This is a genomic window from Haloarcula sp. NS06, assembly GCF_051122755.1.
Classification (GTDB): domain Archaea; phylum Halobacteriota; class Halobacteria; order Halobacteriales; family Haloarculaceae; genus Haloarcula.
The window spans coordinates 223707-280134 of the sequence record NZ_CP184844.1; the positions used below are offsets into that span (position 1 = coordinate 223707).

A 56428-nucleotide genomic window follows, 5' to 3' on the forward strand; every position below is an offset into this window, starting at 1 on the left:
GCATATACGCTCGGGCGGGAGTATCAAATGTCGAAACGAGCGGCTATGTGTCGTCGAGCGCCTGCCAGGAGAGCCGCGGGTTCCGGGCTGCAGTCGTCTGGTCGATGCGTTTCGCCGCCGGACGCGACGGCGCGTCGGCCAGTTCGGTGTCCGAATCACTGGCAACGGCGTTGAACGCGGCCGCAAGCTGGTCCAGCGAGCGCTTGGCCTCTCCTTCCGTGGGCTCGGTCATCAGCGCCTCGTCGACGATTTCGGGCCACTTCGTCGTCGGCGGATGGACGCCGTAATCGAGCATCCGCTTGGCCGCATCGGCGGCGTCCTGCTCGCCCGCGCTGGCGACGAACTCGTGGTGGAACGGGCCGAAGGGAATCTCGTATTCGATCTGCTCGGCGAGGTAGTTCGCGTTCAGGACGGCCTTCGCGCTGGCGTCGCGGAGTCCCTCATCACCCAATCTGGCGATGTACGCGAATGTCTTGAGCAGTACCGGCCAGTTGCCATAGAAGCCATGCACCTTCCCGATGGAGTGGTCCGGCTCGTAGTGTTCGTAGTTGCCGCCGCGCTCCCTGACGTGTGGGTTCGGGAGGAACTGGGCCAGTTCTTCACGGACGCCGACCGGGCCGGCACCGGGGCCACCGCCGCCGTGCGGCGTCGCGAACGTTTTGTGGACGTTGTAGTGCATCACGTCGAAGCCCATGTCGCCGGGGCGAGCGCGCCCGAGCAAGGCGTTGAGGTTCGCGCCGTCGTAGTACAGCAGGCCCCCGGCGTCGTGGACGATGTCGGCGACGTGCTCGATGTCGCGCTCGAACAGCCCCAGCGTGTTGGGGTTCGTGAGCATCAGCGCGGCAGTGTCGTCGCCGACAGCCGCCTCCAGCGCCTCGATGTCGACGCGGCCGTCGTCGCCGCTCGGGAGCTCCACGACCTCGTAGCCGGCCATCGCCGCCGTCGCGAAGTTCGTGCCATGTGCAGAGTCTGGAATAATGACCTCCGAGCGCTCGTCGTCGTTGTGTTCGTGGTAGGCCTTCGCGATCTGGATGCCGGTGAACTCGCCGGCCGCGCCGGCGGGCGGCTGGAGGGTCACCGCGTCCATACCGCCGATGCGGCCCAGATAGTCCTGAAGCCGGTGACACAGCGCTAGCGTCCCCTGAATCGTCGAATCGGGTCGGTTCGGGTGGATTGCGGCGTCAGCCCGTGCGGCCACGTCCTCGGTGAAGGAGGGATTGTACTTCATCGTACACGAGCCAAGCGGGAACGGCCCGCTCTCGACGCCGTAGTTCATCTGCGAGAGGCGCGTGTAGTGGCGGGCCAGTTCAGGCTCGGCCGGGTCCGGTAGTGAGAGGCTGTCCCGCGTCAGGTCCTCGGGCAGCGGCGAGTCCTCGACATCGACCGTTTTGCTCGCTTTCTCCGAGAGCAGCGGCTCGTACAGCTCGTCGCTGTCGTCGGTCCAGCGGGCCTGGTCGTATTTCACGCGAGACACCCCCGTGTCGAGCGTGACGCTCGTGGGACGTGGTTTGTCCCACGGTGTTTCGCCGAACGCAGTGAGGCGAGTGTCATTTCGCCACCTCCCGGAACGCTGCCACAAACTCGTCTGCGGCGTCAGCAGTGGTTTCGGTCACACACACCTGCACCAGGTGGTCGTCAACCGCGTGGACCGCGAAACCATCGGCTGCGAGGTCAGCAACGATGGCGCTTGCGGGCTGGTCCGTGCGGGCGAGGAACTCCCGGAAGTGGTGGCGGCCGTGAATCGGGGCCGTCACACCGACAATCTCGTCAAGGCGGTCGGCCAGGTCACGAGCGCGAGTGACACAGTCCTCAGCGAGGTCGACCAGCCCGTCCGGGCCGAGCCACGCGGCGTGCATCGCGGTTCGGAGCGCGACCCACGCCTGGTTCGTACAGATGTTTGAGGTAGCCCGCTCCTTGCGGATGTGCTGCTCTCGCGTCTGGAGTGTTAGCGTGTACGCGCGGCGGTCGGCGGCGTCTTCGCTGGCCCCGACCAGCCGACCGGGTACCTGCCGCAAGTACTCCTCGCGGGTGACGAACATCCCCAGTCCGAAGCCGTACGCCGTTCCGGTCCCCAGCGATGCGGCGTCGCCGACAACCACGTCGGCTCTGACATCGGCCGGGCGCTCCAGCAGGGACAGCGCTATCGGGTCCGAGCCGAGACAGAACAGCGCTTCGTGGTCGTGGGCCAGATCGCCGATTGCGCCGAGCCGTTCCTCGATGACGCCACGAACTGTCGGCGACTCGGCGTACACCATCGCGGTGTCGTCGCTGATCTGGTCGGACAGCGCCGGGACGTCGACGACGCCGTCAGTCATCGGGTATGACTCGACCGTGAGGTCCGGCCCGTCGGCATAGTTCGCCAGCACGGCGCGCTTGCCCTCCCGGAGGTGTTCGGGAACTAGAATCCGATCGCCGGACACCGAGCGGACGCGCTGTGACAGCGTCGCCGCCTCGCCCAGCGCCGCCGCGTCATCGTACATCGAGCAGTTGGCGACGCCCAGTCCCGTGAGCTCCACCAGCATCGACTGGAACTCAAAGAGGGCCTGCAGGAACCCCTGTGCGACCTCGGGCTGGTACTGCGTGTAGGAGGTCAGGAACTCCGACCGGCTTGCGAGGTCGTCGACAACGCTCGGGACGTAATGGTCGTAGTGGCCACGACCGAGGAACTCGGTGAGGTCGGCGTTGCGGCCCAGAAGGCCGGCGACTTCCCGGCGCGCTGCCCGCTCGCTCCGGGCGTCGATACCGAACTCGCCGTCGAAGGCGACGGACTCGGGCACGTCGAACAGCGACTCGAGGTCGTCGGCTCCGACCGCGTCAAGCATCGCCGCGGTTTCTGCGGCCGTCTGCGGTGCGTACGGACTGCCTGTCGCATGTGAGTTACTGTTACTCATTTGAGAAACACCCAGTAGCGCCGGGGTGACATGATATCGACAGCTAGCGACCGTGCCCACATTAGGTTACTCCTTTCACCCCTGTAGGGGACCGCTGCCACTGGGAGTTACTCGATCTGGTCGCGATACGCGTCGGGTGAGAGCAGGTCATTAGTTTCGCTCTCGTCATCGACCTCGACCGTGAGCATCCAGCCGTCACCGAACGGGTCTTCGTTCAGCAGTTCCGGCTCGTCGCGGAGCCGGTCGTTGACTGCCGTGACAGTCCCGGAGACGGGGGCGTACACATCGGATACAGCCTTGATGGACTCCACCACGCCGAAGTCCTCACCAGCGGTCAGCTCCGCCCCTTCCTCGGGCAGTTCGACGAACACCACGTCGCCGAGTTCATCCTGTGCGAACGCCGTGATGCCGACCTTGGCGGTGTCTCCGGCGACGCGTACCCATTCGTGTGACTCCAGATATCGCAGGTCGTCGGGAACGTCGAAGCTCATCTATCGAGGAATGGCGTGCTCCTGGTACGTGCTTTCTTCGGTTCACCGCGGACGACAACGCGGACGGACTCGTCCGGTTCGGCGTACGCCGCCGGGACGTAGGCGAGGGCAATCGGCGATCCCAGTGTCGGACTCATCGTTCCGCTGGTGATGTGGCCGATCGGCTCCCCCGCTGGCGTTGTCACGTCGTACCCGTGGCGCGGGACGCCACGGTCGAGGAGTTCGATGCCGATGAGCTTCTCTTCGGGACCGTCCGCGGCGACGCCTTCCAGCGCGTCCCGACCGACGAAATCCGTATCGAGCGCGACCGTCCAGCCGATGCCGGCCTCGTGGGGCGTTCTGGGCTCGTCAACCGGGTGGAATTCCTGGCCGGAGAGCAGAAAGCCCATTTCTAGACGGAGCGTGTCGCGCGCGCCGAGACCGCAGGGCTGGCACTCAAGCGCGCTCCAGATCGCCTCAGCACCGTTGGGCGGGCAGAGGATTTCGAAGCCGGGTTCGCCCGTGTAGCCCGTCCGAGCGATTAGCGAGTCAACGCCGGCGACAGCCCCGTCAGCCACGTTGAACCGAGACAGATCAGCGAGCGAGACATCTGTCTCGGCCGACAGCAGGTCCGGGGCCTCTGGCCCCTGGACAGCGATCATCGCGTACTCCTCAGTGCGGTTTGTCACTGTCGCGTCGAGTTCTCGTTCATCCCGCTCAGAGAGCCACCGCTCGGTCATCTCCCCGTCGTGCCCGGCGTTCGGGATGAACAGGAACTCATCGGCTGCGCCTTCCGGCAGTCGATAGACGACGGTGTCATCTAGCATAATCCCGTCTTCGTCTGTGATGGCCCCGTACTGGGCCTCGCCCGGGTCCAGCACGGTCACGTCGTTGGTGGTCAGCCGCTGTGTCAGCGTCGCCGCGTCCGGCCCGGCCACGGTTATCTGTCCCATGTGCGAAACGTCGAACTTCCCGGCTTCGCTCCGAACTGCCTCGTGTTCTGTACGGATCGACTCGAATTCGACTGGCATCTCCCACCCGCCGAAATCGGTGAACGAAGCGTCTGCTCGTTTGTGAGCCCCGGAAAGCGGTGGTGCCCGCAGTGTCATACGCGGACCTCTCGTACCGCGTGGTCTTACCGTTTGGCCCTCCACCGCCCGCAGGCCACCAATAAATCATATACCGCGATATCAAATCGGCGATTGCGGTAGATGGGACGACAAGACTGGGACCGAAAATTAGCTGTCGGCCGTCGTTACTCACTTCGCGCCAGCGGGAACACGAGTTCGACTCCCGTTCCGCCGTCAAGATTCTCGTCAATAGTCACGGACCCACCGAGGCGTCGGACAAGCCACGTAACCGCCCACAACCCGAGCCCACGGCTGTGTGCCACTGGCCCCTCAATCTCCGAAGCCAAGACATTGCGTTCCATATCCGGGATAGCGGACCCATCGGTATCGACCCTGACTGTCACGTGGCCCGTCGGCGTCTCTTCGGCCGTAAGCTTGACTGTTGGGTCGGGCAGGTCGCTGTATTCCAGCGCGTTTTCGACAAGGATCTCCAGTATCAGGTCGATAGCCATCCTGTCACCCGACACCACCGCATCAGTGGGCGCTGCCTCAATGGTCGCCTTGGAATGTTGCTCTGTGAGGGCATCCCGGATATCACTGAGCAGTTGCTGGAGATGGACTGTCCCGCTTCGAAGGTCTCGTTCGATGACCCGGTCGAACGTCCGTGCTCGCTCGGCTAACGAGTCGAGTTCTTTCGAGGCGTTTTCGATTCTGTCGATGTGTCCGCTGGCAGCGTCAACGGAGAAGTCAGGCGAGTCGAGTTCTTTTTTGAGGAGTCTCGAATTACCCCGTATCACCGTCAGCTTGTTCCGGATGTTGTGCCGGAGAATTCGACTCATGACCATGAGCCGCTGCTCTCGCTCTTTGTCCTGAGTGATGTCGCGAACGATGCCTCGTAGTTTCGGTGTTCCGTCCCGGACAGTTTTTTCAGCCCGGAGTCGGAACCAGCGCTCGGTTTCGTCAGCGGTCTGACGGCGTGCTTCCAGTTCCATCGGTTCGCCGGTTTCACGACAGGTCTCAATAGCATCGCGAAGTGCCGCTCTATCGTTGGGGTGGTACTGCTCAAGGGCCTCCTCAAGTGTCGGATTGTACTCTGGCATTCCGTAAAGGCGCTTCATCCCGGCAGTGCCCTCTATCAGACCCGTTTCCAGATCGAGTTCCCACCCACCAACGTCGGCCAGGGTTTCGGTCCCGACGAGCCACTCCAGCTGTTCCTCTCGCTGTTTCAATCTCGTTGCGTCATCCAGACCAACGACGACGCGCTCAACGGTCCCGTCATCACCTAGGATGGGCGCGGCATTGCTCGAAAGCCACCGCTCATTCCCGTCAGCGAGTTCTATCCAGTGCTCGAACCCAAACACAGGCTCACCCGATTCGAGCACCCGCGTAACCGGGTGTTCTGAGTCGGGAATCGGCGTCCCGTCTTCGTAGTATATGTCCCACACCGGCTGGTTGTATCGTCTTTGGGTGATTTTATCTCGTTCAAGACCGAGTAGCTCCTCGGCACGATCATTAGCCAGCGAGATTCTGCCAGATCGTTCGACGACGACGATACCGACTGGACTAACCTCAAACACCCGCTCAAGGAGGGCCTGCTTTTCTCGCCGCCGCTTACGCTGTGTGATATCCTCCGCCAGCCATAGCACGCGCCCAACGCTATCACCGCCGACCGGCGTGACACGGGCCTCGAAGTATCGCTTTCCATGCTCGAGCGATAGCTGATACTCAATGTGCTGCTGCTCACCTGTTTCTAAAACGTCCTCGATAGTCGTGTAGAACTGGTCTGCCTGTGCTGTAGAGAAAATATCCCAGAGATCAGTTCCCAGTAGTGCTTCCGGATCTTTGAAAAATAATTCCCCGTTGTGAGCATTATCGATGACATCAACAAAGACACCGTTGGCGTCTAGAACGATAGCCGGATCGGAAATTATCTCACAAAGCCCGTTTAGCACGTCTTGATCGTGTAGAGATTCTTTGCTCATGTGTCAAATCCTATGCTTGTTGCTGGCCGACTCCGCATGGAAATGCGTCCGTAGTGTGTGGGAGGTATCATCCTAAGTTTTGCGCCATGCTATTCTATATAGCGGTGAAAGGTTTACAGGCCGAAGCGGCACGCATAAGCGGCCCGGGCGGGGAAAGGGGCGCATGAAGCTGCTTCGTCGGATATTCGAGGAGAAAGACTCGCAGCAGCGCGTCGGACTGTTCGTCGACGGCCCAAACGTGCTCAGGTCTGAGTTCGATGTCGATTTAGACGAGGTCCGGGATATTGCGGCTGAGTACGGCCCGCTGGCAGTCACTCGCCTCTACGTCGACCAGAACGCCTCGCCGGGACTCATCCAGGCCGCCGAGGCTCGCGGGTTCGAGGTTCGAACCACCAGCGGTGACGTTGATGTCCGACTTGCTGTTGACGCGACAGACGCCGCCGTCGCTGGCCAGATAGACGTGCTGGCCGTCGCCTCGCGGGATACGGATTTCAAGCCGGCGCTGGAAGTAGCCGCACGGGAAGGGATTAGAACGGTCGCCATCGCGCCGGGAGAGTACGGTCGCTCTGACGCGTTACGCAACGCGGCTGAAGACGCAGTAACGCTCTAAGGATCAGCCCATGACGGCAACTGTTTTTTCTGCCAGTACCATTGAGCACGTATGGATATCGACGACACGCCGGTACTGGACAACCACCTCCATCTCGACCCGGTCAACGGTCGGAACGTCGCGGCAGCCGAGGAGTTCGCGTCACAGGGTGGCACACACTTGCTGGTGCTCAACAAGCCGTCCTGGCATCTCGTCGAGACGGCCACCAATGAAGCGATCTTCCGAAAGGGGTTTGACCTGACCGTTGAGGCCGCCGCTGCAGCGACTGAGGTGCTGGACGGTCGCGCCTGGCCCGTCCTCGGTGTCCACCCGGCGCTAATTTCGAAGCTCGTCGACGACGGCTACACGCCGACCGAAGCGCGAGACATCATGCAGGCCGGCCTTGACGTGGCAGTGGAGTACGTCGAGAACGGTGACGCGCTCGCGATAAAGTCCGGCCGCCCACACTACGATGTGGACGACGCCGTCTGGGAGGCCTCGAACGAAGTGATGTGTCACGGGTTCGAACGCGCCGCCGACGTGGGCTGTGCGATACAGCTCCACACCGAGGGCGGCGAAGACTTCGAAGAAGTCGCTCGATGGGCCGAAGACCGCGGCCTTGACCGCACGCAGGTCGTCAAACACTACTCCGGCGGCCGACTCCGTGGCCCAGTCAAATCAGTACTTGCAGACAAAGACGAACTGGAAATCGCGGTCGAGTCCGACGAGCCGTTCCTAATGGAGACTGACTACATCGACGACCCGGACCGCCCCGGCGCGGTGCTTGGACCGAAGACCGTGCCGCGGCGCGTTCGCTGGCTACTCGAAAACGGACACGACGACGCGATCAGAACGGCACACGTCGAGACACCGAAGGCAGTGTACGGCATTGACACCGAAGCGACGCTGGAGCGGTGAGCGGCGACAGGGAAGAGCGACTGGGGACAGCTATCCAAACTTGCCGGTGATGTAGTCCTCGACACGCTGGCTGTCGGGGTTCTCGAAGATCTTGTCCGTATCGTCGAACTCAACGAGTTCCCCGCCGGTGAGGAAGACGGCGGTTTTGTCGGAGATGCGGGCCGCCTGCTGCATATTGTGCGTCACGATGACGACAGTGAACTCCTCAGCCAGCTCTTCAATGAGGTCCTCAATTTTCGAGGTGGCGATCGGGTCAAGTGCCGACGCCGGCTCGTCCATCAAGATCACATCCGGATCAACGGCGATGGCACGGGCGATGCAGAGCCGCTGTTGCTGGCCGCCTGAGAGGTCGAGTGCGCTCTTGTCAAGTTGGTCTTTGACTTCGTCCCACAGCGCGGCACGCTTGAGCGCCGTCTCGACCTTCTCGTCTATGTTCTCCGTCTGGTCCTGAATCCGGAGGCCGTAGGCGACGTTGTCGTAGATGCTCTTTGGGAAGGGGTTCGGATGCTGGAACACCATCCCAATGCGTCGCCGCAGCGCCACCGGATCCACGTCGGCATCGTAGACGTTCTTGCCCTCGAAGTAGAGGTCTCCCTCGACCCGCGCCGCGTCGATGAGATCGTTCATGCGGTTGATACACCGCAGGAACGTGGACTTGCCACAGCCGGAGGGACCGATCATGGCCGTCACCTGTTTTTCCGGGATGGCCAGATCGATACCCTGTAGCGCCTGCGTCTCGCCGTAGAACACGTTCAGGTCGCGGGACTCGATGACTGGCTTCCCCGTCTCGGCCGCGGTCGCGCCGGTTCCCTCCACGTCGATCGACTGTTCGATGAGAGGATCACCGGACGGGTCGGGTGACGACGCGGCCGTTTCAGTGGTCGGTGTGGGTTCGGTACTGTCGTTGCTCGTCATCTCGTTCTCTGTCATGAATTATCCTGTTCGCTGATACCGGTTCCGGATGACAATCGCTGTCGCGTTCATCACCAGCAACACCGCAAGCAGTGTAATCACGCCGGCCGCCAGCACGCCGTGGCGGAACGCCGGGTCCAGTTCCGACGACCACGAAAAGATCTGGCGGGGCATCATACTCGCCACGTCGAAGAAGCTGTTCGGCGCGAGCCGGACCGACGCTGCCGCCCCGATCATCAACAGCGGGGCCGTCTCGCCGATAGCCCGACCCAGCGCCAGTATCGTTCCGGTCAGAATGCCCGGAAGTGCTTCGGGGAGGACGACCTGTCGGATCGTCTGCCAGCGGGTCGCTCCCATTCCGTAGGACGCCTGCCGGAACGAGTCGGGAACGGATCGGATCGCCTCTTGGGCGGAGATGATTACGATCGGGAGTATCAGCAGGCCGACGGCGAGGCCGGCGACGATAATGGACCCCTGGGGCCACTGGAGCACCCGGATGAAAAGCGCCAGTCCGAGCAGGCCGTACACGACCGATGGGACACCGGCGAGGTTCCCGATGTTGATCTCGATGAGCGTGACGAACTTGCCCATCAATCCTTGTGAGGGGGCGTACTCCTCGAGGTAAATCGCCGCCCCGACGCCGACCGGGAAGGTGGTGAGCACGATCACGATAATCATCATCACTGAGCCGACCATCGCAGGGTAGATACCGGCATCAGCGGCGGTCCGGGAGGTCGCGCTCGTCAGGAACCCCCAGTCGAGCCATGGGTCCGGTCCGGCGAACCCAAGTGCGCCGGTGACGACGCCGCCGACGACCACACCCAGTACGCCGACGACCGGGAAGGCGAGGCCGCGGACGCCCTCGCCACGACGGACCACGCCTTCGACATAGACACCCAGCGGGAGTACGGCGAACGTGACTATGAGCAGCCACACGTCAGTCCCAATTCCGAGTAGCGGTCCGGCGACGACGCCCAGTACCGCCACTGCCGTCGTCAGCCCGACGACGGCCAGGCCGTCACGCCGCGACTCGCGTCGCTGTTTGACGAACCAGCCTGCGGCGCCGGCGACCGGGAGTACGAGCGTTAGGAGTAGCATGACCCAGTCCGTGGGCACGAACGGGAGCATCAGGATCGCTTCCCGGAGGCTGATCACGCGGTAGTACAGCCCGAAATCGAGACCAAGCGCCGCGGCGGCGTCGGTGACGAACCAGTTGAATCTGGTGGGTGGCAGACCGAACACGGTGATGACTGGAGAGAGGAACACGACACCAAGACGTTCGAGCGCGGCCTTCGGCCGCAGTCGGCTGTGTGCGACGATTAGGCCGCCGGCCACGACCAGCGAGATGAGCAGTGCGAACCACTCAAGCACGGAGAGTAGTTCGATGAACAGCACCGCGAACCCGCCTGTGAGCAGCAGTCCGACGACCGGCAGTCCGCTGGTGACGTAGGCGACCTCGCCGGCCGGTTCGTCGAGACGATAGTAATAAACAGCCAGTGCGGCCAGCGGCACCAGCACCGTAGCGGCGTAGGTCGCCAGCCACCCTGCGTCGGCCGAGAAGGGCCGAAACGCGTCGTTGGCGACGAACAGCAGGAGAAGCATGACGGACACGAGTCCGAACGCGGTTGCCGCGAGACAGGTCGCCTCGAAGGCACGCCCCCGCAGGTGGTTGACGTCGCTGTTCTCTCCGTGCCAGCCTGTTTCAGGTTCTCGTGTTGCCATCAGTTCAGTCCCCCAGTGTTCATTCGTACTCCTCCCGGTAGCGCGCCGCAATTCGGTTGCTCAGCAGGTTCAACAGGAACGTAATGACGAACAGCGTCAGGCCGATAGCGAAGAGACTGGTAAAGCCCAGTTGACTGACGCTATCGGCGCTGTTGATCTGAACCATCGCCGCCGTCATCGGCTGGTACCCCTGGAAGAGGTTCGCGAGCGGGTCAGAGAGGTTCAGCATCCGTGGCCGACTGCCGGCCGCGACGACGACAATCATCGTCTCGCCGATAGCCCGCGACAGGGCGAGAATGAACGAGGAGAAGATGCCTGAGGCCGCTGCGGGGACGACGACGCCGGTAGTCACCTCGAACTTCGTCGCACCCATCCCGTAGCCGGCCTGTCGTAGCGAGTCCGGGACGGAGCTCATTGCGTCCTCGCTCAGACTGGAAACCATCGGGATAATCATGATACCGACCATGATGGAAGCGCTGAGGATGTTGAACGTGTTGACCGGGAGCCCGATGGTCTGGAGGAACGGTGTCACATACACGAGCGCAAAGATACCGTAGACGACTGTCGGGATACCGGCCAGAATTTCCAGACCCGGTTTCAGAACTGAGCGCATCTGGTCGCTAGCGTACTCGCTGAGATAGACCGCGGCCGCGACACCTGTTGGGAGTGCGATGACGGCAGAGATTACCGTCACCAACAGCGTGCCGCTCAACAACGGGAGCAACCCGTAGACGTTCCGACTGATGAGGAACTCTGTTCCGGTGAAGAAGTCGACCGGGTTCACCAGCGTAAAGAACGTAATCGCGTCGCGTGCGAGCAACACGACGATGCTGACGGTGACAAGAATTGACGCGGCAGCACACATGAGCAGGACATATCGATACATCCGCTCGCGTGCTGCACGTCCTCTCGGTCTGGACGTAATATCCGGCCCGGGCGTCTCGGTGCTCATTGTGTTGTCTCCAATAATGTATCCATGTGAGTAAGCCGACTCTGTACTGTGTTAGCCAGCGACCTCGTCCAGCTTTTCGAGGTTCTCGTCGCGCTGCTCGGCGCTCGAAGGCACGTACCCGATATCCTGGACGATATCGGTTTCGGCCTGCTCGAGGTAGAACCGAATGAACTCGTAGACCGCCTCGTTTTGAAGGGATGACTCGGACGCATAGATGAACAGCGGCCGGGCCAGCGGGTACGAGCCGTCCTTGGCGTTTGCCAGGCTCGGGGCGGTACATTCGCCGTCTTCCTCGGCCTTGACTTCGACGGCCTTCACCGCCTCAGAGTTTGAGTTGTAGTAGGCGAACCCGAAGTACCCGATGCCGCCCTCGTTGTCACGAATTCCCTGGACAATGGTCTCGTCCTCCTCGGTTGGCTGGTACTCGGTCGTGTGTTCGGTGTCCTCACCGACGACGTTCTCGTTGAAGTAGTCAAAAGTTCCGGAGGTCGACGCCGGGCCGTAGCGTTCGATCTCCATGTCAGGCCACTCGTCGCGCACGTCCGACCAGTTCGTGACTCCCGCTTCGTCGCTCCAGATCTGGCGCAGCTCGTCGAAGGTTATGCAGTCGACCCAGTCGGCGTCGTTGTTGACCGCGACGGTCAGGGCATCGCCCGCGACCTGGAACTCGACAGGCTCGACGTCGTTTCCCGAACACTGCTCAATCTCGGCGTCGCTGATGGGGCGGGAAGCCCCGTTGATATCGGAGTCGCCGGGACAGAACCAGTTCTCGAAGCCTCCACCGCTCCCCGTGGAGTCGACAGTAACGTTGACGTTTCCGTGTTCCTCCATGAACTCCTCGGCCATCGCGTCGGAGATGGGAAACACCGTACTGCTGCCCTTGATAATGACCTGCCCCGAAAGCCCGTCGGAGCTACCGTCAGACCCACTGCCATCGGAGCCACTCCCGTCGCCACGGCTCGTATTCTGGACACAACCAGCCAGCGCCAGTGTCCCGATTGCACCAGAACTTGTTAAAAAACGACGGCGAGAGAGACCACCGCTCGGTGAATCTGTCATCACCTGATGGAAGTTACAGAGCGGATAAGTACCCTACTATTAGCCCTATATCCAGATATAAACGCTATATATTTCTATATATTGTTATGTGGGGCGACCACGCTACACGTCAAAACCGGTGTAACAGGTGTCTAAAGCTGATTGCGCCCCGATCAGGACAACAATTCAGTGGGTATAATGTTGCTAGCAGACCACTTGGCTGAGCGCCTCTATCATGTGCCATAATTCCATGACAGCGCAAGTCAGAGTTCCGACCGTTGATATATAGTCACAGTATATTTTATAAATCCGCAGCGCGTATTTAGAGTACTATGGAGACGCGCAAAGTACAGCTGACGGGCGGGTCCACCTATACCGTCTCATTACCGAAGGAATGGGCGACAGAGAACGGCGTCGAGAGCGGCAGTATTGTCGAGTTTTACGCTGAAGACGACCTGCTACTGGTCTCGCCACAGCACGGCGACGACCACGTCGAGGGAACACTCGACGTGACTGGCCTCGAAAACAGGCACGAACTCACGCGGGCGGTGATGACGATGTACGTCAGCGGCTTCGATATCATCCGACTGGAGGCCGCCCGTATAACGGCCGAACAGCGGCGTATCATCCGCGATGCAACACAAGGACTGGTCGGCCTAGAGATGATTGAAGAGACGGCCGACCGTGTCGTCCTGCAGGACCTGCTCGATTCGTCGGAACTGTCCGTGCTTAACGCTATTACACGTATGCGCTTGGTCTCGTTGACGATGCTCTCCGACGCTGTCGAGGCACTCATCGAGGATGACAACGACCTTGCGGCGGACGTGATGCAACGCGACGACGACGTGGACCGCCTCTGGTACATGGTTTCGCGCGTGTTCCGAACTGTCCTTCGCAATCCGACGGCGGCCAACGAGATCGGCTTCCCACGCGAGACGGTGTTCGATTACCAGTCCAGCGCCCGGCAACTCGAACGTATCGCCGACCACGCAACCAAAATCGCCAGCCTCTCACAGGAGATCGGTGAAATCACCGGTGAAACAGCCGACCTTCTCGATCAACTGGAGACTGAGGCCATTGCTGTCCCCGAAACTGCGATGGATGCGCTGTTAGCTGACGACAACGACGAGGCCGTGGAACTGGCAAACGAGGCTCGCTCTCGTATCCCCGAAGTCGACGAAACCGCCCGTGAGGTCGATGGAAAAGTCAGAGAGCTAGACCCACAGAGCGCACAGCTACTTGGCCGCGTGGTCGACTCGCTGTCCCGGACCGCCGACTACGGCGGCAATATCGCCGAAAGCGCCCTCCAGAAGGCTGCCCCACGGCCATAGCTGCGCTGTCGCTCCGAATTCGTGAACAGCTGAAAAAGCTGATTGCGTGCCGGATTACTCGACCAGCACAGCGTTGACCTGACCGTGCTGTCCGGGGCGGGAGGTCACGCGGGCCTGTCCCTCGGAGGTTTCGAGGATTGCGCCTTTCGTGATGATGTTTCGTCGGGCGTAGTTCGGGTTCGACGGGTTCTCCACGACGTTCTCGATGGTCGCCTCGATGGTCTCTGCACCGTCGGCGATGCTTGCAACGTTGGTCTTGACCGCACGGACCTTCTGCGTGTTGCCGCGGGAGTCGACGGTCTTCAGTCGCTGTTCGCCGACCTGCGTCTCGACGGTGTCCTTCCCGAGCTCGTGTTTCTTCTTCTTGTGGTTCGGTCGTCGTCGGCCACCTGTCCGCTTGCGAGGGGAGCGTCCCTGGTCTTTCATACGGGAAGGAAGACCCAGCGGCTACTTGAACCGTTCGATGCCAACTCGCCATCGTAATCGTTACCCCCGCGCCGACCGGTTGCTCTGACGATGAGTCTGAAGACGGCCGTCGCCGCACCGTTCCGCCAGCGTGGAACCGACCGGATGGCGGAAAGCGAGTTCGTTGTCGCACTCTCGCTAGACCGGAACTGGTTCTCACCTGACCAAGCCAAGACACTGGTCGACGTGGCCGTGAGCGAGGGCTTGGTCGAACGGGACGATGACGACCTCGTCGTCGCCTTTGACGCCACACACACCGATATCCCAGACGGGTTTACGCCGGGCGAGGAAATCCTGCAGTCGCGGTCGACGTTCGAACGGGTTCTCGACGCCGTTATCGAGGCTGGCATCGAGAAACAGACCGCCGTCGCCGGCATCAATGCGCTCCAGTCCGATATCGGCGTGACACTGGAGGCCGCGGCTGTGGTGTATGCGCGCAGTGAAGGCGTTGACGTCGAAGCAATCGCTGCGGACGTTCGGGAGGAACTCTAATGGTCAAAGACAGCATTTCTGACGGTCGACGGATCGGGCAGTTGCTCGCCTCGGAACTGACAGGCCTTCAGCGCGGGCCGCTCTCTACTGTTTCTGTCGTCGATGCTGACAGGGATGTGGAACCAACACCGAAAGGTGCCTTTGCCTACCGCGTGGCAGCCGACGGTACCGAGGTCGCGGTCGTCGAGGTGACGCCGGAGACGGCCCGGTTGGTCCTGGAGCAAGAGCCCGAAACCGTGCCGGAGCGTGATGATCTCACTGTCGATGGGGCAACCGTTGTTGTTCACAGCGGCGCAGCGGTGAAAGCCGCAGTCGACGCGCTGGAGCAGTCTCTCTCAGGGTAGCGCGGCTTTTTCGAGGTGAGAAAACGATTGGATTCCAGCTGAAATACCTGCGATCAGTGACGGCTCGGCTCAGCAATAGCCGCGGACGTCCACGCAACAAAACCGGTGAGGACGAGCACGGAACCGAGTATGGCCGTCGCGGCAGCGATAGCAAGCACCAGTGATGGGAAGCCAAGCGGCGTTCCAACGGTAATGACAATCGGCGTCACGGTGATACAGAGCGATCCAAGTGCGACAGCCCGGCGCTGTGTCGTCGTCAGTTCGATACCGAGGTGGAACAGCGACCCGGGCTCCGGGTCGGGAGCAGCGAGGCCGAGACACAGCAGCGGGACGCCGAGAAACACCAGCGTCGCGGCGACAGCATACGACCAGAATAGCCACTGCCCGGTCGCTGGGGCGAGCGACAAGAACGCGCCGACGGCCACGAGCATGACACCACCGACAAGTCCAAACTGTCGCAGCCGTGGGTCGTTCAGGGCTTCGCTCAGGTCTGGGAGGGTCTCGGCCACGTGGCCGACATCCATGAAGCAATCCATACGCGGGGTTTTGCCTACGGTGTGAAATAGACAGGGGGAGAAAATATCAAATCTGATTCCACCGAAGTGGGACACGATTCGAGAAGGAAACGCTTGTATCGCTGCCAGCCGCTGCGGTATCTATGCACTTCTTCGACCGTCTCGCGGACCGCATCGCGACCGCCGACAGCGTGGTGTCGGTCGGCCTTGACCCGGACCCTGCCCGCCTCCCCGACAGCGTGCTGGACGCCGACCTCCCGCGCTGGCAGTTCAATCGCCGTATCATCGACGCGACCCATGAACACGCCGCCTGCTACAAGCCCAACGCCGCCTTCTACGAGGACCCGGACGGCTGGCGCGCCCTCGAAGAAACAATCGCCTACGCACACGGGAAAGACGTGCCCGTCCTCCTGGACGCCAAACGGGGCGACATCGGCAACACCGCACGGCAGTACGCCCAGATTCTCGACGACGAGGAGGGACCCGCCGCCGACGCCATCACGGTCAACCCGTTCCTCGGCCGGGACTCGCTGGAGCCGTTCCTCCAGCGCGCGGACAAGGGCGTGTTCGTCCTCGGGCGCACGTCGAACCCCGGCGGCGAGGACCTTCAGGACCTCGAACTGGCCTCTGGCGAAAAACTGTACGAGCGCGTGGTCCACCTTGCAGACCTCTGGAACGGAAACGGGAACGTCGGCCTCGTCGTCGGCGCGACCAATCCCGACGAACTCGAAGAAATCCGCGAACTGGTCCCGGACATCCCGTTTCTCGTTCCTGGCGTCGGGGCGCAGGGCGGCGACGCCGAGGCTGCCGTCGAGCACGGCCTCGCTGACGGCGTCGGACTCGTCAACTCCTCGCGCGGTATCATCTTCGCCGGTGAGGACGCCGACACGCGGCGTGATGACTCCGGTGACGCGTTCTTCAAAGCCGCTGGCCAGTCCGCAAAACAACTCAAACAGCGACTGAACCAGTTCCGGTGACAGCCACCGTACCATAGACAGAGAGGGACCAGGCTCGAGGACGTTGCGGCTTTCCACACGTGTGGAACACCAGCTAAGTGTGGAGACGCCGAGCGTCACCGGATTCACTCGTTCTGTTCCCTGGAAATCGACACTGAGGGGAACGAAACTGTGAGGGCCCGGATACGCAATCGTTCGGATCAACCGAAGATATTTTACTCTCACTAACTGATGAACTAAATCTAAACTAAAACCTTCTACACCGTATCTATGGAAAACTGAGTATAATCAAGAATTTACATGACATATAATCGACGTAAGGCCTTGACGTTGATCGCTGGCGGTGTGGCTGGGAGCGCCGGCTGTTACGCTTCCTTCCAAGGCCGAAATCAAGGCGTTGAGGGCAACCGTGTGCCTGAGCCACGGCGGCTTCGGTGGCGATACCAGGCTGATGGTCGCGTCGGTACAGCTGTGCACAGTAGGCATGGCCACCTCTACGCCGGGAGTGCTGACAACCACCTCTATGCATTGGCGCCGGCTGATGGATCGCTTAACTGGAAGTTCGCAACCAATGGTGAAATCTGGTCGAGCCCAGAAGTAGCTACCAATACAATATATTTTGGCAGTCGAGATACCAACATTTACGCGGTCACACCAGACGGAACAGAGCGCTGGCACTTCGAGACAGACGACCAGATCACCAGTAATCCAACTGTTAAGAACGGTACACTGTATGTGGGCGGTCTCGATAGCCATGTCTACGCAATTGATCCCGACACCGGAGAGAAGCAGTGGTCGTACATGACTCAGAACAGTGTCGGGGCTGGGCCTGTTGTACATGACGGTACTGTCTACATAGGGAGTTCGGATGGCTCATTTTACGCGCTTGATGCCATAACTGGTGAACATCTGTGGGACTTCCCAACGGAGGATAAGATCTGGGCAGGCGCTCCTGTTGATGGAAAACGCGTCTTTGTCGGGTCAGGAGACGGTAGATTGTACGCACTGAACCGTCACAACGGTAGTCTGATCTGGTCACTGGAAACTGATCTTGATATTAATTCTACCCCAGTTGTCTGGAATGAGACAGTCTATTTCGGTAATGATCTGGGAGTCTTTTATGCTGTGAATACAGCCACGGGCGATGTCCGCTGGCAGACCGAGAAGACAGAAGGGCCACTCAACAGCCTTCCAAGAGTTGCCGATGGTGTAGTGTACGTCGGCGACCGTCACGGCTATATGCGGGCCTTTGACGCCAAATCAGGGGAGCAGCAGTGGGCAGTCAAAACCGGCAACGCTGTGTTCTCCAAACCATTCATCACCGACGACACCGTCTATTTCGGCAGCAACGACGGGTACATGTACGCCATCGAACGCTGACCTCGTTCCGTATCACTCGAACGGCGGGGCGCTGCACTCGGCCTAGTCACGCCTCACGTCGGTCCATCTGTGCCTGCAGTGGCTGACGAGGTTCTCCCTCCGAATCAAGATAGTTCAGAAGCGGTACGTATCCACGCCGTCGGGCATATCCTCCGGCGACTTCCGGTCGCTCGGTTGCCCGACCTCCGCACCGCACTCGACGCACATCCCGATGTCCGCGTCCCAGTGGCGGTCACAGACGAGTCGCCCGCACCTGTCGCAGGTGTGGTCCACGTCGGGGCGCTCACAGATTTCACACAGTCCGGCTACGCTCATGATATCAAGTAGCATACCTGACTGTTTGAATGTTTGGCGGCGTGAGCCGGGAGCGGTTCGGCAAGCCCACGCCGGAACAGTCTCTTCTCGCTGGCCACGAAGTATTTCCCCGTGGCCATTCCTCTCTATAATATGTTGCCACTCCTCCAGCTCGGATCGCTTCCATCACTGCCAGCGTTACTCGTCGGCTTGCTGGCTATCGCCGTTGTACTACTGGTCGGTCGGCTCGTGATGAAAGTGGCGTGGCGGCTCGTCATCATCGCTATCATCGCCGTCGCTGTCCTCTGGCTCCTCGGAATGCTGGGCTTCCAGGTGCTTTAGAGGTCGGTGAGGAAGTTCCGGATCACGTCGTGGCCAACCGCGGTCAGGACTGACTCGGGATGGAACTGTACGGCTTCGATGGGGTACTCGCGGTGGCGGACGCCCATCACAAGTTCCGTGCCGTCCTCGGTCTCCGTCGTCGCGCTGACGACGAACTCCTCGGGAACGTCCTCAGCGATGAGCGAGTGATAGCGCCCGCCCTGGAACCCCTGTTCCAGTCCCGCAAAAACACCCTGCTCGTCGTGGTCGATGGGAAACGCCTTGCCGTGAACCGGCTCCGGGGCACGACCGATGGTACCGCCGTAGGCGTACACCGCCGATTCGAGGCCGAGGCAGACGCCCAGCGTCGGCACATCGGGGCTGACCTCCCGGAGGACATCGAGCGTGACACCGACGTCCCGTTCGTTCTTCGGGTGGCCCGGACCCGGCGAAAGGATGATCGCGTCGGGGTCGAACGCCTCCACATCGTCGAGTGATGCTGTGTTCCGGACGACTTCGGTCTCGGCGTGCTCGGAGACGTATTCGACGAGATTGTACGTAAACGAGTCGAAGTTGTCGACGAACAGCACCCGGAGGTCGTCCCTGACGGCGTCCTCGCCGGCGGGCTGTGACGCGCTCATCGGGTCACCTCCTCGGGGCCGTCGGCTCCGGTCGCAGCCTCAGCGTCGTCAGCACTCCCAGCCGCGTCGACCGGTTCCCCTTCGATTTCTTCCAGCGCCGTCAACACGCCGTCCATTTTCTGCTCGGTCTCGACGTACTCGCTTTCGGGGTCGGAATCAGCAACGATGCCGGCCCCGGCCTGGACGGTAATGCGATCCCGGTCACCCTCGTCTTCGACCGTCGCCGAGCGGATGACGATAGCGAAGTCGGTGTCGCCGTCCCAGTCGAAGTAACCGACGCCGCCGCCGTAGGGACCACGCGGCGAGCGTTCGAGTTCGTCGATGATCTCCATGGCGCGGATCTTCGGCGCACCGGAGAGGGTCCCTGCCGGGAACGTCGCGCGGGCGGCGTCAAAGGCATCCTTGTCTTCGGCCAGCCGACCCGTCACGGTGGACTCAATGTGCTGGACGTGGCTGTACTTGAGAACGTTCATGAACTCCGGGACGCGGACGCTACCGGCCTCGGAAACCCGGCGCACATCGTTGCGCGCCAGATCGACCAGCATCGTGTGTTCGGCCCGCTCCTTCCCGTCGGCGAGCATCTCGCCGGCGAGGCGGCGGTCCTCGACGGGTGAGTTCCCGCGCGGACACGTCCCCGCGATGGGGTTCGAGACGACGTGGTCGCCGGCGACGGAGACGAGTGTCTCCGGGCTCGCGCCGACGATGGTCAGGTCATCGTAGCCCAGCAGGTACATGTACGGCGATGGGTTCACAGCCCGGAGCGCCTCGTAGAAGCCCAGCGGGTCGACCTCACCATGCAATTCCCGCGTTCGGGAAATGACACCTTGATAGATGTCACCCGAGAGGACGTACTCCTTTGCGCGTTCGACAGCGTCCTCGTACTCGTCTCTTGGGCCAGCAACTTCGTCTTCGCGGCGGAAGCCGCCGGTCGAAAGCGGTGACAGATCCGTAAGAACGGCCTCGACCCGCTCGGCTTCGGCGGCCAGTTCGTCGTAGCGCTCGCCAGCGTCCTCGCCTTGCCTGACAACAGGCGTGAACACGAGCGAGACAGTGTCCTCGACGTGGTCGAACCGGACCGTCGACGTGGTGAGAACGAACTGCGCGTCCGGGAACCGCGAGTCGGGGCGATCCAGACCGACCTCATCGAGCCAGAGGTCGTAGACGGCGTCGTACGAGAGGAAGCCCACGAGGCCGCCTTCGAGGTGCTGGCGGTCCATCGCCGGGAAGTTCCGCAGCGCCACGTCGGGCATCGCCGCCCGAAGGTCATCAACCACGTCGCCGCCGTCGGTCGTCACGAGGTCGGCGTAGCGGTCATCGAATGCCTCGACCTCGCTCTCATCGCCGGTCACAGTAACGACGGCGCGCGGGTCGTAGCCGACAAAGGAGAAGCGGGCGTGTCGGTCGTCCGTCTCCGGCGCGAACGCGCCGTCGGGATCGCTGGAGGCGACCTTCTCGGCGCTTTCCAGCAGGAACGTGTAGTCGTTTGCGGCCACGTCGCTCGTGCGACCGGTCAGCGCTGCGTATGCGGTCAACGGCTCCACGTCGACATCGAGTTCCGCGGCGGTGCGGACGACGACCGGGCGGTCCGCCTTCGCGTGTTCGACGAACTCCTCGCGAGAGATATCGAGGGTCATACCGTGCCCTCCGACGCTCGCTTGGCGTTCCGAACGAACCGCCCGACTGCGTCGTGGTCTTTCGTGCCGCCAGCGGACTCCACGCCGCTCGCCACGTCGACGGCGAACGGTGCGACCGTCTCGACGGCCTCGGCCACGTTCTCGGGAGTTAGTCCACCGGCCAGCACGACGGGAACGTCAAGCGAGTCAACGAGGTCACGCGTGCGCTCCCAGTCGTGTGTCTCGCCCGTGCCGCCGCCGCCGTCGGCGTCGACCGAATCGACGAGCAGGGCGTCGGCATGGGCGGCGTAGTCTGCAATAGTCGGTGCGTCCGTCCCAACCACAGCGATGATGTCCTGTGTGACTCGGCTGTTGAGGGCCCCAAGTTCCGCCGGCGAGAGGCTGTCATGGACCTGCACCGCATCGGGTTCGACCCTGTCGATGCGCCTGACGGCCTCCTGAACCGTCGTCGGCATCGTCACCAGCACGCTCGTCACGAAGGGTGGGACGCCCTCGACGAGCGTCTCGGCTGTTTCCTCATTGACTTCCCGCGGTGTGTCGACCGGGACGCCGTGGATGACGCCGACCGCGTCAGTGCCGGCCCTAACGACAGCGTCGCGGTCCACGCTGTCCGTCACGCCACAGATCTTCACGCGCGTCATGCACCGATCAGGTCGTCGAGTTTGTCGGCCGCCGCGCCCGACTCGATGGCCTGTCGGGCCTGTTCGACTCCCGCTTCGTGCGTGTCGGCGACGTCAGCGACGTAGATGGCCGCGCCGGCGTTGGCGAGAATGATGTCCCGCTTCGCGCCGGTGACTTCGCCCGTGACGATGCCGCGAAGGTCGGCGGCGTTCTCTTCCGGCGATCCCCCGGAAATAGCCTCGATGTCACGTGTCTCAAGCCCCATGTCTTCCGGAGTGATGGTGTACTCCGCGATCCGGTCGCCGGTGACCTCTGCGACGACCGTCTCGCCGTGGATAGCGATCTCGTCAAGGCCGTCGCCGTGGACGACCAGCGCCCGCTCGACATCCAGTCGGGCCAGCGCCTCTGCCATCACGGGCACGAGGTCCGGGTCGTAAACGCCCAGCACCTGTGCGTCCGCGTCGGCAGGGTTCGTCAGTGGGCCGAGAATATTGAACACAGTCCGCATCCCGAGTTCCTTTCGCGGGCCGATGACGGCCTTCATCGCCGGGTGAAACACCGGCGCGAGCATGAAGCCGATGCCGTCTCGTTCGATCGTCTCCTCGACGTCCGGCGGTTCGGCCTCGATATCGACGCCGACCTCTTCGAGCACGTCGGCGCTCCCCGAAGATGAAGAGACAGAGTAGTTGCCGTGTTTGGCGATGGGGACGCCAGCCCCAGCAGCGACGATGGCACTCGTCGTCGAGACGTTGATCGTGTTGTAGTCGTCCCCGCCGGTCCCACAGGTGTCGACAAGCCCCTCGCGGTCGGGCCGGATAGTCCGGGCGGCGTCGCGCATCCCCTCAGCAAAGCCGGCTATCTCAGCCTCCGTCTCCCCTTTCGCCCGCAGTGCCGTCAGGAGCGAACCGATCTGTGCCTCGGTTGCATCCTCGAAAACAGTCGTCGAAACGGCCCGAGCCTCGTCCTGTGTCAGGTCATCACCGTCAGTGACGCGTTCAATATACTCTTGCATTGTATTCACCAATGAACTCTTTCGTGTTGTGATGTACAAATCCGTACATTGACTTAAGCCTATCGGGACCCCTACTCGCTGACGAGTATGTGTGGGCAATCAACAGACAACGTGGCGATACGGAATTCGAAACCTTCAATTATACCCACCGGAAACATTGTAGTGTACCTCGCAGTGAGGGTTCGTGGTCTAGGTCGGTTATGACACCTCCTTGACATGGAGGAGGCCGGCGGTTCAAATCCGCCCGAACCCACTTCTACTGTTGCTACCTCCCAAGCGAAGCGAGTCGGCAGTGACTGATGGATTCGAACCAGACGAGTTGTGTCCGCGCATCTCGACGTCCGTCCACCGAATCCACCCGGACCCACTTTCGACTGTCCTCGAGACAGGGCTTTTGACGCCGATGTCGTTTGACAGGGCCGGCATGGAACTCCCGATCCGACAGGCTCATCCCATAGTTTCTTGCCCCAACCGCGTTAGAGTCATCCATATGAGAGATCAGGTCCAGTCGGCGGACGCATTCGAACAGTTCGTCCTACTGGCGGTTGCAGAACTCGAAACAGCCGGCGAAACACCAACCCACTCCTATCATGTGACCCAGACGGCGAAGGCACATCTTGCGGATATTGACCGACAGCCGTTCGGCGGTGTCGAGCGCCAGAAAGTCATCTCGGCGCTGGGCCGACTCGCCGATAAGGGGCTGTTGCTCACCGAACAGACGGAGTCAGCGACGGGGAAAGGACGGCCGGGGTACAAGCTGGCCGGAGATCCCGAAGAAGTGCTTGAAGTGCTGTCGGCGACAGATGAGTTCGAACCGTACGTCGACGCGGTCTGGTCCTCGTAACGGATCCCACTCGTTAGACAATGCTCACGCCGCCGCGCTCCTGATCGAGAGCGGGTGGCTGGCCCGCTTCGAGACGTTCGAGACGGTCTAGGATCGTGTGAACGACGTCATCTTTCGTACAGGGTGCGACGTGGACGAGTTCGTTGCCGTCGTACTCAGCCAACCCCATGACGGGCAGCGCCATGGCGTCGTACGCCGACTCCGCGACTTCTGAATCCACGGTCGTGTCCTGATAGAACGATTCGAGCGAGACATTGTTGCTCAGTGCCCACTGTTTGAACTCGGCGACACGGTTCAGAATGTACTTGCCTTCCTCCGTCCGTGCAGCGGCCGACTGTGGCGCGATCTGCTTGCCCCAGACAATGACGTTGAATCCGTCGATATGGTCGTTCTCCTTGAGCGTCTGGAGACGGTCGATGACGTCTTCCTGCCGTTCGTGTGCGCCGTCGGGTAGCATCGACCGGACATACAGCTCGATGTGAGATGTTGGGATAGTATCACTGTACGTGTTTAGCCCCGATGAACTTCGCCACTATCTCGTAACAGGCGACCAATCGGGGGCATATGTACCCTCAGCAAGGGCTAATTGGATTTCTCCAGGGATGGTCTCCGCTCGGAGACCATCCCGGTGACCCTGCTGAGGTAACGCTGAGGTGGTCATAGTGGATTGGGATGACCTCAGTAAAGACGAACTTCTCTCACGGTTTCTCCAGATGGAAGAGCGAATTGACGAGCTGGAGGAGAAGCTTGAGCAAAAGGACGAACGGATCGAAGAGCAGCAAGAGCGAATCGAAGAACTCGAAACACGGCTTCGCAAATACGAGAATCCACATACACCGCCTAGTAAGCGACGGTCGGGGACTGACGAGTCCCCGACCTCGCAAGATGACGAAGGCGACGATGTCAGAACTGATGGCGGCACTCCTGGACGGAAGGACGGTCACGACCCAGAGTGGCGCTCTACAGCTGATCCAGACGAAGAAGTTGAGGTCACCTGTGACTGTTGTCCAGAGTGTGGCCAACACTTCGACGAGTCGGTGGGCGTCAGCCCCCGACTCGTCGAGGAGATACCGGACCCGCAGCCACCAGAAGTCACGCAGTACAACCGCCACTGCTACCAGTGCGACTCCTGTGGGACTGAGACAGTCGCTACACACCCCGACTGCCCCGATGAGGGGCAGTTCGGGGTGAACGTTATCGCCCAATCAGCACTGTCGAGGTACGACTACCGCCTCCCCTATCGGAAGATTGCAGACCGTTTCGAGCAGCTGCATGAACTGGAGTTGTCAGGCGCGGCCGCGTGGCACGCGACCGAGCGCGCTGCGCGCGCCGGTCGCTGTGAATACGAGCAGATCCGCCGTCAGATCCAGCAGGCTGACGTTGTCCACATCGACGAAACAGGCGTCAAACGGGATGGTGAGCAAGCATGGATCTGGACGTTCACCACCGAGAACCATACGCTCTACGCGGTTAGAGAAAGTCGTGGAAGCGACGTTCCCGCGGAAGTCCTCGGCGAGGACTTCGCGGGAACAGTTATCTGTGATGGGTGGACGGCCTATCCAGCTTTCAGCGACAATCTCCAACGGTGTTGGGCACATATTCTGCGAGAGGCTGAAGATGCCGCTGAAAAGCAGCCAGAAGGCAAACCGATTTACGACTCTCTCAAGCAGTTGTACGTCGCTCTCCAGACGCGACTGGAGAGCGACTTGACTCTTCGTGAGCGAGCAGAACTCCAGCGTGTTGCACGAAGAGAGCTTGAGTCGCTGATTGAGCGGTCGGTTCCCGACGGACCAGTGGCAACACTTATCAGAAAAATCGAAGGGGGCCTCGACCACTGGCTCACCTTCGTCGGTGAGCCAGCGGTCTCTCCGACGAACAATGCCGCCGAAAACGCGCTCCGTGAACCGGTGGTTCTCCGGAAACTTATCGGAACACTCCGCAATGACCGCGGGATGTTCGTTCATGAGACGGTGCTGTCCCTGCTGGCGACGTGGCGCCAGCAGGGACGCAATCCCTATGACGAACTCAAGCGAGTCTCCCGAAACAACGAGATGATCTCACGAGATCAGGCTGTGCCGGCCGTTGAGTCATCGGGGTAAACACGTACGTATCACTCATAGCTATCAGACGACACTCTCGGCTGACACATATAGATACTGTGAGAGATGTCTACATAGTTCAGATACCGGTTTCACGACGTAATATGGGAGAAATCAGCCGTTTCGGTGAGCCGCGAAACTTCCAGTCGTAACGCTGGCTCGGGTGCGGTTAACAGCTGAAAACGATATCGGATCTCTAACTATTCGCTGTTCGACCCGGACGAAAGACCGTGAAGATTCTCGTGGATACCGAGGATGAGCGCGGGAACGACGATCATGAAGATATGCTCCTCAATGGGAATCCCAAGGAGGTAGACACCGGTTCGGAGTTTGATTGCGAAGACACCGACAGTCAGCGTGTACCAGTCCCAGACGTACGCAATTGGATAGAGCACGACGATGGTCTTGGCGGCCATTCGAAGAGCGCGCGCACGCCAGAGCAACACGAGCGCAACAGTCCCCCATACCACTTCTGTGACCAGATACGTGTAGGGGCCGAAGACGCCGATGTCAGGCAGCATACAGCCACCTTAGATCCAAGGGCCTAAAGTTTAGTTCGTCTCTTGGTTTCCGGGGACTAAACCAACCTTGATAACCCCACACGTCGAATCTACGAATTGTGAAGAACGATGGATATTGCTGATATCGCCACCAGAGAATTTGTCGAGGTTGACGCCAACAAGCGCTTGGGGAAAGTCCGGTCTATCTTCGAACGCGAGAATCCCAAGGGTATCATCGTCACGGAAGACGGTGACTACGCTGGCGTTATCACGCAGAAACAGCTGGTCCAGTCCCATGTCGAGGACAACGCGAAAGCGGGGGCGATGACGCGCTCGGCACCGAAGGTCGAGCGTACCGATGACGTGCGCGAAGTCGCGCGCGTCCTCGTCGAGGGTGGTGTCAAGCTCGCGCCGGTGTTCGAGGCGGGCGAGCTCTGGGGTATCGTCACCGAGGACGATATCCTCGATGCGGTTCTCGACAATCTCGACGCGCTGAGCGTCGAGGACATCTACACGCGAGATGTCATCACGGTGTCCGAAGACACCAACGTCGGGCAAGTCGTCAATCTCCTCCGGAAACACGGCATCTCCCGGCTTCCGGTGCTCGGTGACGACGATGGCCTGACCGGGATGGTCACGCGCCACGATATTGTCGATGTCGTCGTCCGAGACATGAACAAGACGACGCGGGGCGACCGCTCCGGCGAGATTGAGCGCGTGCTCGATATGCCCGTCTACGACGTGATGAGCAGCCCAGTGGAGACGGCGAAACTCGGCGACTCTGTCGAGGACGCCGTTGCGCGGATGCTCGAAAACGACTTCGCCGGACTCGTTGTCACGCCGGAAGACGAGGACACCCATGTCGCTGGCATCCTCACGAAGACCGACGTGCTCCGCGCACTGACGTACACCGAGGAGGAACACATGGACGTTCAGATTACGAACATCAAACTGTTGGACACCATCTCCCGTGCGGACCTCCGGGCTGACATCGAAACGGTCGCGGACAAGTACGGAGCGATGCAGGTCCAGCACGCTCACGTTCGGTTCCACGAGCACAAGGAGAAGCTCCGTGGCACGCCGCTCATCCAGTGCCAGATCCGCCTGCGGACCAACAAGGGACAGGCAGCCGGCTCCGGCGAAGGCTACGGCGCTGAAACCGCGTTCAACGTCGCACTCGACAAGCTTGAGCGCAACGTGCTCGAGCTGAAAGGCGTTCAGGCCGACGAGGAGTACCGCGGCCAGCTCCTCCGAAAACTCGGCGAACTATAACCAGATAGTCGCTCTTTTCTACCGCTCGGCGACCTGCACGAGCTGCTTGCCGATGTTCTCGCCCTCGAACAGCCCGAGGAACGCGTCGGGCGCGTTCTCGATGCCTTCGGTGACGGTTTCTCGGTAGGAGATGTCGCCGGACGCGACCCACTGACCGAGCTGCTTCGTTCCTTCCTCGAACCGCGGCTCGAAGTCGGAGACAAGGAGGCCTTCGACGGTCGCCCGGGACTGGATGACCTGTGTCAGCTTGCGCGGCCCCACCGGTATATCCTCGCTGTTGTACAGCGAGATCTGTCCGCAGACGGCGACGCGTGCATCGGTGTTGAGTCGCGTGAACACTGCGTCGGTAATCGGTCCGCCGACGTTGTCGAAGTAAGCGTCGACGCCGTCCGGTGCGGCCTCGTCCAGTGCGGACCGGTAGTCGTCGGTCGTTTTGTAGTTGATACCCACGTCGAAGCCGAGGTCGTCTTCAAGGAACGAGACTTTCTCGTCGGAGCCGGCGAAGCCGACGACACGTGCGCCCTGAAGCTTGGCGAGCTGTCCTGCCACGGAGCCGACGGCCCCGGCGGCTCCGGTGACAACGAACGTATCCCCGGCGGACGGCTGTGCGACTTCTCGGGTGCCGAAGTACGCTGTCAGGCCCGGCATCCCCAGAACGCCGAGTGCTGTCGAAATCGGTGCGAGTTCCGGATTGACCTCTGTCAGTACCGGTCCGGGTGCTGTGGCGTACTCCGCCCACTCTAGCTCACCGGTGACGACATCGCCTTCGTCGAAGCGTGCACCGTTCAGATTCGACGACTTCACCGACGACAGCACCCTTGAGCGCGTCGCCCACGTCCCACGGCTCTTCATACGATTCGCTGTCTCGCATCCGGTCGCGCATGTACGGGTCGACAGAGAGGTACAGCGTCTTGATGAGTACCTCACCAGGCCCCGGTTCAGGGATTTCTTCTTCGGAAAGTTCGAACGTATCGTGGTCGGGAGTTCCTTCGGGGCGCTTTGCTAGCCTGTAAACGCGGTTTGTGTTCGGCATCACCCCTTATACACTTGTGACCCGAAAGGGGGCTTCGAAAGGAGAAACAAACACCGGTTTTATAGTTTATCTAATAATTATACACAGGTATTGTGCAGCCAGCCGAAAGTGCATCGCTGGTCGGGAACGCTGAAGTAGAAAAACGCGTTTGAATCGCAGCGAGGGACAGGAATCGAGGTCGCCGGAGTTACTGGAAGCCGATCCGGCCGCCGCTTCCGGCCTGGCGCTGCGGGCTGGAACCGCCTCTGAACTCCTCTTCCATCTGCTCGTAGTACTCGCGGATGTCGTCAGTGATGGTTGGCCGCACGCTGTCCATCGCCTGCCGGAAGTGTCGCATCTCGACTTCCTCCGCGTCGTCGTCCTCACGGAGTGCCTCAATGGCGGCTTCCCGGGCGATGGATTCGAGGTCTGAGCCGACGAACCCATCGCTGACTTCGGCCAGTTCGCGCAGGCTCACGTCGGGCGACAGCGGCGTGTCGTCCGTGTGGATCTTCAGGATCTGCTCGCGGCCCTCGATATCGGGCTCGCCGATCATCACCAGCCGGTCGAACCGACCCGAACGGATCAGCGCCGGGTCGATCATGTCCGGCCGGTTGGTTGCGCCGATGACCATCACGTCCTCCATCTCTTCCAGCCCGTCGAGTTCGGTCAGGAGCTGATTAACGACACGCTCAGAGACGTTCGACCCCATCTCGCCGCCCCGACCCGGTGCCAGCGAGTCAAGTTCGTCGAAGAAGATGATGGTCGGAGCGACCTGACGGGCCTTCCGGAACGTCTGCCGGATGGCCTTCTCGCTCTCGCCGACCCACTTGCTCAGCAACTGCGGGCCACGGACCGAGATGAAGTTCGCGTCAGTCTCGTTGGCGACGGCTTTCGCCATGAGCGTCTTCCCGGTACCGGGTGGGCCGTACAGCAACACCCCAGACGGCGGCGTCACGCCCATGCGCTCGAACTTCTCCGGGGAGTTCATCGGCCACTCGACGGCTTCCTGAACCTGCTCTTTGGGTCCGCTGAGCCCGCCAACGTTATCCCAGGACATCTTCGGGAGTTCGACCAGCACCTCCCGCATCGCCGATGGACTCACCTCGTTGAGTGCGCCCTTGAAGTCGTCCCGTTTGATAATCATCCGGTCGATGAGACTCGGTGGGATGTCCTCCTCGTCTAGGTCAATCTCGGGGAGGTACCGCCGGAGCGCCTTCATCGCGGCCTCCTTGGTGAGACTCTCGATGTCGGCCCCGACGAAGCCGTGCGTGTCCGTCGCCAGCTTCGCTAGGTTCACGTCGTCGGACAGCGGCATGCCGCGGGTGTGAATCTGGAGAATTTCTTCCCGGCCCACTTCGTCCGGGACGCCGATCTCGATTTCACGGTCGAATCGACCGGGACGGCGCAGCGCCGGGTCGACACTGTCGACACGGTTCGTCGCGGCGATGACGATGACCTGTCCGCGCGATTCGAGGCCATCCATCATCGTCAGCAACTGGGCGACGACACGGCGCTCAACCTCGCCGGTCACATCCTCACGCTTGGGCGCGATGGAGTCCAGTTCGTCGATGAAGATGATCGAGGGCGATTCCTCGCTCGCGTCCTCGAATATCTCGCGTAACTGCTGTTCGGACTCACCGTAGTACTTCGAGATGATCTCGGGGCCAGCAATAGAGAAGAAGCTGGCCGAAGTTTCGTTGGCGACTGCCTTCGCAAGCAGCGTCTTTCCGGTGCCGGGTGGCCCGTGGAGCAACACCCCCTGTGGCGGCTCAATGCCGAGCTTCTTGAATATCTGTGGGTGTTTCATCGGCAGCTCGACCATCTCTCGCACCCGCTGGATCTCGTTTTGCAGCCCACCGATGTCCTCGTAGGTGATGCCGCCGCCGGTCTTCTCGAAGCCGGAGATCGGTTCCTCGCGGAGTTCCACCTCGGTGTCTTCGGTGATGAGACAGACACCCTCGGGCTCGGTTTCGACGGCGATGAGCGGGATAGCCTGCCCGGGCGAGCGCATGAATGGATGGTTCGTCGAGGACATCACTGGGACGATGTCGCGCTCGACGACCGGCCGCTTCAGTATCTGCCGTTTCACCATCCCGGCGGCGTCAGAGCCGAACTGGACCGACGCCTCCTCGGGCGGGGCAAGCACGAGCTTGTCGGCCTTCTCGGCCTCAGCCTTGCGGATCGTGACGCGCTCGCCGATACCCACGTCGGCGTTCTGGCGCGTGAAGCCGTCAATACGGACAGTATCGGTGTTCCAGTCCTGCCGGTCGGCCCGCCACACCTTGGCCGCGGTCGTATCGCTCCCTTCGATCTCGATGATGTCACCGGGAGAGAGCTTGAGGTGCAACAACGTATCGGGGTCAAGTCTGGCGATACCGCGTCCCGAGTCGTTCGGGTACGCCTTCGCCACTTCCAATTGGACTTCGTTCATAGTAGAGCCTGCTTACAACGAACTCGGGTAGCCCCGGAGATATGCTTTATGCTACCGGCGGGCAAGACGCACGGCGACGGGTTTATATGACACCTAATAACATACCGCACAGTAGGGGCAAATAGCTCCCGGCCTGGGTGCCGGTGACACAGGCTGCCGCCATCGCCGCGTTTCATAAGGCTGGACGCGATAGCGCCGATATGGTATTTCTTGTTCCCTTCGATGGGTCACCGCTCGCAGATGCTGCGCTCGACCGCGCCGTCACCTACGCTGATTCGCTTGACGAGGATGTCGTCGCTGTCGCATTTATCCCGACCGGCGCCAACTACGCCGAGCGCCGCCGCCGCGTCGACCCGAGCGAGGACTTCGCCGCCGAAACCGCCGCTGACGACCTCCGGCGCAAGATCGAGGAGGCGACCGACGACTCCGAACTCCGGTACGACGACGTAAGCGCTCACTCCACCAGCGAACTGTCGACGACGATCAGACAGACCGCCCGCGATGTCGACGCCAGCGTCGTGTTCCTCGGCAGTGACGACACCGAGGACATCGTCGTCCCTATCGGCGAAGTCACAGACGGCGAAGACTACGATATCCACATCGTCCGCCGGACTTGAGGACGTAGCAAGAGGGCTTTTACTGGCGCGGTCTGACCCTCCGGGTATGCGAACACTCGCTTTCGATGGCCGGATGGGCGCGGCCGGTGATATGCTTCTGGGGGCGCTGCTGGCTGCCGGGGCCGACCGCGAAGCCCTGTCGCCGATCGAGGACGTGCTGGATGTCGAGTACGCCGTCTCCGAAGTGGACCGTTGCGGGATTGCTGCAACGCGCGTCGAAGTGCTGTTATCCGACACCGCCGGTGATGGCGACGATTCCCACGACCACACTCACAACGACCACTCGCATTCCCACTCCCACGATGAGGAACACGGCCACACTGGGGACGATGACGCACATTCTCACTCCCACGGCGACCACGACCACACCCACGCAGAGGGTCACGGCCCAAGCAGAACGTACGCCGAGGTCGTCGAACTCGTTGAGGGGATGGACCTACCAGCGACCGTCAGCGCGGACGCGCTGGCAATCTTCGAGATACTCGGCGAGGCTGAAGCGTCGGTTCACGGAACGGATCTCGATGACACGCATTTCCACGAAGTCGGGGCCGACGACGCTATCGCCGACATTGTTGGTGCCTGTCTCCTGCTGGATGATCTCGACGTCGAGCAGGTCGTGACGACGCCGATAGCGACGGGTGGCGGCACCGTGGAGATGAGCCACGGTACCTACCCGGTCCCGACTCCCGCGGTGGTCGAGATCGCAGAGCAAGCCGACTGGTCGCTGCAGGGTGGCCCTATAGACAGGGAAGTCCTGACGCCGACCGGGGCAGCGATTCTCGCACACATCGCCGACGGGACCGAATCGCTGCCGCCGCTCGACATCGATGCGTCGGGCTACGGCGCTGGAGGGTGGGACCTCAACGACCGCCCCAACGTCTTGCGGGCGATGGTCGGCGACGGCGCGGGGCGACTCCGCCGCGACGAAATCACGGTCCTCGAAACGAACGTCGACGACGTCCCGCCCGAGGTGCTTGGCGACCTCCAGCGCTCGCTTTCGGAGGTCGGCGCTCGTGATGTGTCGATAGTGCCGACGACGATGAAGAAGTCACGGCCCGGCCACATCGTCAAGGTCATTTGCAGGCCGGAAGACGCCGAGCGGGTCGCGCGCCGCCTCGCCGAAGCGACCGGGACGCTCGGCGTGCGCGAATCCGGGGCCGGCCACCGCTGGGTCGCCGACCGGGAGTACGAGACAGTTGTGCTCTCCGCTGATGGCGAGCAGTTCGAGGTCACGGTCAAGGTCGCAAGCGACACCGACGGCACGGTGTTCGACGTGAGCACGGAGTACGACGACGCCGCGGCCGTCGCGGACGCGACCGGACTCCCCGTCCGCGAGGTGATGCAACGAGCCGAGCGGATGGTACAGGAGTAGCGCTATCTGTTGTCAGGTTCTCCCTCGCTGGTCGAACTGTCGCTGCCGTGTTCGGCCAGTGCTTCCTCAACGGTGAGCGCGCCGGTCGCGACTTGCCTGGCGAGTTCCTCGCTGATCGCCCGGTTTGTATCGCTGGCCTCCCGCGAACGATCCTTGATCTTCTGGAGTTCGCCCGCGGTCGGCTCGATGGTTCGGCTTTCGATTTCCTCACCGTTGAGGCGGGCGATGTTGACCGCGGCTAGCACGTCACCCATCCCGCGCGCACCGGAGCCGAGATACGGCGTCGTTCCCGTTTCGTCGACCAGCTCTACCGGCACGGACTGGATCTCGTCGATGATGCGCGCGCCGACGAGCCGTGCGCCGTCGCCGATACGCACGACTGGTTCGACCGCGTCTTCGACTTCCTCGCGGACGATTTCGGTGATGTCGGCCGCGGGCACCTGAAACGCTGCGACGACCATGTCGCCATGGAGAATCGCGACGCCCGGCCGTTCGCCGGGGTCGATACCGATGACGGTGCGACCGTCGCCACCTCGGAGCGTCGAAATAACAGCTTCGACGGCGCGACGCGGTGTGTCCGGGTCCGCCTGCACGAGGTCGACATCGTCGGGGATTTCGACCGACTCCCCCGCCGCGATGACCGCGACCTCTGCCTCCTCGGGCCATTCGTCACCCGGTTCTATGGTCGTGAACGCCACGCCACGGTCGCGTAGCTCGTTGACGACACCGTGGTACACTTCGAAGTCTTCGGTGACGACGACAATCACGACTGTAATTACTCCGCAACTCACTTACGCGTGCTGGCGTGTCAGGATGACCGTCCCGACTCCGCTATCTATGGTCGGAGGCTCTGCTCTCTGCCGACGCTGTCGCGGCGGTACTCGTTGGATATGCCGGCCCGCCACAGGCAAACAGGTCGACCATTTTTTATATTTACCGTAGTCATCTCTGAGACATGTCAACAATCGCCGCCAAGCGGGCTGACCGGAGCACTGACGGCATGTTTGCCTTTGTGCTTGGCCTGTTCGTTGCGCTGCTGGCCGTCGGGCCGACGGTCACGGCGACTGCGGTCTGGGGTGGCGTCGGTGCCGACGCTGCCCTCTACATCGTCGCGCTCCTGACTGTCGCAGTCGTCACCGGCCTCGGGTGGCTCGCGACGTGGCGACGACCCGGTCTCGCGGTTGCGCTGGGGGGATCACAGGCCCGCTGGCTCCCGCTGCTTTTCGGAGCTAGCTATGCGACCGCCGCACTCTTTTTTGCGCCGGAATACGGCGCTCTGGCGCTCGTTGGGTTTTTCTTCGGAATGCTCGCTGCGGTCGTCCCTGGTCTGGCGATGGGCTTCATTACACGCTCGCGCTACACCGACGTAATTCTCAGCCGACGTAACCGAGTACGAATCGTTTACCGCCGGCTGGCCCGACCGCGCTCGGAACCGGCTGGTCCTGACGATGCTTCCGGTATTCCTCGTTGGCTGTGCGAGTTTTGGTGTCGTATTCCTGACCGAACACAGCACGTGGCTCTGGTCGGTCGGTCAGTTCCTGCTCCCGGTTGCGACGATGCCGTTTAATAGAACCCAGGCACGTACCTACACCCTCAGTGGGGCCGGCATCAAGCGATCGATCCCATTCGGTAAGACAGTCGCCACATGGGACTCATTCAATGGCTACAGCACTACCGACGAGGGGATTGTGCTTCACCGGCACTGGGACCTCGACATGCGGTTCGCGAATGAGCAACTGGATGAGCCCGACGCTGTGAGTGAAACTATCGACCGCTTTCTCCCCCGCCGGGACTGAGAGTTGCGAGCGTTTTTACCCGAACCTGCACAACCACTGCCCGTGAGCGAGTACGTCCCGACCGGGTGTGACGCGATCGACGACCTCCTGGGTGGTGGGCTGGAGCGTGGCGCGGTCACGCAGGTGTACGGCCCGCCAGCGGCCGGAAAGACTAATTTCGCGCTGTCGGCGGTGATGGAAGTTGCCGCCGCCGGCGACGCGGCGCTGTACATCGACACCGAAGGGCTCTCGGCTGACCGGATGGAGCAGGTCGCCAGCGGCCGCGCACGCGGGACGGCCCAGACTGTGGACGACCTCGCCGGCCGACTAATCATCACAGAGGCACTGGACTACGACGAACAGACCGAAGCCGTCCAGGACGCCGCCGAGTTTGCCGCCGAAGTCGAACTCATCGTCCTCGACAGCGCGACCGGGTTCTACCGGCTTCGCCGGGACGACGAAGACGGTGGCGAGACACTACGGGACGTGGCCCGCCAGATTACCCACCTCCTCTCGCTGGCCCGTAAACACGACATTGCCGTCCTGTACACGAATCAGGTGTTTACCGACCCGGAGAGTGACCGCTCGACGGCACTTGGCGGTCACACCCTGAACCACTGGTCCGGGGCAATCGTCCGTCTGGACCGGTTCCGTGGCGGCAACCGACGCGCCACGCTGGAGAAACACCGCGCCAAGCCGGCCGGCGACACGGCCCAGTTCCATATCACCGACTCAGGGCTTGTGGGCGACGACACGCCCGAAACGCCGCAGTAGGTCGCTCGATACTCGACAACGCACTCAGGCGCGCGCCGTCGCGGCGACGGCCGCGTCGCAAGCGCGAGGGACGAGTCGCACAGGCGAGCGAAGTGAGCCGAGCAACGCAGTCGGCTGGGGAGGCGTGTGGCTGTCGCGGTTTTGTGCTGCTATGGTCTGCAGGATGCATACCGCCCGAGCGGAGCGAGCGCGGTTTCACCGAGCACGGCGTGCCGTGCTCGGCCTTTTTCATGAACGTTTTTCGAGGAGTGGTCGCCTTCGGCGACCCGACGATGAAAAAGGTTCAGTAGATGAGGTCGTCGTCGTTCTCGACCATGTACAGCGTCCGCGCGGCGATGTTGACGGCGTGGTCCCCGACCCGCTCGATGTCCCGGATGGTCAGCAGGAGCCGGGAGACGTCAGCCATCAGTTGCTCTATCTCGGCTTCGCTGGAGTCGGCGTCGATCTCGCGCTCGATGAGGTCGCGCACGACCGTCTCGGAGGCCGCCTCACACCGTTCGTCGACCTCGTCGTCGATGTCGGCGATGGTATAGCACTGGTCGGCGTCCTGATCGCTGTAGGCTTCCATGGCGTTTTCGACCATCTCGATGGTCACGTCGGCGACGTCCTGAATGTCGACCTCGGGGAACACGTCGCGTTCAGCAGTGAGCGAGTACTCGCCGAGGTTCGTGGCGAGGTCACCGATCCGTTCGAGGTCGGTGATGATCTTGAACGACGCAGCGATAAAGCGGAGGTCGGACGCGACCGGCTGTTGCAGCGCCAGCAGGTCGATACAGTCCTGTTCGAGGTCGAGATACAGCTGATTGATTTCGTGGTCGCCTTCGATGACTTCCCGGGCCATCTCTTCGTCTTTCTGTTCGAGCGCATCCAGTCCAAGGCGTAGCCGCTCGAGGACGATCTCTGACATATAGAGGACATCCTCGCGGAGCGAGTTCAGTCCCTCCTGATAGGAATCGCGTGGCATAGTCCGGAATGTGCTGGTGGTATGCATCAGCCTTTCCCTTCTCCCAATATCTCCCGATACCGTCCGGCGTGACGGCAGTAGCGGGCGTGCTATGCAGGGACAGCCATACTCGACAGCGAGAAACGACTACTGTAGCACTGCCTCTGCGTCGTTACGGGGATGAATCCCAAGAATCGTTGCGTCGCCAAGTGCTGTTCCGCCCTCAACTCGTTCGACACGCAGAACCACGTCTTGTGGTGTTGCACAGCCACAGCTTACGAACTCGTCCCACTCCTCGCCGACGGCCACCGGGCCGCCATGGGTGCGTCGGAGGTACTGTTGATAGGTGTCTCCGCGGAGTTCATCGGCGATCCACTCGGTATCGACGCCGGACCACGGGTCCCCATCGGCAGTGCTGGGGGCAAACGAGAGTACGACACGGTCCGCAACGGAAGCCATACACTAGCTGAGGCGGGAGACAAGCTTAGTCCCTTGGGTACGGCTTCTTCGGAACGGCTACAATTTGTCGTTGACTGCTTCCAGACAGTCGGCGTCGACGAACACCACGACGTGATCACCGGGTTCGATGACGGTGTCACCACGAGGGATGACAAGTTCGCCGCCGCGGCTGATAGCCCCGATGACCACGCCGGTCGGCAGTTCCTGTACTGACTCCTGAATCGGCCGCCCAGCGAGGACACTGTCGGTGGATATCTCGATTTCCAGCACCTCCGCGCGGTCGGATTCGATGATAGCAACCTTTGTTGCGTCGTACTCCCGGGTGAACCGTGTAATCTCTTCGGCAGTCGTTTCGCGGGGATTGACAGCCACATCGACGCCGACAGCCTCGAACAGGTCAACGTACTCGCCCGAGTTGACGACGGCGACGGTTCGCTCTGCACCGAGTCGCTTGGCCAGCAATGTCACTAGAAGGTTCTTTTCGTCGCTGTCGAGCGTCGCAACCACGGCGTCGGCGTCTGAAACGTGTTCCCGTTCGAGGAATTCGCTATCCGTTGCATCACTCTCCAGCACGGTTGTTCCCTGCAGGTCCTCCGCGAGTTCACGCGCCCTGTTGTGGTCTTGCTCGATGAGCCGCGGCTTGATGCCACGATCCTGAAGCAGTCGTGCGGTGTGATAGCCAACATCGCTTCCGCCGACGATGAGGACATTCTGCGTCGTCTTTGACTCCGGTGCGATTTCAGTTGCAAACAGACGAACGCTTTCGCAACTGCCGATCACAATGATGTCATCGCCCTCTCTGAGAACGGTCTCTCCGCGTGGGATAATGACTTCGTCACCGCGTAACACGGCAGCGAAGGTCAGTGACTCGTAGCGGTCGGCCTCCGCGACGGTCTGGTCCGCAATTGGGCTGGATGCACGCACCTCGAACTCACCCATTTGGACCTGTCCGTCAACGAATGTTTCTACGTCGCGCGAGCCAGGAAGCCCGATTACTCGGGCGATATTCTCTGCAGTGAGCAGGTTCGTCGCAACCATGTGATCCACGCCAAAGGCGCCCCCGGATTTCTCCCAGGTCCGGAGGAACTTCGCACTCTTGACGCGGGAAATGGTGAACGGGTCAGCGGCCGTTACTGCCGTCCCACAAGTGACAATATTCGTTTCGTCATCGTCGGTGCTGGCGATGAGTACGTCGGCTTTTTCGATACCGGCCTCCGCGAGCGTGTCGAGTTCCGCGCCATCTCCTTCAACGCCGAGTACGTCGGCCTCGTACATCAGGCTCTCCACACGGTCTGGGTCGATATCTACGACGGCGACTTCGTGGCTTTCCGCGAGGCTTTCGGCGATATTCGAACCGACCTCTCCCGCGCCGACGATTACGATATACACGGCTGCGCCTCCGCCTGATTCATATGCATCAGCTTTCCACCGATGGGTGAAGTGTATTGTCATCCGGTCAGCGGGTCGGCCCCGTCGGGGCGGACAGGTCACCGAACCCGGCCGTGTACAAGTGCCGACCCGCCAGTGAACATGTAGCCTGCGACCCGCTTACGGCTCATCTCGGAGTGGCACGTCTAACCAAGGACAGAGGGCTGACCGACGTTGGAACCGTTTCGACCGAATCGAACGACTCTTTCGTCTCTTCGATCGCCTTTCGCATACTGGCGTAGTCGGTCATACGACACTCTCTCTGTCTCCCTACCGTTTGATTATATGCTTCTTTACGCCCGCTATCTTCCCGGTAGACGCGCACTTCTGCCGGTAAATTCAGGCAATTGCCGTCAAGAACTGCGACACGATAGCGACACGGGTCTTTCGTCTGCGGCCCTGTCCAACAGGCAGCGGCCGCCTGACGGACTGTTCAGTATAGTAACAGGTGACTACTATCCATCGTTGGCTAGTGTGGGTGTTACTTCCGGCGATATAGACAGGCTTAGTAACCAATTGTGGACGCAAGTATAAGGATGAGACAGTGGATCGAAACGAGTCCGAAAAGCAGTACGGTTCTGGCCGCCGGCGGACTCACGACCGCAGCTGCGCCTATCGCCACCGTCAGGACGCGTACGATGGTCTCGGATCGAAAGCTGTCGCTCGACTGGTCCTCGGTTGTGCGGGCCGCTTCGAACTGATCTCTGATAGCATCGAATCTGGGGCCTTTGCGGACCCGCTTTCGGTCCTGCTCGTACTCTACCAGTCCGACAGCGTCGAGCTTGGGCAGGTGTGTCTGACAGAGTGAAATATAGACACTGTCGTAGAGCTCGTCACTATCGGTCTCTGCATCGGCGACGACGTTCGCCACCTGCTGGCTCAGCGCACTGACAGATAGCGCTGTCTCGTGTTCGGCAAGACAGTGTAAGCATACGCGGCGGCGCTCGTTACCGAGAATATCGAATATCGTCGCATCATCGAGGCCGGTCTGGTCTGGTGGCGCAGACGTTTCCCCGGTATCAAGGACGGCGGCGAGTCCCACTGCCGGTCGCATGGGCTTATGCCCCCTCGGATGTACCGCTGTGTGCACACATCTGTCCAGTACGTAGCTTACCGCTCCGTATCGAGAGCAGCACGTAGCCGGTCAGCAAGCGACTGCGGTGCCGACAGTGAAAGCCGATGGCTCGCCGCCAGTGCTACAAATACCACGCTCACGACGAGCGCGACTGCGACACCTGACACTGTGGCCTCGCTGAGTGCGAGTCCACCGACCGCAAGCAGTGCCACACACGCGGTCCCGAGATACCGACCTGACCACCGCTCACCGGCCGACGTGTGGGAACCTGTCCGACCATGCTCAGTGATAGACTCGGCTGACGGCGTCGATTCTGCAGTCGGCGCTGACAGAAGTGATGGTTCCTCGTCGAGATATTTGTTGAAGGAGTTCGCGAGCGCGGTCGCTTCGACGAGTCCCCGGTCCTGGTTGTAGTCGATAACACCCGCATCGTCCATCTTTGGGAGATGGGACTGATACAGCGCGATGTAGACGCGCTGGCGCTGTTTCGAGCGGAGTGAGTCGACCGTCGTGTCGTGTTCCAGCGCCGCGATGTGTTCTGCGATGTCGCTCATATCAGCCGGGTCATCGCCGGGATGCTCGTGGAGGTACTTGAGAACCAGACGGCGGCGGCGACACTGGAGAACGTGGAAGAGGTCGTCGCGGGTGAGCTCGTCGTCCGATTGGGAGTCCGTAGACGACGACTCGTCTGTCGCGGACTCCTCAGCCTCGGTTGCCGTGGGTTCGGAAGTCGTTTCAGCTATCGACATGTGCTCTCTCCTTCCCCAGCACCCGACATATACTGGGTCGACTGTTCCGCCGATTGCGACTGTTTCACCGATTTAGCGGGCCGGTAATGGCTGACTTACCCTGGAAATAATACGATTGAATCACCTCGTAAAGCGCTAATACGCCTATATTGCGGTTTTTCTGCCAAGGTCTTACTTTCTATTACTGTTTCACGCACCATACCGAATTGTTTCACCGTTGCGACAGCAACTAGTATTCGAAAAAGTACAGATACGTGCTGTGGCAGATGTTGAATTTCGGCTGGTTCTACCGTTTTCCCGGCTTAGAAGGGATAAAAGTGGGAAAGAAGCGTACGTTTGCCTCTGCCGGACGGTGTTATGGGCCGATTCCCGACCATCGTGACAGCGGCGGACAGGTGTGTTTGGCGAAGACTCACCCCTCACTGTGCAGTGATGCCACTAGCAACCCGGCTACCCCGATTCGTGAGCCGGCTTATCCGCCAGGCGTCGGCGGCTTGATATCGTCCGCATGGGGTGAGTTCGCCGCTGCGGGCTTTGCCCGCTCCAGACAGATGAGGTTCTCCCTGCCGAGACGGATTTTTACGACCTCATCATCGTCGACCATCCGCGAAAGGAGACGACTCACCTTCGCTTTCGACCAGTCCGTCGCCTCAACAATGTCAGTCTGGTGCAGACGGCCGTTCTCGACTTGCAGCATCAGTTTCACGAGCTGCGCGTCAGGGGTGAGTTCCCGGTCGGCTTGCTCGAAGGCTTCAGCCGCGGTCTCAAGGTCAATGTCTGCACCGTCAGCTTCGACCACCCTGTCCGTTGCCTCGATTTCACGGTTGACCTCGATTATCTCCCGGTCCAGTTCGAGGCGGCGATAGGTGACCAGTCTGACCGCTGTGGAGAGCCTCGTGACCCAGCCACGCCTGATCGCCGCGACTGTCAGCCCGATCCCGATCAGGAACCCCAGTAGCGAACTTGTCACCCACGCTGGCGTCAGCATGCTGTTCGGGTTCGTTCCCCAGGCAACTTCCTGCGGGTCGGTCAGGAAGTCACCGTCTGAATCGGCCGCGAGCGGGTCCGTTCCAAGGTCCGAAACCTCTCGTCCATCGTTGAGACTGTCACCGTCCGTATCTGCGGTGGTCGGCGACGTCCCAGCCGCCAGTTCTTTTCCGTCGTTGAGACCGTCACTATCTGTGTCACTCTCGGTGGGTGCGGTTCCCGCCTCGAGTTCTGTCCCATCCGCTATCCCATCACCGTCAGTGTCTGCGACCGTCGGGTCTGTTCCTATGGCCAGCTCCCTTCCGTCAGCGACCTCATCATCGTCAGTGTCGGCCTGTACCGGGTTCGTGCCGACCTCCAGCTCCCGACCGTCGACGACGCCGTCGTTGTCCGTGTCCGCGTCGGTAGGGTCGGTCTCGCCGGACGCCTCTCGCTGGTCGGACAGTCCATCGCTGTCAGTATCGGCGACAGTCGGATTCGTTCCGAGTGCCAGTTCGCGTTCGTCCGAGAGCCCGTCGCCGTCCGTGTCGCCCTGACGTGGGTCAGTGCCCTGTTGAATCTCAGTCCTGTCGGTGACACCGTCTTCATCAGTGTCTGCGGCCGTTGGGTCCGTCCCGTGCTGGTGGACCTCGGTCCCGTCCAGCAGCCCGTCGCCGTCAGTGTCAGCGCCAGTGAGGTTCGTCCCTTGGGCCACCTCGTTGCTGTTGTTGAGCCCGTCATCGTCAATATCACCGGCACGCTGAATCGGCTGCAAAGACGCCGACTGCGTATCTAGCGTGGCGTTGGAACTCGTGTTGCGGAGAGAGATAGAGAGATCATCGAGTCCCGCCCTTCCGGGGGTCCTGAGAGCTGCAGTTCCGTTCGGACCGACCGACGTACAGGTCGCCGACTCGTTCGCACGCGCACAGACCGTGAGATTTTCTTGTGGTGAAGTAACTGTTACCGCGATCTGATACCCACTGGCCTGCTCGCCGTCTATTTGTTCCCAGACGAACGCGTTCCCGTTCGGCCCGTCCGCGGTAGCCTGTGTTGGCTCAACCGACTGTATCGCTGGCACCGTTTCGTTGCCCGTCGTTGTGTATTCAGTATACTGCTCGGCATCCGCTGCGGTAGCGACACCTACGGAGACAGACGCGACTGTCAAGAGGAGGAGTAAAGCGCAGATTACGCTCACGATTCGGTGTCTCATACAGTACGGGTGTCACAGCGGGACAATATCCTTTTTGGCACATAGTCTCCTTGTCACTTCAACTCACACTTGATAATTCAGTGATAGTTGCCTGCGTGTCCCAACGACTCACTCTCCGGATAGTCCGAGCTCCGACCCGACGACCTGATCCATTCCGCGCCGAATCCGTTGTGACATCGCTGATGGTGAAATGTCGAGTTTGTCCGCCAGTTCAGCCTGTGAGATACCACGAGGCACGTTGAAGTACCCCTCTCTGTGTGCCGTTTCAAGTGCGACCTGCTGGTCTGCGGTCAATCCGCAGCCGCCGGCGTTTGCCTCCCCGGTAGTCCAGTACAGTCGGTCAAGTCTAAATGTGATGTTCCGTTCAGAACACTCGGATCGGAACTGCGACAGTGCTGCTCGCGACCGAAACTGTGCGTGCACCAGCCACTGTCCACCCGTTCCCTCCATGTCGAGCGCCCGGCCACCGGCACGGACGAGCGAGGGCGTGACCTGAATGGCACTGTCGGCTACCTCGATTCGATAGATACGGTTCGTCTCTGTCCAGTCTAATACAAGGGACCCACACACCGTGTTATCTTTCCGCAAGTCTGTTTCGAACTGGTCAAGGCTCTCACCCGCGACTTCGATCACCAGAAAATTCGACGTGCCGTCGTTGACCATTTCCTCCGGACGGACTGTTACGTCCGGACTGCTCTCGATTGTATCGGTCAGAATCAGTTCCGGATGACTCAGACAGAGATCGACACCGAGACTTTTCTCCCGTGGCGTCCCATCTGCCTCCGATGGGCTTGCCGGCCCGTACCCAGCGCCATCGACTGGCTGGTCCGCCTCGGTCACTGACCCCTGGTCGCCGGTGTTGCGCATACGGACACCAAACGGATCACACACAAGGATATTCCCACTATACAGATAGTATTTGAACACCGATACACTATATTAATAGCCTCTTTGTGGAATCGATTGCTTGACGGCCTGTCGATACAGCATGATATCGTCTGATAGAAAATCTCTCTATGGCAACCTTGGGTGGCTCCGCCGGTAGAATAGAATCAGGGGTCGCCGGCAGTCCCTAGATACCCATAGACAAGCAGAATAGACGGCCAAGTAGGTGGTGTTCACTCAGAAAGTAAGCAAACGGAGCGCTCCGTGGAGAACAGAAATCACCGTGGCGATACATTTTAGATTAATAACTATTTCCAACCTTAGAACGGATCGCAAGACGTCACCTAGGGTTGGAACGTTGGGCTTGCACCACCTATCAAAATAACTGGACAAGTTTCGCTTCATTGGATTCTTATACTGGCACCGGGCAGGGTGCTGTCCTACGTATTCCGCCGTGTTAGCCGGTCAGATACAGTATGCGTTGACCAGGATATTTCTCTATCTAGCCATGCTCGACAGCACTCATGAACCTTGTTCCGGTGGTAATGCCCTGGGTTGGACACCCGCAGATCGACAAAGGACGGTGTTCGGTCGATTTGTCGGTCCCAATTGACTCACTCCATCCTTGCAGGTCACACGGATTCGGGAGCTATATGCTGTCGAGCAGTTGAGTGAGACTGTCCGACTCTTCAACTTCACCGTGTTGGCTGGGCGCGATCGAAGAAGCATTCTCAATCGTTTGAGACGAGAGCTACCTGTGGATTATCAAGATAGTTGATGGGGCAGCCATGCGTTTTGAAATTCAACAGTCGGGGCGGATTCGCTTCGACGACCGAATCTTGTCTACGATAGCTCTGATGCGATGCCAGAGCCGTACCGCCTGTCTGACAGACCTGTGACAACCCTGACGGAGACGCGTACCGCCTAACCATGATCAACGAGATCGTCCCAGACACCCTGATTTATCAGACCTGGGCCGCCACTACGCGACGCTTTAGCGGTTTCGACAGCTTATGATTGAACTCAATAGCGCGGGCACGCAGTGATCATCAGACCTTCGACGAGCGAACTGTTGAGGATATCGTTCGAGAAGGGTACAGGCGGTTGTGTCACGGATCATATCAAATCAGTATCTGAACGTTTCGTTCCGAGGTTGCAGCGTTGACTCGGGCGCGTATGGATGAGCAGTAGGTGGATCGGGCTTCCCGTACAGGTTCTCCTTGCCGCCCGGTAACCTAGTTGAGGCCTCTTTCAGTCCCAGTGGCTCTCTTCTGTCCACAGTGCTGTGGCAAATGCTTTTGCAACGTCTATGTGTACATGAGTGTCATGATTGACCTCCCTTGGGGCCGTCGTAGCGACACTACCGCAGGCACCGAATCCTCGGCCGAGCATCCGGACGCAGATGTTGTCTACGAGTTCCAGGATGGTACCCTGGCAGTCTACGAGGACCACATCGTGATTACGCGCGTCGCCCGCTCGAACTTCCAAGACCGGGAGATTCCAGTCAAGGAAATAATCGGTGTCGATTACGACAAAGGCATCACTATCGGCTACATCCAGATCGAACAGGAGGATGTCCCGGTCGAAAGTGGCGGCCTCTTGAGCGACCCCGTCAATCCGGACACGCTACATTTTGACCGCGGTGGCCGAGCGTGTGCGAAGAAGGATCGTGATGCGATTTTAGAGCGAGCACGAGGGTAGTGTACCCTCTATGTGGGTATTGTTATGACGGCCTGATGGCCTGCATCATGACCGATCGGTGGGCCATATCGACGCCCTTCCGAGCGTGGGTGATCCAATGCAGTCCGGAGTCGAGAACGGCCGCGGCCAAACGGCACAGCGAACAACGAAACACCCAAACCACTCGGAGGAAATGCCTACAGCATGGCAGATAGTCGTTCGTCGGCCCTCCTCGACGAGAATGGGAACCTTTTCGGTCTCGTCAACGTTGTTGATGCGCTGGCCGTCCTGCTCGTCGTTGTGGTCGTCGTGGCAGGCGCTGCGCTCGTTCTCCAGCCGGAGCCAGAGCCACCGGAACCGAATACAACCAATGTCACCCTCGATCTCGGGACGCAACCGTCGTATATCGTCACAGAAATCACCGAAGGGGATACGTACAGTCCCGGCGGCAATTCGAATCTCACCGTCACAGATGTTCACCTGACACCACAGGACGATCAGACACGCGTCATCCTTCGGGCCACACTACAGGGGACACCCGACGGTGACAGCCTCATATACGCGGATGCACCCCCTCGCCTTGGCCGGCCACTGACTATCGCGACAAGTCGGTATGAAGTAAGCGGTCAGGTACGCACTGTGGGTGGTGACAACAGTCTCTCCCAAGAGGACACGACCGTGGTTCTCAGGGACACCATGTCCACCGCCGAAGCCCGGGACGTTACCCCCGGTGACGAGATCAGACTCGCTGGTCGTACTGTTGCGACCATCGAAGACGTGGCTGCATACTCGGCTGGAAACACAACTGAACAGACCGTCTTTGTCGAAGCCGAACTCGACACCCACACACAGCAATCCGACCGTCGGTTCGGCGGTACCCAGGTTCGACGCGGCCAGACGGTCACGCTCCCGGCCGAGGACTACACGTTCGATGGCCGCATCGAACAAGTCGACAGCGGTCTCCAGTCGGCGACTGCCGACGTGCTGCTCAAGACAACCGTTGACTCCGAGACGGCTAACCGTCTCGCCGCCGGCGACATCGCCACTGTTGCCGGGTACGAGGCAGCCGAGGTGCGAACGGTCACGACGTACGCGACACAGAACCCCGACCGCAAACGTATATTTGTCGGCCTCTCGCTGGCGACGCTCGAAAGCGGCGGTCAGCAACAGTTCGGCAGCACCACCGTCCAGCGCGGGAACAACATCACCGTCTCGACCGAGAGCTACGAACTCTCCGGCACCATCGAACGCGTCGGCGCACTCGAACCACGTGGGACGCTCAGTAATCGGACAGTAACTCTGCGGATGACAGACGTGCGCGTGGACATGGCTGATGCGATCAGGCCCGGCATGACCGAAACCAGTGATGGGACGACGGTCGCTCGCGTGAGTCGTGTCAGTACTGAACCGGCCATCATTATCACGACCGGCGAGAACGGCTCCGTCAACGTTGTCGATCACCCGTATCTGCGTGATGTCACCATCACGACAGAGCTCCGAGTCCGTGAAACGACAGGCGGTGTCCAGTTCAAAGGCGAGTCCGTCCAACAGGGCTCGACAGTTGTAATCAATCTCGGGACGATTACTATCGAAGCGACGGTCGTGAGTGTTGGCCTCTGACCCACATCACAAACGATATCTTGGATCGCTCGAACCAATATATAATCGGATGTCCGAGGAATCCGGGTCGTTGAGCCCTATTGAAGTTGTCGGAGAGAAAGTCAGCACGATTAGCGACGGGTCACAGATCGCTGGTGTCGGGCAAGTGATCGGTGCCCGTGCAAGTGAGTTCCTTCGGGAGTCGTATTGCTACCGTTGGCTCACGAAGGAACCTGAGCCTGAGGTCATCGTCATCGACCTTCGTGAGACGTACGCCGTTGGGCTATTTATAGCACTACTTGACAGGCTCGTCCCACATATCGAAGACGCATGGCGACACTCGACCGTGGGGTCGGTCGCGAGACGCGCGTTCGAACAGCTTGCAGCGGACGTGTTCGACCCGCTTTCGGAGATGCGAGGCTACGAACTCGCAGTCGCTCTCTTGACGCCACCAGAACCGCCGGAACAAAAGCGTACTGACAATGACGAGTCAGAACCTGCCGAAGACGACTCGTCCTGACCTTACGACACAGCCAGGCTCCTTGCTGTATTTCATAGAGTACCACCATCAGGCCGCGGCGGTCAGAGAATACATTATAGACGTACTTCGTGAAAAGGTGGCAACGCAAGAGACCGCTGAGATCTTCAGATTCATACGATAAATTGTGTGGGCGGACGCTGTTCATGATCGTTCGTGGCCTCGTCAACGATTTGCTCCCGAAACACGCCAGTTGGGTTCCCAAAGCGGGGACTCGGGACCGGAGACGCGTTTGGCGAACTTACAGGCAATTAGACCGGACCGATGACACTACATCGTCGTGTTTGACGAGATTGACGATATGGAGGTGGACGCACGCTTCTGTATAAACTGCCTCGTGCACGAGTGAACGGTCACTCTCAAAGATAAGGTCCGGGGTAGTTGGAATCAGCAACGACTACACGTTCCGACAGACGTTATCGCGAAAGTCAAAAATACGCTGATGGAAACCGAAATCCCTTTTATCCCATAGAAGCCGAGGAACTGTGAACGATCCTAAAGCACCGAGAGGAACGTGCTTTCGTAGACGGGGCGTGTGACAGATCAGCCATCGCTCGGCGACTTCGATCTGTTCGACACCTCGTGACGACGCGTGCTCACCACGTTAATCCCTCGTAGGTGATGCCAGTTCGGCGTTCGATGATGTTCCGCTCATCGATAACAACGGGGTCCGCCATCTCATCGAGCTCCGAATCAAGTACACCGAACTTGTCCCAGTCGGTCACTACGACCACCCTGTGGACCCCTCTAATGCCGCAGCAGCACTATCAGCGTACGTCACGTCAGTGAATCGTTTGCGCATCTCGGTCGTTGCGACAAAGATGCCGGCGTTCACCGGCATTGAGCTCGACAAGTTTTTCGCGCGATGGTCGTCTGATGTGAGTATGACGTGAACGCAAAGACCTTCCAGCATATAGACAGTCGCTCTTGGGTAAGCAACTGTTGGTCGCGTCATAGTGCGGTTTGAAGAATAATTTTGAGTGCTTCGTCGCTAGATTTGCGACAGACACGCTGGCGTAACTAAAACGCTCTGAGGTAGGGGTGTGAGCTTGTCTTTGGAGACACCACGGGGGCGAGAGCCACCGTCGCACCAGCGACAAGTGGCTGTCGCAGGTGTTGAGGTATACCTTTCTATCTTTATATTCTCCTCAGTATAAACGACGCACTCCGGATTAAATGAGCGTCCTCATCAAGTGACTCTTAAGCCCGAAAGCCGTCGGTATAGACGGTCACCGACTCCTGTTTACGGTTGCCAGGCCGGAGTCGAATCGTCGATTCATCGGCAGCCTTCGCCGGGGGAACGTACGACTCTCCGGAACCGCGGTCAGTAATGATAAACAGCGGCGGCTTGCCCTCCTGATACGCTATTAACGATTAAACACCTGGCTTCGGTATTCGTCGATAATCTGCCGCTCCTCCGCTGAGGGAATTCCAAAGACGAAATACGCTATTAAGAACCCAAGCAGGGCAAAGAGATAGACTGAGAGAACCAGTTCAAACCCTCCGAGGAACGAATCAAACCCAACGTACGATATGCCAATAATTGGGAAATATACGAAGTATGTTAGCAAATTATCTGTGGTAAGCGGGGTGATTTGATAGTCCTTGTACAACCGAATCGAGACTAACGAGTTTCCGATAGCGTACGACACCGCTGTCGCGACTGCTGCCCCCACTATCCCAATCCGAGGGATGAGCCAGATGTTGAGACCAATATTAATCACGGCGTTCACCAGCGTACTGAATAAGAAGAAATCGGATTGACCAAGCATCTTTAGAGTCCCGCCATTAATCCCGAGACTGACGTGGAAAAAGAACCCGAGCGCCAGTATCACTAGTGATACCGACCCGGAGACATATTGGCTTCCAAATATGATGCGGAGAAAGACTTCGGGTTCGATTACTAGTAGAATCATCCCCGGCAACGTCAGAATGACAGTCCACCGGGCGACTATCGCGTATATTTTGGGTATCTCCTGCATTTTGTCGCTTGCTTGCAAGTCCGATATCACTGGCGGGAAAATCACGTTCATAATCATTGGTGCAATAAATATTAGCCTGCCTAATGAATATGCTGCACCGTAGAAACCTACTTGATCAGAGGTAAGGAACGCGCCGATTAGAATCGTGTCCAACGAACTGTTGATGAACGACATGCTATTAGCGAATAGCAGCGGGAGCGAAAACCTCAGTAGGTTCGTGTATTCAACGTCGGACGCGTTAGGGATCCCGAAGACAATATACACGTAGGCTGCACTGAGGAGGGCCATGAATGCATACCCGCCAACGTATGCCCACGCGATGCCAATCGTTCCGAACCCGAGAACGATTGCGCCACCGATGAACATGACCCGTGAGATCGGAAATGAAATATTCTCGATGAGGCTTTTCGATCTCGCGTCTTTCATGCCTTGGGCAACCGAGGCACCGAGCTGACCGAGAACGGCTAATGGTACGCCGACAGCGACTATATTCAGTAGGGGACCCATTTGAGGGTCATTAAAAATATGCTTGGAGATAATATCGGAAGATAAAAACAAGAGTATTGCAACCGCGACGCTCGCGATCCCAGCTAAACGGACCGACGCGGTAACGACTCCAAGCTGATCGGTTTCAGTGTCGTGTCGAGATAAGTATCGAACCACACCGGTTCGAAGCCCTAGCGACCCGAAGATTGTAACCATACTCAGAAGCGATATCACCAAGATAACCTGCCCATAGCGACTTGGATTGAAGAACCGAGCAATCAGGACCTTCTCGCCGAGCCCAGCAAGCCGCATCACGGCAAGTCCAAAGAAAGAAATCACTGCCCCCGTCAGAATATCGCGCAAGGAATCCCCGATAGATTCAGCCGTGTCGTCGGTTTTATTAGTCATAATGGCTGAAAATCACGGAAGCGGTCACTGTTCACTTCGCATAACTAATTTCACCTCAGGCAGCTTAAAAGCTATCAGTACCAATGGAAAAATAAGGATAAACACGTATTTAATTCTATTGATGGGAGAGAGGAAGCCCTGAATCAAACTCCGTCCTAGCAGGCCCGAAACCACCGCGAATAACACCACTGTCAGTGGTGTCTTCTGTATTCGAACGAACGCGATAAACGTGGTTTGTAAAAGAACGCCCCAAGCGAAGAGGCCAACCAGACCAAGCTTACCGGCGGAAAAATACAGCTTGCCGATAAATGTAGGTGGGAGAAATCCACCGTCCCCAGCAAACACCGTATCATACAACTCCTCGCCGAATGATTGGCTGTGTCCGTACCCGGGTAAGACTGAAACAAGTCGATCCAGAAAGAATTCTATCCCAAAGTATCTGTGCGTTCTCGGGAATGCAGTTAAAATGTAATTCACACTCGTTGCCTCCGACAAGAAAATCCGATTTCGAATCTGTCTCGCGCTCGCAATTAGTATATTTTCGAACGCCCCAGGCCGTGGATTCCGGATGAGCGATATTCCAAGAAAGAATGGAATGACGACCAGTGCACTCCCTAACAGTATACGCGTCATCTCGGAGTAACTCCTGAATCGCAAATAGGATATTAGGCAAATAGTCCAGATTCCAAAGTCAAGTACTGGATACCGCCGAGAGGTCAATATCATGAACGTCAAGGTAGTAATGAGTGCGATGATTCCGGCACACCATATGAGCGAGTCCTGCTGTGCGTACCCATAGACCAGCGTGAGGAGAGTAATAAACGGCAAGAAGAGTGTGATACCGACCAACGACCAAGAGTGAGTGGCAGCCCAAGCCCGGAATGAAATAGTAGACAGCAGTGGTGACCCGGAACGTAGATACACGGCTACAATCCATAATATTAGTACGCAGATTAGCGCCAGAACATATTTGTTCACATTACGATTTGTATACATTACCGGTTCTTTGCTTGCATATTTTCGGGTCTCGTTGAATGGTTCAAACTCCAGCAGGTAATTAGGGGCGACTGTCCCGAGTGCGAACGCGAAAATTGCGCCGCCCAGAATGAGAGGATGGCTTTCTACTGGAACCGCATACCATAATGTGACACCGTAGTGGATGAGAATTGTCCCAACGTATATAAAGACGACAAATAATCCATAAAAGATTCCTGTGGGGGAAACGAAGCCAAAGAATCCACTGGAACTCAAGACAATCAGTCCAGAAAGGATGACAAAGAGTATTCCAAGTACTAATTCCAGGGACAGTAGCATCTATTACTTTGGAAGGGACAATGAGTGTAAACGTTGTTGTTTTTGATGCTATGAATCCGAAGCTACTTGCAAATCCTCAAGTAGTGTGGCTGTAGATAGCGTCATATGACTGAGCGGATCGCATTAATAGGACTTGATGGTGCAACTTGGGATTTTCTCCGCGGCTGGCTTGAAGGCGGGGCCCTCCCGAATCTCAAGCGTGTCTACGACAATGGCTTATGTCCGGATAATGGCGCGAACGTGCAAATGAGCACTTACGCTGGCGAGTTCGGGGCGACACGGATTAGCGAGGAGAAACAGGAGGAGATGGAAGAGTGGCTTGTGGATATGGGCTATATGTGATCTTCTACAGAATGATTGGCTCTTTACATGTCGGGATATTTAACCCGAATACATTGTATCGGGCGAACGGCCAGTACACAACTGATGGGAGTGTATTAAATTTGTACCAGCGTTGGGAGGGTTATTTCAAGCAGATTGATATCTGTTCACCAGTTGTTCCGGGACAGAAAACTGGTTCTATTAATGTAAGCTCGGCATTTGATGTTATTCCCCTCCACCAATGGACGAACCCATGGACTTTCCGAACTCTCGAACTGCCACCTCTATTATATGATATCTGGCAGGCATTCAAAAATCATCATCAGAATTGGGATTTTGTGTTAATTCCGACAACGGATATTTTCGGGCAGGCTGTGTATTCAGTAGCCTCCTCGTTCAATATTCCTGTAGTCATTTACCTCCGTGGAAACATAATCAACGAAATTCTCGCTGGACACGAAGGAATCATAAGAGTAGTCGCACTCCTGTGGACCCAGTACTTGGATCGGGCAGTGAATCGTATTGTTCGGGACAGTGCTGTTATTACAGCCGGTGATAAATTGAAACAGGAATATAAAGAGCTAGCAGGATGTATTGAGTCGATCGTTCCCTCGCTCGTCAATCGTGACGACATCGTTACCCCGGACACACGGACCTATCCAGATGGCGAGGACCCAATCAAAGTGCTCTATCTCGGTCGCCTTGTCAAGTACAAACGCGTACAGGATGTTTTGAAGGCGATGGCCGAACTCCGCCCCCACCCACGTGCGTACGAGTTCGAAGTCGTCGGTGACGGTCCCTACCGGGAGGCACTCGAACGGACGGCCAACAATCTCGGTATTGCGGAGGACGTGAGGTTCACGGGATACGTGAGCCATGATAACGTATATGATTCGTATGACCGTGCCGACATCTTCGTACTTCCATCGAGCAGTGAAGGTTCCCCCAAGACCATCCCCGAGGCGCTCGCTCGGGGTTGTCCGGCCGTTGCGAGTGCGGTCGGGAATATCCCATCACTGCTCGCCGGCGAAACCGGCATCACCTACGACGTGGGAGACGTCGACGCACTGGTCGATGCACTGGACCGGTTGGGAACTGACGAGGAGTATTGGAGGACATTGGTCAGACGTGGTGTGGCACGGGCTAGTCAGTTCACAGCTGAAACACAGGTAAAGGCAATCGAACACGTGCTGTCGGACACGTACCCCGAACTGTGCGATTCCTGAGAGCCAACGTGGCCGTTGGACTATGGGTGTCGGGGTGCGCTCGTTCTACGTCTTGTCTATCCTTTTCTAATGTTTCCCTGAGAAGGTCAGCGAGTTTCATGGATAGAACTCACTACGACCTCCTCATTTCTCAAACTCGCTCAACTGGACAGTTTCACTACTGACTCATCGGAGGTCGATTTCATACATCAGCGGTCTTGATACGCCGGTTTCACCCACCAACTTATAAAAGACCTATCCACCGTCTCACGCTCTGTAAGAGATGCGAATAGAGCCCTGTACTTCCAAGCTTCAGCTCTGAGTACCCGACGTGCAGAGCTCCGTTGAGAGAATCTCCAGCAGTCGCTGTCTGTTCGCTTCGAAAGTCAACTGTGCCGCAGTTTTTTGTCCCTCCTTCGCGAGACGAGACCGAAGATCAGCGTCCCCCCGCACTGTTTCGATGGTGTCCATGAGTGCATCAACGTTCCTCGGATCAACCAGCATACCGTTTCGACCATGGTTGATTAGCTCGGGGAGCCCACCCACTGCCGTCGTGACGACCGGTAAGCCACGGGCCATCGCCTCCGCGATGACTCGAGGAAGCCCCTCCGTTCGTGAGGGCAACACGAAGATATCCGCGTCATCGTAGTATGCCCACAAGTCGGGGCCCTTCGGAATAAACCCATGGAATGTTACCGCGTCGGTGACACCCAACTGGGCTGCTAACTGCTTGAGCTGGGTGGCACTCGGCCCGGACCCGACAATGTGGAGGTGGACCGTATCGCCTCTCATGTTGAGTCTCCGGAAGACACGCAACAGGTCGTCTATTGCCTTCTCCTCGGAGAGCCGGCCCACGTAGAGCAGGTCTGTAGCATGGTCGGAGACGGTTGGTTCATCAACAAGCAACTCCTCGGAGACCAGCGGTGTGATTACGTGGGCGCTGTCGGCGTCGTAGCCGTAGCCCCCGATAGCGTCCGAGAGGTCGCCAATCGTCAGCAACACGACGTCATCGTTGAATGACATCCGTCCGAAGAGCTGGTCGTACGCCTTGATTGGCGTCTCGATCAGCAGGCTACGCAGTAGTGCTCCGTCGGTTCTGGCCGCGACCGTCTTGCGTTTGTCCCCTCTCATAAGCAGGAAATGGGGTTTCCCGTAGACGTAGTAGGAGATAGGCACGGTAATCGCGCCAAGCGTACTCGGTGCGACCGTTCCAATGATGTCAGCCTGACGAACCGGCTCGGACTGGACGATACGCAGGAGGCGTGGCACCACACGATGGATTGACTGGAGGAGGTCAGTCGGACCATGGTAGAACGGAAGATGGATGATGCGCACATTCGCGGGTAGGTCGAGCGTCGTTTGCCCGCTACCCTCCCCGACGGGCATACAGATGTGGAGTTCCCTGAAAACGCTGCTGGCCTTAAAAAGGAAGTCGATGAGGTTCGTGTAGTCCGAACTGTACTGGTCGGTCGCCGGGTCGTACTTGATCTGCTGATTGACGAACAAGACTGCCCGACACTCCGCGAGTGGCTTCATGAACATCACGTGACCACCTCGATATCTCGGTTCATTTCCACAGGGAACGGAACAGAGACAAGATCGGCGAGCACCGGTGAGCGTCGTCGGCACCGGGGTGGAGCGCGGGCCCGCTGGTGCCTCGTTTCCGGTGGGATTCCTGCGAACCCGTTCGTTGTGGGGTAACGAACTGACATTTCGCTCGGTTCACCCGCCCTTCAGCTCGTCCGACGAGACATCCGTTTCGTGGCCGACACTCACCGGGCTGTCGACGGACGGTTCCGTGCGGAACAGCGTCTCGTAGACGTAAGCACGAATGGCATTCGGTACGAAGCGAATCGGCACTCGGAGTGTGACGTTACGAAGCGCTTGCAACGGCGAAATGAAGCCGAACGCCACGAACTCCCGCTGGAGGCGCAGTTCTTCACGCGCATATCCCCAGCCGGAACGGCGCTCGTACATTTCCCCGCCCGTTCGTGCCTTGACCAATACCTCGGGAATGTTGGCGAACCGAGCGCCGTTGACAAGCATCCGAACCCAGAGGCCGTAGTCTTCCATGCGTTCGACGTCGCGATAGTTCCCGGCGTCGAGGGCCGCAGCCCGTCTAAACATCGCTGTACTCTGGGACACTGGCGAGCGGGTCTTCGCTAGGTCACGGATTTCCTCATGATCCCTTGGGAGCGTACGCACACCAAGCTTCTCGCCAGTCTCGGGGTCGAATTCGAGTAGCTGCGCTCCGACTACGTCAACCTCGGGATTGTCCTGCAGGTAGGTTGCCTGCCGCTCTAGCCGTGTGGGGACACAGAGGTCGTCGGCGTCCATCATCGCCACGACGTCGCCCTGGCAGCGTTCCACCCCGACTTTTCGTGCGAGTGCTCGTCCTTGATTCTCTGCCAGCGAAACGTGCCACACGAACGAATACTCAGACTCGAAGTTATCGATGATTGTTTGATTGGCTTCCGGTACTGGCCCATCACGGACGATGACCAGTTCGTCGGGGACCCGTGTCTGGGAGACGATGCTCTCGATAGCTTCCCGCAGTGCATTCGGCTCATCACCGCCGTACGTGGGTAGGACCACCGAAATATTGACCATCGCAGGTTGCCAATCGATTTTCCAAGCAGGTTTATAAAACCGCAGGTTTATTCCCTCTGAATCCGGCGGTGGTTAGCGGCGAGTATCGGCTGCATTCTAGGCAATCCTCAAATGGGTATCAGTACGTCCACCGCACTTATCAACGACGGTAGTGATGTGTCGGGTGATGACTACTCCACAGACGGTGCTTCTTCGCCACCGGGGGTCGCGGTTCGACCGGGAAGTAATCGGCCGCTGGCTTGCCGCGACGACTGATCTTGTCGGCGAGATTGTCATTGAGTCGGACTGGACACGACAGGTGAACACCCTGAAACACGAGTTGAGTCGGTCCGGCATTATTGGCCTCATCGATGCCATCGCGTATCGGCTGTACTATGATGCTGTTCTCAATAACAAGGAAATGCCAAAGATTGACGCACTTATCTCGGACACCCAAGCGGAATATCCAGACTTTTCCGTGCCGGAGTACAGCGTCGCAGACGCGAATAACAAAGAAACGGCGGATATCCTCCGAAATCTGACTCCAGATCTGATGCTCGCCCGGTGCAAGGTGTTACTCTCTAAATCGGTGTACGCGATTCCCAACTACGGAACGTTTGTCATCCATCCAGGAATCTGCCCAGAGTACCGCAACCAGCACGGCTGCTTCTGGGCGCTTGCCAACGGCGACGACGACAAGGTGGGATTCTCCCTCATCCGCATTAACGATGGTATTGATACCGGGGAGATCTTCGCCCAAGATGGGACCACGTTCAACCCTGTGGATGACGAGCACATCTACATCCAGCTGAAGGTAGTTGCGGACAACCTTCCTTCACTCACGCCAGTGATTACCGCGGTTGCTAATGGAGAGGCAGAGGCGATTTCAACGGACGACCGACAGGGAGCACTCTGGGGGATGCCGAAACTGAGCGCGTGGCTGACTTGGAAGCGGCGTGTCCAACGGTTCGGAATCGGTACGTACAATTCAACACATGATTCGTGATCTCCTCAGCTCGCCCACCAGCGGCCTGGCGCTGTTGTATCACGATATCGTCCCACGAAAGGAGACAGACACCTCCGGCTTCGTCACGGATGGCTCGTGGCGATATAAGCTCGCCCCTGAGATGTTCGACCGCCATCTCTCAGTTATTGCTGACTCAGCGTTCGAACCGGCATTAATCACTGACAAGCCTCCAAACCGTCCTGTGTACCTCACGTTTGATGATGGAGGCCAGACGGCAATGGAAGCGGCCCGTCGATTGGAGGCTTACGGGTACCGAGGCCATTTTTTTATCGTGCTTGATCGGGTCGGAGAGGACGGCTTCCTTGACTGGAACCA

54 protein-coding genes, 1 tRNA gene and 4 pseudogenes (1 of these 59 running past the window's edge) are annotated in these 56428 nt (G+C 59.4%); 25 read left to right on the plus strand and 34 right to left on the minus strand.

All coding sequences use genetic code 11. The features are described from left to right. Nucleotides 1-43 precede the first annotated feature (43 nt). The 5 genes from gcvPB to ACODNH_RS04760 form a co-directional block, all read right to left on the minus strand. Nucleotides 44-1465, minus strand: a complete 1422-nt coding sequence (gene gcvPB, locus ACODNH_RS04740; RefSeq protein ID WP_434530989.1) for an aminomethyl-transferring glycine dehydrogenase subunit GcvPB — start codon at nt 1463-1465, stop codon at nt 44-46. Nucleotides 1466-1547: 82 nt separating this feature from the next. Beyond that, a complete protein-coding gene (gene gcvPA / locus ACODNH_RS04745; protein WP_434530990.1) occupies nt 1548-2891 on the minus strand; it encodes an aminomethyl-transferring glycine dehydrogenase subunit GcvPA in 1344 nt (447 codons plus the stop codon). Between the two features lie 107 nt (nt 2892-2998). Next, nucleotides 2999-3382: a glycine cleavage system protein GcvH gene (gcvH, locus tag ACODNH_RS04750; protein ID WP_306707993.1), complete on the minus strand. Its 384-nt coding sequence runs from the start codon at nt 3380-3382 to the stop codon at nt 2999-3001. After that, nucleotides 3379-4470: a glycine cleavage system aminomethyltransferase GcvT gene (gcvT, locus tag ACODNH_RS04755; RefSeq protein WP_306707995.1), complete on the minus strand. Its 1092-nt coding sequence runs from the start codon at nt 4468-4470 to the stop codon at nt 3379-3381. Before gcvT ends, gcvH begins: the two co-directional genes overlap by 4 nt. 146 nt (nt 4471-4616) lie before the next feature. Then, nucleotides 4617-6413: a PAS domain-containing sensor histidine kinase gene (locus tag ACODNH_RS04760; protein WP_306707997.1), complete on the minus strand. Its 1797-nt coding sequence runs from the start codon at nt 6411-6413 to the stop codon at nt 4617-4619. Between the two features lie 163 nt (nt 6414-6576). On the opposite strand from ACODNH_RS04760, the gene ACODNH_RS04765 reads away from it, so the two are divergent. Then, the gene (locus ACODNH_RS04765; RefSeq protein ID WP_306707999.1) at nt 6577-7023 is read left to right on the plus strand and encodes an NYN domain-containing protein; all 447 of its coding nucleotides are present in this window, start codon (nt 6577-6579) and stop codon (nt 7021-7023) included. A gap of 51 nt (nt 7024-7074) precedes the next feature. Further along, complete coding sequence (locus ACODNH_RS04770; RefSeq protein ID WP_306708002.1) at nt 7075-7920, plus strand: TatD family hydrolase; 846 nt, start codon at nt 7075-7077, stop codon at nt 7918-7920. A 30-nt stretch (nt 7921-7950) separates the two neighbouring features. On the opposite strand, the gene pstB is transcribed toward ACODNH_RS04770, so the two are convergent. The 4 genes from pstB to ACODNH_RS04790 are packed head-to-tail and all read right to left on the minus strand — an operon-like array spanning nt 7951 to nt 12565. Continuing rightward, the gene (gene pstB, locus ACODNH_RS04775; RefSeq protein WP_306708004.1) at nt 7951-8850 is read right to left on the minus strand and encodes a phosphate ABC transporter ATP-binding protein PstB; all 900 of its coding nucleotides are present in this window, start codon (nt 8848-8850) and stop codon (nt 7951-7953) included. Nucleotides 8851-8853: 3 nt separating this feature from the next. Further along, complete coding sequence (gene pstA / locus ACODNH_RS04780) at nt 8854-10554, minus strand: phosphate ABC transporter permease PstA (protein ID WP_434530991.1); 1701 nt, start codon at nt 10552-10554, stop codon at nt 8854-8856. Between the two features lie 19 nt (nt 10555-10573). Further along, on the minus strand, nt 10574-11506 hold the full coding sequence (pstC, locus tag ACODNH_RS04785) for a phosphate ABC transporter permease subunit PstC (RefSeq protein ID WP_306708008.1): 933 nt from the start codon (nt 11504-11506) through the stop codon (nt 10574-10576). 51 nt (nt 11507-11557) lie between these two features. Beyond that, the gene (locus ACODNH_RS04790; protein WP_434530992.1) at nt 11558-12565 is read right to left on the minus strand and encodes a PstS family phosphate ABC transporter substrate-binding protein; all 1008 of its coding nucleotides are present in this window, start codon (nt 12563-12565) and stop codon (nt 11558-11560) included. Nucleotides 12566-12876: 311 nt separating this feature from the next. Between ACODNH_RS04790 and ACODNH_RS04795 the strand changes: the two genes are divergently transcribed. Then, nucleotides 12877-13875 (plus strand): phosphate uptake regulator PhoU, encoded by a 999-nt coding sequence (locus ACODNH_RS04795; protein ID WP_306708013.1) that lies wholly within the window; start codon nt 12877-12879, stop codon nt 13873-13875. Nucleotides 13876-13929: 54 nt separating this feature from the next. Here ACODNH_RS04795 and ACODNH_RS04800 read toward each other — a convergent pair whose 3' ends face one another. Beyond that, complete coding sequence (locus tag ACODNH_RS04800; RefSeq protein ID WP_004518146.1) at nt 13930-14301, minus strand: 30S ribosomal protein S8e; 372 nt, start codon at nt 14299-14301, stop codon at nt 13930-13932. A gap of 90 nt (nt 14302-14391) precedes the next feature. On the opposite strand from ACODNH_RS04800, the gene ACODNH_RS04805 reads away from it, so the two are divergent. Both ACODNH_RS04805 and ACODNH_RS04810 read left to right on the plus strand, forming a co-directional pair. Beyond that, complete coding sequence (locus tag ACODNH_RS04805; protein ID WP_434530993.1) at nt 14392-14832, plus strand: DUF2240 family protein; 441 nt, start codon at nt 14392-14394, stop codon at nt 14830-14832. Further along, on the plus strand, nt 14832-15176 hold the full coding sequence (locus ACODNH_RS04810) for a hypothetical protein (RefSeq protein WP_434530994.1): 345 nt from the start codon (nt 14832-14834) through the stop codon (nt 15174-15176). The genes ACODNH_RS04805 and ACODNH_RS04810 overlap by 1 nt, the downstream gene beginning before the upstream one ends. Nucleotides 15177-15229: 53 nt before the next feature. Here the strand turns inward: ACODNH_RS04810 and ACODNH_RS04815 are convergent, their stop codons facing one another. Beyond that, the gene (locus ACODNH_RS04815) at nt 15230-15712 is read right to left on the minus strand and encodes a hypothetical protein (protein WP_434530995.1); all 483 of its coding nucleotides are present in this window, start codon (nt 15710-15712) and stop codon (nt 15230-15232) included. 122 nt (nt 15713-15834) lie between these two features. On the opposite strand from ACODNH_RS04815, the gene pyrF reads away from it, so the two are divergent. Together pyrF and ACODNH_RS04825 are read left to right on the plus strand one after the other, a co-directional pair. After that, nucleotides 15835-16668: an orotidine-5'-phosphate decarboxylase gene (gene pyrF, locus ACODNH_RS04820; RefSeq protein WP_434530996.1), complete on the plus strand. Its 834-nt coding sequence runs from the start codon at nt 15835-15837 to the stop codon at nt 16666-16668. A gap of 390 nt (nt 16669-17058) precedes the next feature. Continuing rightward, entirely contained in the window at nt 17059-18027 is a 969-nt protein-coding gene (locus ACODNH_RS04825) for a PQQ-binding-like beta-propeller repeat protein (RefSeq protein ID WP_434530997.1), read from the plus strand. 114 nt (nt 18028-18141) lie between these two features. Here ACODNH_RS04825 and ACODNH_RS04830 read toward each other — a convergent pair whose 3' ends face one another. Further along, the gene (locus ACODNH_RS04830) at nt 18142-18342 is read right to left on the minus strand and encodes a hypothetical protein (protein ID WP_434530998.1); all 201 of its coding nucleotides are present in this window, start codon (nt 18340-18342) and stop codon (nt 18142-18144) included. A 132-nt stretch (nt 18343-18474) separates the two neighbouring features. On the opposite strand from ACODNH_RS04830, the gene ACODNH_RS04835 reads away from it, so the two are divergent. Beyond that, complete coding sequence (locus ACODNH_RS04835; RefSeq protein WP_170095686.1) at nt 18475-18663, plus strand: hypothetical protein; 189 nt, start codon at nt 18475-18477, stop codon at nt 18661-18663. On the opposite strand, the gene trpG is transcribed toward ACODNH_RS04835, so the two are convergent. The 4 genes from trpG to trpD are packed head-to-tail and all read right to left on the minus strand — an operon-like array spanning nt 18660 to nt 22550. Then, nucleotides 18660-19283: an anthranilate synthase component II gene (gene trpG / locus ACODNH_RS04840; RefSeq protein ID WP_434530999.1), complete on the minus strand. Its 624-nt coding sequence runs from the start codon at nt 19281-19283 to the stop codon at nt 18660-18662. The two genes, ACODNH_RS04835 and trpG, sit on opposite strands and share 4 nt — an antisense overlap. After that, nucleotides 19280-20917, minus strand: coding sequence for an anthranilate synthase component I (trpE, locus tag ACODNH_RS04845; protein ID WP_434531000.1), 1638 nt, complete (start codon nt 20915-20917; stop codon nt 19280-19282). The genes trpG and trpE overlap by 4 nt, the downstream gene beginning before the upstream one ends. Continuing rightward, a complete protein-coding gene (locus ACODNH_RS04850) occupies nt 20914-21558 on the minus strand; it encodes a phosphoribosylanthranilate isomerase (RefSeq protein ID WP_434531001.1) in 645 nt (214 codons plus the stop codon). The genes trpE and ACODNH_RS04850 overlap by 4 nt, the downstream gene beginning before the upstream one ends. Further along, on the minus strand, nt 21555-22550 hold the full coding sequence (gene trpD / locus ACODNH_RS04855; RefSeq protein ID WP_434531002.1) for an anthranilate phosphoribosyltransferase: 996 nt from the start codon (nt 22548-22550) through the stop codon (nt 21555-21557). Before trpD ends, ACODNH_RS04850 begins: the two co-directional genes overlap by 4 nt. Nucleotides 22551-22728: 178 nt before the next feature. Here trpD and ACODNH_RS04860 point away from each other — a divergent pair. Next, a tRNA-Val gene (locus ACODNH_RS04860) sits at nt 22729-22803 on the plus strand. 237 nt (nt 22804-23040) lie between these two features. Beyond that, complete coding sequence (locus ACODNH_RS04865; protein WP_434531003.1) at nt 23041-23394, plus strand: hypothetical protein; 354 nt, start codon at nt 23041-23043, stop codon at nt 23392-23394. 13 nt (nt 23395-23407) lie between these two features. Here ACODNH_RS04865 and ACODNH_RS04870 read toward each other — a convergent pair whose 3' ends face one another. Next, nucleotides 23408-23887 carry an HTH domain-containing protein gene (locus tag ACODNH_RS04870; RefSeq protein WP_434531426.1) on the minus strand — a complete coding sequence of 160 codons (480 nt, stop codon included), beginning with the start codon at nt 23885-23887 and terminating at the stop codon, nt 23408-23410. 220 nt (nt 23888-24107) lie between these two features. Here ACODNH_RS04870 and tnpC point away from each other — a divergent pair, with 220 nt between their 5' ends. After that, nucleotides 24108-25493, plus strand: coding sequence for an IS66 family transposase (gene tnpC / locus ACODNH_RS04875; RefSeq protein WP_434530227.1), 1386 nt, complete (start codon nt 24108-24110; stop codon nt 25491-25493). Nucleotides 25494-25693: 200 nt separating this feature from the next. Here tnpC and ACODNH_RS04880 read toward each other — a convergent pair whose 3' ends face one another. Next, nucleotides 25694-26014, minus strand: a complete 321-nt coding sequence (locus tag ACODNH_RS04880; protein WP_434531004.1) for a lycopene cyclase domain-containing protein — start codon at nt 26012-26014, stop codon at nt 25694-25696. 108 nt (nt 26015-26122) lie between these two features. Between ACODNH_RS04880 and ACODNH_RS04885 the strand changes: the two genes are divergently transcribed. Then, nucleotides 26123-27265: a CBS domain-containing protein gene (locus ACODNH_RS04885; protein ID WP_434531005.1), complete on the plus strand. Its 1143-nt coding sequence runs from the start codon at nt 26123-26125 to the stop codon at nt 27263-27265. 18 nt (nt 27266-27283) lie between these two features. Here ACODNH_RS04885 and ACODNH_RS04890 read toward each other — a convergent pair. Together ACODNH_RS04890 and ACODNH_RS04895 are read right to left on the minus strand one after the other, a co-directional pair. Then, nucleotides 27284-28298: pseudogene (locus ACODNH_RS04890) on the minus strand (NADP-dependent oxidoreductase). A gap of 187 nt (nt 28299-28485) precedes the next feature. After that, the gene (locus ACODNH_RS04895) at nt 28486-30711 is read right to left on the minus strand and encodes a CDC48 family AAA ATPase (RefSeq protein WP_005538167.1); all 2226 of its coding nucleotides are present in this window, start codon (nt 30709-30711) and stop codon (nt 28486-28488) included. A gap of 200 nt (nt 30712-30911) precedes the next feature. Between ACODNH_RS04895 and ACODNH_RS04900 the strand changes: the two genes are divergently transcribed. Beyond that, complete coding sequence (locus ACODNH_RS04900) at nt 30912-31328, plus strand: universal stress protein (protein ID WP_306708106.1); 417 nt, start codon at nt 30912-30914, stop codon at nt 31326-31328. Nucleotides 31329-31374: 46 nt separating this feature from the next. Next, nucleotides 31375-32700 carry a nickel pincer cofactor biosynthesis protein LarC gene (gene larC / locus ACODNH_RS04905; protein WP_434531006.1) on the plus strand — a complete coding sequence of 442 codons (1326 nt, stop codon included), beginning with the start codon at nt 31375-31377 and terminating at the stop codon, nt 32698-32700. A gap of 2 nt (nt 32701-32702) precedes the next feature. Here larC and ACODNH_RS04910 read toward each other — a convergent pair whose 3' ends face one another. Next, nucleotides 32703-33467 (minus strand): hypothetical protein, encoded by a 765-nt coding sequence (locus ACODNH_RS04910; RefSeq protein ID WP_434531007.1) that lies wholly within the window; start codon nt 33465-33467, stop codon nt 32703-32705. 188 nt (nt 33468-33655) lie between these two features. Here ACODNH_RS04910 and ACODNH_RS04915 point away from each other — a divergent pair, with 188 nt between their 5' ends. Genes ACODNH_RS04915 through radB form a run of 3 tightly spaced genes read left to right on the plus strand, consistent with a single transcriptional unit; the run spans nt 33656 to nt 35249 of the window. Further along, a complete protein-coding gene (locus ACODNH_RS04915) occupies nt 33656-34267 on the plus strand; it encodes a hypothetical protein (protein WP_434531008.1) in 612 nt (203 codons plus the stop codon). Next, a complete protein-coding gene (locus ACODNH_RS04920) occupies nt 34257-34496 on the plus strand; it encodes a hypothetical protein (protein WP_434531009.1) in 240 nt (79 codons plus the stop codon). The genes ACODNH_RS04915 and ACODNH_RS04920 overlap by 11 nt, the downstream gene beginning before the upstream one ends. Before the next feature lie 42 nt (nt 34497-34538). Then, nucleotides 34539-35249: a DNA repair and recombination protein RadB gene (gene radB, locus ACODNH_RS04925; RefSeq protein ID WP_306708114.1), complete on the plus strand. Its 711-nt coding sequence runs from the start codon at nt 34539-34541 to the stop codon at nt 35247-35249. Nucleotides 35250-35532: 283 nt separating this feature from the next. On the opposite strand, the gene phoU is transcribed toward radB, so the two are convergent. From phoU to ACODNH_RS04960, 7 genes are all read right to left on the minus strand, one after another. After that, nucleotides 35533-36213 carry a phosphate signaling complex protein PhoU gene (gene phoU, locus ACODNH_RS04930; RefSeq protein WP_004591593.1) on the minus strand — a complete coding sequence of 227 codons (681 nt, stop codon included), beginning with the start codon at nt 36211-36213 and terminating at the stop codon, nt 35533-35535. Between the two features lie 126 nt (nt 36214-36339). Then, nucleotides 36340-36651 carry a hypothetical protein gene (locus ACODNH_RS04935; RefSeq protein WP_434531010.1) on the minus strand — a complete coding sequence of 104 codons (312 nt, stop codon included), beginning with the start codon at nt 36649-36651 and terminating at the stop codon, nt 36340-36342. A gap of 57 nt (nt 36652-36708) precedes the next feature. After that, nucleotides 36709-38040: a Trk system potassium transporter TrkA gene (gene trkA, locus ACODNH_RS04940; RefSeq protein ID WP_434531011.1), complete on the minus strand. Its 1332-nt coding sequence runs from the start codon at nt 38038-38040 to the stop codon at nt 36709-36711. A gap of 544 nt (nt 38041-38584) precedes the next feature. Beyond that, nucleotides 38585-39133 carry a DUF7344 domain-containing protein gene (locus ACODNH_RS04945; protein WP_434531012.1) on the minus strand — a complete coding sequence of 183 codons (549 nt, stop codon included), beginning with the start codon at nt 39131-39133 and terminating at the stop codon, nt 38585-38587. A 56-nt stretch (nt 39134-39189) separates the two neighbouring features. Then, nucleotides 39190-39903 (minus strand): DUF7344 domain-containing protein, encoded by a 714-nt coding sequence (locus ACODNH_RS04950; protein WP_434531013.1) that lies wholly within the window; start codon nt 39901-39903, stop codon nt 39190-39192. A 472-nt stretch (nt 39904-40375) separates the two neighbouring features. Next, nucleotides 40376-42079, minus strand: a complete 1704-nt coding sequence (locus ACODNH_RS04955) for a DUF7343 domain-containing protein (protein ID WP_434531014.1) — start codon at nt 42077-42079, stop codon at nt 40376-40378. Between the two features lie 108 nt (nt 42080-42187). Further along, complete coding sequence (locus ACODNH_RS04960) at nt 42188-42946, minus strand: helix-turn-helix domain-containing protein (RefSeq protein WP_434531015.1); 759 nt, start codon at nt 42944-42946, stop codon at nt 42188-42190. Between the two features lie 1344 nt (nt 42947-44290). Between ACODNH_RS04960 and ACODNH_RS04965 the strand changes: the two genes are divergently transcribed. From ACODNH_RS04965 to ACODNH_RS04980, 4 genes and pseudogenes are all read left to right on the plus strand, one after another. Continuing rightward, complete coding sequence (locus ACODNH_RS04965) at nt 44291-44665, plus strand: hypothetical protein (protein WP_306708130.1); 375 nt, start codon at nt 44291-44293, stop codon at nt 44663-44665. A 183-nt stretch (nt 44666-44848) separates the two neighbouring features. After that, nucleotides 44849-46264 (plus strand): DUF4330 family protein, encoded by a 1416-nt coding sequence (locus ACODNH_RS04970; protein ID WP_306708132.1) that lies wholly within the window; start codon nt 44849-44851, stop codon nt 46262-46264. Nucleotides 46265-46334: 70 nt separating this feature from the next. Next, nucleotides 46335-46763, plus strand: coding sequence for a hypothetical protein (locus ACODNH_RS04975; RefSeq protein WP_306708134.1), 429 nt, complete (start codon nt 46335-46337; stop codon nt 46761-46763). A 58-nt stretch (nt 46764-46821) separates the two neighbouring features. Further along, nucleotides 46822-47339: pseudogene (locus ACODNH_RS04980) on the plus strand (cell division control protein Cdc6); the annotation flags it as partial. Nucleotides 47340-47377: 38 nt separating this feature from the next. On the opposite strand, the pseudogene ACODNH_RS04985 reads toward ACODNH_RS04980, so the two are convergent. The 4 genes and pseudogenes from ACODNH_RS04985 to ACODNH_RS05000 all read right to left on the minus strand — a co-directional run. Then, nucleotides 47378-47598: pseudogene (locus ACODNH_RS04985) on the minus strand (UDP binding domain-containing protein); the annotation flags it as partial. Nucleotides 47599-47732: 134 nt separating this feature from the next. Continuing rightward, nucleotides 47733-48143 (minus strand): annotated as a pseudogene (locus ACODNH_RS04990) (IS1595 family transposase); the annotation flags it as partial. A gap of 5 nt (nt 48144-48148) precedes the next feature. Then, a complete protein-coding gene (locus ACODNH_RS04995; protein WP_434531016.1) occupies nt 48149-49657 on the minus strand; it encodes a flippase in 1509 nt (502 codons plus the stop codon). Nucleotides 49658-49681: 24 nt separating this feature from the next. Further along, nucleotides 49682-50971, minus strand: coding sequence for a hypothetical protein (locus ACODNH_RS05000; protein WP_306708138.1), 1290 nt, complete (start codon nt 50969-50971; stop codon nt 49682-49684). Between the two features lie 105 nt (nt 50972-51076). Here ACODNH_RS05000 and ACODNH_RS05005 point away from each other — a divergent pair, with 105 nt between their 5' ends. Next, nucleotides 51077-51313 (plus strand): hypothetical protein, encoded by a 237-nt coding sequence (locus tag ACODNH_RS05005; RefSeq protein ID WP_306708140.1) that lies wholly within the window; start codon nt 51077-51079, stop codon nt 51311-51313. 11 nt (nt 51314-51324) lie between these two features. After that, nucleotides 51325-52518, plus strand: a complete 1194-nt coding sequence (locus ACODNH_RS05010; RefSeq protein WP_373567964.1) for a glycosyltransferase family 4 protein — start codon at nt 51325-51327, stop codon at nt 52516-52518. A gap of 291 nt (nt 52519-52809) precedes the next feature. Here ACODNH_RS05010 and ACODNH_RS05015 read toward each other — a convergent pair whose 3' ends face one another. Both ACODNH_RS05015 and ACODNH_RS05020 read right to left on the minus strand, forming a co-directional pair. Then, nucleotides 52810-54039 carry a glycosyltransferase gene (locus tag ACODNH_RS05015; RefSeq protein ID WP_434531017.1) on the minus strand — a complete coding sequence of 410 codons (1230 nt, stop codon included), beginning with the start codon at nt 54037-54039 and terminating at the stop codon, nt 52810-52812. A gap of 180 nt (nt 54040-54219) precedes the next feature. Beyond that, nucleotides 54220-55092 carry a glycosyltransferase gene (locus ACODNH_RS05020; RefSeq protein WP_306708145.1) on the minus strand — a complete coding sequence of 291 codons (873 nt, stop codon included), beginning with the start codon at nt 55090-55092 and terminating at the stop codon, nt 54220-54222. 181 nt (nt 55093-55273) lie between these two features. Between ACODNH_RS05020 and ACODNH_RS05025 the strand changes: the two genes are divergently transcribed. Further along, nucleotides 55274-56092: a formyltransferase family protein gene (locus tag ACODNH_RS05025; protein WP_306708147.1), complete on the plus strand. Its 819-nt coding sequence runs from the start codon at nt 55274-55276 to the stop codon at nt 56090-56092. Further along, a protein-coding gene (locus ACODNH_RS05030; RefSeq protein ID WP_434531018.1) for a polysaccharide deacetylase family protein crosses the window boundary here: on the plus strand, nt 56082-56428 show its 5' portion. 445 nt of this gene lie beyond the right edge of the window; the window shows 347 of its 792 coding nt (coding positions 1-347); the start codon lies at nt 56082-56084; the stop codon falls past the right edge of the window. Before ACODNH_RS05025 ends, ACODNH_RS05030 begins: the two co-directional genes overlap by 11 nt.

Excerpts from the sequence above, each read along its gene's own strand:
- pyrF (WP_434530996.1), top strand. The coding sequence starts at position 15,835 with ATGCACTTCTTCGACCGTCTCGCGGACCGCATCGCGACCGCCGACAGC.
- ACODNH_RS04960 (WP_434531015.1), bottom strand. The coding sequence starts at position 42,946 with ATGCGCAACACCGGCGACCAGGGGTCAGTGACCGAGGCGGACCAGCCA.
- ACODNH_RS04790 (WP_434530992.1), bottom strand. The coding sequence starts at position 12,565 with ATGACAGATTCACCGAGCGGTGGTCTCTCTCGCCGTCGTTTTTTAACA.
- tnpC (WP_434530227.1), top strand. The coding sequence starts at position 24,108 with ATGGAAGAGCGAATTGACGAGCTGGAGGAGAAGCTTGAGCAAAAGGAC.
- ACODNH_RS05025 (WP_306708147.1), top strand. The coding sequence starts at position 55,274 with ATGACTACTCCACAGACGGTGCTTCTTCGCCACCGGGGGTCGCGGTTC.
- ACODNH_RS04830 (WP_434530998.1), bottom strand. The coding sequence starts at position 18,342 with ATGAGCGTAGCCGGACTGTGTGAAATCTGTGAGCGCCCCGACGTGGAC.
- ACODNH_RS04920 (WP_434531009.1), top strand. The coding sequence starts at position 34,257 with ATGCCGTTTAATAGAACCCAGGCACGTACCTACACCCTCAGTGGGGCC.
- ACODNH_RS04935 (WP_434531010.1), bottom strand. The coding sequence starts at position 36,651 with ATGGCTTCCGTTGCGGACCGTGTCGTACTCTCGTTTGCCCCCAGCACT.
- ACODNH_RS04915 (WP_434531008.1), top strand. The coding sequence starts at position 33,656 with ATGTCAACAATCGCCGCCAAGCGGGCTGACCGGAGCACTGACGGCATG.
- ACODNH_RS04850 (WP_434531001.1), bottom strand. The coding sequence starts at position 21,558 with ATGACGCGCGTGAAGATCTGTGGCGTGACGGACAGCGTGGACCGCGAC.
- ACODNH_RS04815 (WP_434530995.1), bottom strand. The coding sequence starts at position 15,712 with ATGGATTGCTTCATGGATGTCGGCCACGTGGCCGAGACCCTCCCAGAC.
- gcvPA (WP_434530990.1), bottom strand. The coding sequence starts at position 2,891 with ATGAGTAACAGTAACTCACATGCGACAGGCAGTCCGTACGCACCGCAG.
- ACODNH_RS04795 (WP_306708013.1), top strand. The coding sequence starts at position 12,877 with ATGGAGACGCGCAAAGTACAGCTGACGGGCGGGTCCACCTATACCGTC.
- ACODNH_RS05000 (WP_306708138.1), bottom strand. The coding sequence starts at position 50,971 with ATGCTACTGTCCCTGGAATTAGTACTTGGAATACTCTTTGTCATCCTT.
- ACODNH_RS04765 (WP_306707999.1), top strand. The coding sequence starts at position 6,577 with ATGAAGCTGCTTCGTCGGATATTCGAGGAGAAAGACTCGCAGCAGCGC.
- ACODNH_RS04945 (WP_434531012.1), bottom strand. The coding sequence starts at position 39,133 with ATGCGACCGGCAGTGGGACTCGCCGCCGTCCTTGATACCGGGGAAACG.
- ACODNH_RS05005 (WP_306708140.1), top strand. The coding sequence starts at position 51,077 with ATGACTGAGCGGATCGCATTAATAGGACTTGATGGTGCAACTTGGGAT.
- trpG (WP_434530999.1), bottom strand. The coding sequence starts at position 19,283 with ATGAGCGCGTCACAGCCCGCCGGCGAGGACGCCGTCAGGGACGACCTC.
- ACODNH_RS04950 (WP_434531013.1), bottom strand. The coding sequence starts at position 39,903 with ATGTCGATAGCTGAAACGACTTCCGAACCCACGGCAACCGAGGCTGAG.
- ACODNH_RS04835 (WP_170095686.1), top strand. The coding sequence starts at position 18,475 with ATGTTGCCACTCCTCCAGCTCGGATCGCTTCCATCACTGCCAGCGTTA.
- trpE (WP_434531000.1), bottom strand. The coding sequence starts at position 20,917 with ATGACCCTCGATATCTCTCGCGAGGAGTTCGTCGAACACGCGAAGGCG.
- ACODNH_RS04970 (WP_306708132.1), top strand. The coding sequence starts at position 44,849 with ATGGCAGATAGTCGTTCGTCGGCCCTCCTCGACGAGAATGGGAACCTT.
- ACODNH_RS04895 (WP_005538167.1), bottom strand. The coding sequence starts at position 30,711 with ATGAACGAAGTCCAATTGGAAGTGGCGAAGGCGTACCCGAACGACTCG.
- gcvH (WP_306707993.1), bottom strand. The coding sequence starts at position 3,382 with ATGAGCTTCGACGTTCCCGACGACCTGCGATATCTGGAGTCACACGAA.
- phoU (WP_004591593.1), bottom strand. The coding sequence starts at position 36,213 with ATGCCACGCGATTCCTATCAGGAGGGACTGAACTCGCTCCGCGAGGAT.
- gcvT (WP_306707995.1), bottom strand. The coding sequence starts at position 4,470 with ATGACACTGCGGGCACCACCGCTTTCCGGGGCTCACAAACGAGCAGAC.
- pstB (WP_306708004.1), bottom strand. The coding sequence starts at position 8,850 with ATGACAGAGAACGAGATGACGAGCAACGACAGTACCGAACCCACACCG.
- pstA (WP_434530991.1), bottom strand. The coding sequence starts at position 10,554 with ATGGCAACACGAGAACCTGAAACAGGCTGGCACGGAGAGAACAGCGAC.
- ACODNH_RS04810 (WP_434530994.1), top strand. The coding sequence starts at position 14,832 with ATGGTCAAAGACAGCATTTCTGACGGTCGACGGATCGGGCAGTTGCTC.
- ACODNH_RS04900 (WP_306708106.1), top strand. The coding sequence starts at position 30,912 with ATGGTATTTCTTGTTCCCTTCGATGGGTCACCGCTCGCAGATGCTGCG.
- ACODNH_RS04865 (WP_434531003.1), top strand. The coding sequence starts at position 23,041 with ATGAGAGATCAGGTCCAGTCGGCGGACGCATTCGAACAGTTCGTCCTA.
- ACODNH_RS04880 (WP_434531004.1), bottom strand. The coding sequence starts at position 26,014 with ATGCTGCCTGACATCGGCGTCTTCGGCCCCTACACGTATCTGGTCACA.
- ACODNH_RS04770 (WP_306708002.1), top strand. The coding sequence starts at position 7,075 with ATGGATATCGACGACACGCCGGTACTGGACAACCACCTCCATCTCGAC.
- ACODNH_RS04885 (WP_434531005.1), top strand. The coding sequence starts at position 26,123 with ATGGATATTGCTGATATCGCCACCAGAGAATTTGTCGAGGTTGACGCC.
- ACODNH_RS05015 (WP_434531017.1), bottom strand. The coding sequence starts at position 54,039 with ATGTTCATGAAGCCACTCGCGGAGTGTCGGGCAGTCTTGTTCGTCAAT.
- ACODNH_RS04965 (WP_306708130.1), top strand. The coding sequence starts at position 44,291 with ATGATTGACCTCCCTTGGGGCCGTCGTAGCGACACTACCGCAGGCACC.
- ACODNH_RS04955 (WP_434531014.1), bottom strand. The coding sequence starts at position 42,079 with ATGAGACACCGAATCGTGAGCGTAATCTGCGCTTTACTCCTCCTCTTG.
- larC (WP_434531006.1), top strand. The coding sequence starts at position 31,375 with ATGCGAACACTCGCTTTCGATGGCCGGATGGGCGCGGCCGGTGATATG.
- ACODNH_RS04805 (WP_434530993.1), top strand. The coding sequence starts at position 14,392 with ATGAGTCTGAAGACGGCCGTCGCCGCACCGTTCCGCCAGCGTGGAACC.
- ACODNH_RS04995 (WP_434531016.1), bottom strand. The coding sequence starts at position 49,657 with ATGACTAATAAAACCGACGACACGGCTGAATCTATCGGGGATTCCTTG.
- ACODNH_RS04760 (WP_306707997.1), bottom strand. The coding sequence starts at position 6,413 with ATGAGCAAAGAATCTCTACACGATCAAGACGTGCTAAACGGGCTTTGT.
- ACODNH_RS05010 (WP_373567964.1), top strand. The coding sequence starts at position 51,325 with ATGATTGGCTCTTTACATGTCGGGATATTTAACCCGAATACATTGTAT.
- pstC (WP_306708008.1), bottom strand. The coding sequence starts at position 11,506 with ATGAGCACCGAGACGCCCGGGCCGGATATTACGTCCAGACCGAGAGGA.
- trpD (WP_434531002.1), bottom strand. The coding sequence starts at position 22,550 with ATGCAAGAGTATATTGAACGCGTCACTGACGGTGATGACCTGACACAG.
- ACODNH_RS04800 (WP_004518146.1), bottom strand. The coding sequence starts at position 14,301 with ATGAAAGACCAGGGACGCTCCCCTCGCAAGCGGACAGGTGGCCGACGA.